The organism is Cetobacterium somerae ATCC BAA-474 (assembly GCF_000479045.1).
GTDB classification, from domain to species: domain Bacteria; phylum Fusobacteriota; class Fusobacteriia; order Fusobacteriales; family Fusobacteriaceae; genus Cetobacterium_A; species Cetobacterium_A somerae.
Window position 1 is genome coordinate 1 of the sequence record NZ_KI518203.1, and the last position, 57671, is coordinate 57671.

At 27.7% G+C, this 57671-nt stretch carries 52 protein-coding genes, 1 tRNA gene and 2 riboswitches (1 of these 55 running past the window's edge); of the genes, 20 read left to right on the forward strand and 33 right to left on the reverse strand.

What is annotated here, in order from left to right:
• The first annotated feature begins 225 nt into the window (after positions 1-225).
• Together nrdD and nrdG are read left to right on the forward strand one after the other, a co-directional pair.
• Entirely contained in the window at positions 226-2415 is a 2190-nt protein-coding gene (gene nrdD, locus HMPREF0202_RS12060; protein ID WP_040407446.1) for an anaerobic ribonucleoside-triphosphate reductase, read from the forward strand.
• 18 nt (positions 2416-2433) lie between these two features.
• A complete protein-coding gene (gene nrdG, locus HMPREF0202_RS12065; RefSeq protein WP_023049651.1) occupies positions 2434-2943 on the forward strand; it encodes an anaerobic ribonucleoside-triphosphate reductase activating protein in 510 nt (169 codons plus the stop codon).
• Between the two features lie 44 nt (positions 2944-2987).
• Here nrdG and mglC read toward each other — a convergent pair whose 3' ends face one another.
• The 3 genes from mglC to mglB all read right to left on the reverse strand — a co-directional run bounded on the left by mglC (position 2988) and on the right by mglB (position 6556).
• The gene (gene mglC / locus HMPREF0202_RS12070) at positions 2988-3998 is read right to left on the reverse strand and encodes a galactose/methyl galactoside ABC transporter permease MglC (protein WP_023049652.1); all 1011 of its coding nucleotides are present in this window, start codon (positions 3996-3998) and stop codon (positions 2988-2990) included.
• Positions 3999-4014: 16 nt separating this feature from the next.
• Complete coding sequence (gene mglA, locus HMPREF0202_RS12075) at positions 4015-5511, reverse strand: galactose/methyl galactoside ABC transporter ATP-binding protein MglA (protein ID WP_040407449.1); 1497 nt, start codon at positions 5509-5511, stop codon at positions 4015-4017.
• Between the two features lie 61 nt (positions 5512-5572).
• Entirely contained in the window at positions 5573-6556 is a 984-nt protein-coding gene (gene mglB, locus HMPREF0202_RS12080) for a galactose/glucose ABC transporter substrate-binding protein MglB (protein WP_023049654.1), read from the reverse strand.
• A gap of 185 nt (positions 6557-6741) precedes the next feature.
• Between mglB and HMPREF0202_RS12085 the strand changes: the two genes are divergently transcribed.
• Positions 6742-6818: transfer RNA gene (locus tag HMPREF0202_RS12085), tRNA-Arg, on the forward strand.
• 7 nt (positions 6819-6825) lie between these two features.
• On the opposite strand, the gene HMPREF0202_RS12090 is transcribed toward HMPREF0202_RS12085, so the two are convergent.
• Together HMPREF0202_RS12090 and HMPREF0202_RS12095 are read right to left on the reverse strand one after the other, a co-directional pair.
• Positions 6826-7596: a homocysteine S-methyltransferase family protein gene (locus HMPREF0202_RS12090; RefSeq protein ID WP_023049655.1), complete on the reverse strand. Its 771-nt coding sequence runs from the start codon at positions 7594-7596 to the stop codon at positions 6826-6828.
• A 39-nt stretch (positions 7597-7635) separates the two neighbouring features.
• Positions 7636-8619, reverse strand: coding sequence for a DNA processing protein DprA (locus HMPREF0202_RS12095; RefSeq protein WP_023049656.1), 984 nt, complete (start codon positions 8617-8619; stop codon positions 7636-7638).
• Positions 8620-8939: 320 nt separating this feature from the next.
• Here HMPREF0202_RS12095 and HMPREF0202_RS12100 point away from each other — a divergent pair, with 320 nt between their 5' ends.
• Entirely contained in the window at positions 8940-10262 is a 1323-nt protein-coding gene (locus HMPREF0202_RS12100; RefSeq protein WP_023049657.1) for a YjiH family protein, read from the forward strand.
• Positions 10263-10312: 50 nt separating this feature from the next.
• Here the strand turns inward: HMPREF0202_RS12100 and HMPREF0202_RS12105 are convergent, their stop codons facing one another.
• A complete protein-coding gene (locus tag HMPREF0202_RS12105) occupies positions 10313-11638 on the reverse strand; it encodes an MATE family efflux transporter (RefSeq protein ID WP_023049658.1) in 1326 nt (441 codons plus the stop codon).
• 149 nt (positions 11639-11787) lie between these two features.
• On the opposite strand from HMPREF0202_RS12105, the gene HMPREF0202_RS12110 reads away from it, so the two are divergent.
• Positions 11788-12537 carry a glucosaminidase domain-containing protein gene (locus HMPREF0202_RS12110; RefSeq protein WP_023049659.1) on the forward strand — a complete coding sequence of 250 codons (750 nt, stop codon included), beginning with the start codon at positions 11788-11790 and terminating at the stop codon, positions 12535-12537.
• Between the two features lie 29 nt (positions 12538-12566).
• On the opposite strand, the gene HMPREF0202_RS12115 is transcribed toward HMPREF0202_RS12110, so the two are convergent.
• Both HMPREF0202_RS12115 and HMPREF0202_RS12120 read right to left on the reverse strand, forming a co-directional pair.
• Positions 12567-13796: a GNAT family N-acetyltransferase gene (locus HMPREF0202_RS12115; RefSeq protein WP_023049660.1), complete on the reverse strand. Its 1230-nt coding sequence runs from the start codon at positions 13794-13796 to the stop codon at positions 12567-12569.
• 79 nt (positions 13797-13875) lie between these two features.
• Positions 13876-15051 (reverse strand): dicarboxylate/amino acid:cation symporter, encoded by a 1176-nt coding sequence (locus HMPREF0202_RS12120; protein WP_023049661.1) that lies wholly within the window; start codon positions 15049-15051, stop codon positions 13876-13878.
• A 466-nt stretch (positions 15052-15517) separates the two neighbouring features.
• Here HMPREF0202_RS12120 and HMPREF0202_RS12125 point away from each other — a divergent pair, with 466 nt between their 5' ends.
• A complete protein-coding gene (locus tag HMPREF0202_RS12125) occupies positions 15518-16162 on the forward strand; it encodes a potassium channel family protein (protein WP_211231179.1) in 645 nt (214 codons plus the stop codon).
• A 48-nt stretch (positions 16163-16210) separates the two neighbouring features.
• Here the strand turns inward: HMPREF0202_RS12125 and HMPREF0202_RS12130 are convergent, their stop codons facing one another.
• Positions 16211-17452 (reverse strand): coproporphyrinogen-III oxidase family protein, encoded by a 1242-nt coding sequence (locus tag HMPREF0202_RS12130; RefSeq protein WP_040407451.1) that lies wholly within the window; start codon positions 17450-17452, stop codon positions 16211-16213.
• 139 nt (positions 17453-17591) lie between these two features.
• Complete coding sequence (locus HMPREF0202_RS12135) at positions 17592-18302, reverse strand: MurR/RpiR family transcriptional regulator (protein ID WP_023049664.1); 711 nt, start codon at positions 18300-18302, stop codon at positions 17592-17594.
• A 120-nt stretch (positions 18303-18422) separates the two neighbouring features.
• Here HMPREF0202_RS12135 and HMPREF0202_RS12140 point away from each other — a divergent pair, with 120 nt between their 5' ends.
• A complete protein-coding gene (locus HMPREF0202_RS12140; RefSeq protein WP_040407453.1) occupies positions 18423-19637 on the forward strand; it encodes a molybdopterin molybdotransferase MoeA in 1215 nt (404 codons plus the stop codon).
• Positions 19630-20724, forward strand: a complete 1095-nt coding sequence (mobB, locus tag HMPREF0202_RS15005; RefSeq protein WP_023049666.1) for a molybdopterin-guanine dinucleotide biosynthesis protein B — start codon at positions 19630-19632, stop codon at positions 20722-20724. Before HMPREF0202_RS12140 ends, mobB begins: the two co-directional genes overlap by 8 nt.
• 16 nt (positions 20725-20740) lie before the next feature.
• Here mobB and HMPREF0202_RS12150 read toward each other — a convergent pair whose 3' ends face one another.
• Entirely contained in the window at positions 20741-21664 is a 924-nt protein-coding gene (locus HMPREF0202_RS12150) for an SLAC1 family transporter (protein ID WP_023049667.1), read from the reverse strand.
• Positions 21665-21677: 13 nt separating this feature from the next.
• Entirely contained in the window at positions 21678-23753 is a 2076-nt protein-coding gene (locus HMPREF0202_RS12155; protein WP_023049668.1) for a molybdopterin oxidoreductase family protein, read from the reverse strand.
• A gap of 133 nt (positions 23754-23886) precedes the next feature.
• Here HMPREF0202_RS12155 and HMPREF0202_RS12160 point away from each other — a divergent pair, with 133 nt between their 5' ends.
• Positions 23887-24819: a L,D-transpeptidase gene (locus tag HMPREF0202_RS12160; protein WP_023049669.1), complete on the forward strand. Its 933-nt coding sequence runs from the start codon at positions 23887-23889 to the stop codon at positions 24817-24819.
• A 35-nt stretch (positions 24820-24854) separates the two neighbouring features.
• On the opposite strand, the gene HMPREF0202_RS14855 is transcribed toward HMPREF0202_RS12160, so the two are convergent.
• From HMPREF0202_RS14855 to HMPREF0202_RS12200, 8 genes are all read right to left on the reverse strand, one after another.
• On the reverse strand, positions 24855-26543 hold the full coding sequence (locus tag HMPREF0202_RS14855) for a ParB N-terminal domain-containing protein (protein WP_023049670.1): 1689 nt from the start codon (positions 26541-26543) through the stop codon (positions 24855-24857).
• Positions 26544-26551: 8 nt separating this feature from the next.
• Positions 26552-27148 (reverse strand): metallophosphoesterase family protein, encoded by a 597-nt coding sequence (locus HMPREF0202_RS12170; protein WP_023049671.1) that lies wholly within the window; start codon positions 27146-27148, stop codon positions 26552-26554.
• A gap of 63 nt (positions 27149-27211) precedes the next feature.
• Positions 27212-29593, reverse strand: coding sequence for a glycogen/starch/alpha-glucan phosphorylase (locus HMPREF0202_RS12175; RefSeq protein WP_023049672.1), 2382 nt, complete (start codon positions 29591-29593; stop codon positions 27212-27214).
• A 19-nt stretch (positions 29594-29612) separates the two neighbouring features.
• Entirely contained in the window at positions 29613-30443 is an 831-nt protein-coding gene (locus HMPREF0202_RS12180) for a hypothetical protein (protein ID WP_023049673.1), read from the reverse strand.
• A gap of 17 nt (positions 30444-30460) precedes the next feature.
• Positions 30461-31234: a TrmB family transcriptional regulator gene (locus HMPREF0202_RS12185; protein WP_023049674.1), complete on the reverse strand. Its 774-nt coding sequence runs from the start codon at positions 31232-31234 to the stop codon at positions 30461-30463.
• A gap of 9 nt (positions 31235-31243) precedes the next feature.
• Positions 31244-32101, reverse strand: a complete 858-nt coding sequence (locus HMPREF0202_RS12190) for a sugar ABC transporter permease (protein WP_023049675.1) — start codon at positions 32099-32101, stop codon at positions 31244-31246.
• Positions 32098-32988: a carbohydrate ABC transporter permease gene (locus tag HMPREF0202_RS12195; protein ID WP_023049676.1), complete on the reverse strand. Its 891-nt coding sequence runs from the start codon at positions 32986-32988 to the stop codon at positions 32098-32100. Before HMPREF0202_RS12195 ends, HMPREF0202_RS12190 begins: the two co-directional genes overlap by 4 nt.
• A 53-nt stretch (positions 32989-33041) precedes the next feature.
• The gene (locus tag HMPREF0202_RS12200) at positions 33042-34280 is read right to left on the reverse strand and encodes a sugar ABC transporter substrate-binding protein (protein ID WP_023049677.1); all 1239 of its coding nucleotides are present in this window, start codon (positions 34278-34280) and stop codon (positions 33042-33044) included.
• A 238-nt stretch (positions 34281-34518) separates the two neighbouring features.
• On the opposite strand from HMPREF0202_RS12200, the gene HMPREF0202_RS12205 reads away from it, so the two are divergent.
• Both HMPREF0202_RS12205 and malQ read left to right on the forward strand, forming a co-directional pair.
• Positions 34519-35970: a carbohydrate porin gene (locus tag HMPREF0202_RS12205; RefSeq protein WP_023049678.1), complete on the forward strand. Its 1452-nt coding sequence runs from the start codon at positions 34519-34521 to the stop codon at positions 35968-35970.
• An 89-nt stretch (positions 35971-36059) separates the two neighbouring features.
• On the forward strand, positions 36060-37559 hold the full coding sequence (gene malQ / locus HMPREF0202_RS12210; RefSeq protein ID WP_023049679.1) for a 4-alpha-glucanotransferase: 1500 nt from the start codon (positions 36060-36062) through the stop codon (positions 37557-37559).
• Between the two features lie 20 nt (positions 37560-37579).
• Here malQ and HMPREF0202_RS12215 read toward each other — a convergent pair whose 3' ends face one another.
• Entirely contained in the window at positions 37580-38086 is a 507-nt protein-coding gene (locus HMPREF0202_RS12215; protein WP_023049680.1) for a hypothetical protein, read from the reverse strand.
• Between the two features lie 104 nt (positions 38087-38190).
• Here HMPREF0202_RS12215 and HMPREF0202_RS12220 point away from each other — a divergent pair, with 104 nt between their 5' ends.
• From HMPREF0202_RS12220 to HMPREF0202_RS12230, 3 genes are read left to right on the forward strand one after another with little or no spacing between them, the layout of a single operon-like run.
• Entirely contained in the window at positions 38191-38802 is a 612-nt protein-coding gene (locus tag HMPREF0202_RS12220; RefSeq protein ID WP_023049681.1) for an ABC transporter ATP-binding protein, read from the forward strand.
• Entirely contained in the window at positions 38802-39584 is a 783-nt protein-coding gene (locus HMPREF0202_RS12225; protein WP_023049682.1) for an ABC transporter permease, read from the forward strand. The genes HMPREF0202_RS12220 and HMPREF0202_RS12225 overlap by 1 nt, the downstream gene beginning before the upstream one ends.
• Before the next feature lie 9 nt (positions 39585-39593).
• On the forward strand, positions 39594-40898 hold the full coding sequence (locus HMPREF0202_RS12230; protein ID WP_051364173.1) for an amino acid permease: 1305 nt from the start codon (positions 39594-39596) through the stop codon (positions 40896-40898).
• Here HMPREF0202_RS12230 and thiM read toward each other — a convergent pair.
• From thiM to HMPREF0202_RS12250, 4 genes are all read right to left on the reverse strand, one after another.
• On the reverse strand, positions 40891-41718 hold the full coding sequence (gene thiM, locus HMPREF0202_RS12235; RefSeq protein WP_211231180.1) for a hydroxyethylthiazole kinase: 828 nt from the start codon (positions 41716-41718) through the stop codon (positions 40891-40893). The genes HMPREF0202_RS12230 and thiM overlap by 8 nt on opposite strands.
• Positions 41711-42517, reverse strand: coding sequence for a bifunctional hydroxymethylpyrimidine kinase/phosphomethylpyrimidine kinase (thiD, locus tag HMPREF0202_RS12240; protein WP_023049685.1), 807 nt, complete (start codon positions 42515-42517; stop codon positions 41711-41713). Before thiD ends, thiM begins: the two co-directional genes overlap by 8 nt.
• Positions 42518-42609: 92 nt before the next feature.
• Positions 42610-42708: riboswitch (TPP riboswitch) on the reverse strand.
• 24 nt (positions 42709-42732) lie between these two features.
• Positions 42733-43347: a lysozyme family protein gene (locus HMPREF0202_RS12245; RefSeq protein ID WP_023049686.1), complete on the reverse strand. Its 615-nt coding sequence runs from the start codon at positions 43345-43347 to the stop codon at positions 42733-42735.
• Between the two features lie 86 nt (positions 43348-43433).
• A complete protein-coding gene (locus HMPREF0202_RS12250; RefSeq protein ID WP_040407455.1) occupies positions 43434-44828 on the reverse strand; it encodes an amidohydrolase in 1395 nt (464 codons plus the stop codon).
• Positions 44829-44888: 60 nt separating this feature from the next.
• Positions 44889-44986: riboswitch (purine riboswitch) on the reverse strand.
• 124 nt (positions 44987-45110) lie between these two features.
• Here HMPREF0202_RS12250 and glyA point away from each other — a divergent pair.
• On the forward strand, positions 45111-46355 hold the full coding sequence (glyA, locus tag HMPREF0202_RS12255) for a serine hydroxymethyltransferase (protein ID WP_023049688.1): 1245 nt from the start codon (positions 45111-45113) through the stop codon (positions 46353-46355).
• A gap of 95 nt (positions 46356-46450) precedes the next feature.
• Positions 46451-46792 carry a zinc ribbon domain-containing protein YjdM gene (locus HMPREF0202_RS12260; RefSeq protein ID WP_040407458.1) on the forward strand — a complete coding sequence of 114 codons (342 nt, stop codon included), beginning with the start codon at positions 46451-46453 and terminating at the stop codon, positions 46790-46792.
• A 33-nt stretch (positions 46793-46825) separates the two neighbouring features.
• Here HMPREF0202_RS12260 and HMPREF0202_RS12265 read toward each other — a convergent pair whose 3' ends face one another.
• From HMPREF0202_RS12265 to HMPREF0202_RS12285, 5 genes are read right to left on the reverse strand one after another with little or no spacing between them, the layout of a single operon-like run.
• Positions 46826-48217, reverse strand: coding sequence for an ArnT family glycosyltransferase (locus tag HMPREF0202_RS12265; protein WP_023049690.1), 1392 nt, complete (start codon positions 48215-48217; stop codon positions 46826-46828).
• A 16-nt stretch (positions 48218-48233) separates the two neighbouring features.
• A complete protein-coding gene (locus HMPREF0202_RS12270; protein WP_023049691.1) occupies positions 48234-49556 on the reverse strand; it encodes a UDP-glucose dehydrogenase family protein in 1323 nt (440 codons plus the stop codon).
• Position 49557: 1 nt separating this feature from the next.
• Positions 49558-50595: a GDP-mannose 4,6-dehydratase gene (locus tag HMPREF0202_RS12275; RefSeq protein ID WP_023049692.1), complete on the reverse strand. Its 1038-nt coding sequence runs from the start codon at positions 50593-50595 to the stop codon at positions 49558-49560.
• Positions 50596-50877, reverse strand: coding sequence for a lipid-A-disaccharide synthase N-terminal domain-containing protein (locus tag HMPREF0202_RS12280; RefSeq protein ID WP_023049693.1), 282 nt, complete (start codon positions 50875-50877; stop codon positions 50596-50598).
• Between the two features lie 2 nt (positions 50878-50879).
• Positions 50880-51581 (reverse strand): glycosyltransferase family 2 protein, encoded by a 702-nt coding sequence (locus HMPREF0202_RS12285; RefSeq protein ID WP_023049694.1) that lies wholly within the window; start codon positions 51579-51581, stop codon positions 50880-50882.
• Positions 51582-51777: 196 nt separating this feature from the next.
• Between HMPREF0202_RS12285 and HMPREF0202_RS12290 the strand changes: the two genes are divergently transcribed.
• From HMPREF0202_RS12290 to HMPREF0202_RS12300, 3 genes are read left to right on the forward strand one after another with little or no spacing between them, the layout of a single operon-like run.
• The gene (locus HMPREF0202_RS12290) at positions 51778-52455 is read left to right on the forward strand and encodes a response regulator transcription factor (RefSeq protein WP_023049695.1); all 678 of its coding nucleotides are present in this window, start codon (positions 51778-51780) and stop codon (positions 52453-52455) included.
• A 1-nt stretch (position 52456) separates the two neighbouring features.
• Entirely contained in the window at positions 52457-53803 is a 1347-nt protein-coding gene (locus HMPREF0202_RS12295; RefSeq protein WP_023049696.1) for a sensor histidine kinase, read from the forward strand.
• A 40-nt stretch (positions 53804-53843) separates the two neighbouring features.
• Positions 53844-55412, forward strand: a complete 1569-nt coding sequence (locus HMPREF0202_RS12300) for an ArnT family glycosyltransferase (protein ID WP_023049697.1) — start codon at positions 53844-53846, stop codon at positions 55410-55412.
• A 25-nt stretch (positions 55413-55437) separates the two neighbouring features.
• Here the strand turns inward: HMPREF0202_RS12300 and HMPREF0202_RS12305 are convergent, their stop codons facing one another.
• The gene (locus HMPREF0202_RS12305; protein ID WP_040407460.1) at positions 55438-56034 is read right to left on the reverse strand and encodes a class I SAM-dependent methyltransferase; all 597 of its coding nucleotides are present in this window, start codon (positions 56032-56034) and stop codon (positions 55438-55440) included.
• 88 nt (positions 56035-56122) lie between these two features.
• Between HMPREF0202_RS12305 and HMPREF0202_RS12310 the strand changes: the two genes are divergently transcribed.
• Positions 56123-57052 carry a 2-thiouracil desulfurase family protein gene (locus HMPREF0202_RS12310; RefSeq protein WP_023049699.1) on the forward strand — a complete coding sequence of 310 codons (930 nt, stop codon included), beginning with the start codon at positions 56123-56125 and terminating at the stop codon, positions 57050-57052.
• Between the two features lie 92 nt (positions 57053-57144).
• Here the strand turns inward: HMPREF0202_RS12310 and HMPREF0202_RS12315 are convergent, their stop codons facing one another.
• Both HMPREF0202_RS12315 and HMPREF0202_RS12320 read right to left on the reverse strand, forming a co-directional pair.
• Complete coding sequence (locus HMPREF0202_RS12315) at positions 57145-57387, reverse strand: hypothetical protein (protein ID WP_023049700.1); 243 nt, start codon at positions 57385-57387, stop codon at positions 57145-57147.
• Between the two features lie 158 nt (positions 57388-57545).
• Positions 57546-57671, reverse strand: partial view of a zinc-ribbon domain-containing protein gene (locus tag HMPREF0202_RS12320; protein WP_023049701.1) — the 3' portion only. 156 nt of this gene lie beyond the right edge of the window; the window shows 126 of its 282 coding nt (coding positions 157-282); its start codon lies beyond the right edge, outside the window — the gene reads right to left on this strand; its stop codon occupies positions 57546-57548.

Here is a 57671-nt window from a genome sequence, read left to right on the forward strand (position 1 = left end):
CAATATATATTGTGTTTTTTATTTTTTTCTATGAATTTTTTTTGCTCTATTTTTTTTAATTTGATTATTTTTTTAACTTCATTTTGCTTTAGTAACTCTATATTTTTCTGTCAAATATTTTTTTTTAACCATTTTTTTAATCATTTTTACTTTTTTACACATTTGTAGAATTATATAAAAATGTGTATAATAATTGAAGAAAAAAATAAAAATGGGGTGATTTCTTTGAAAGAAGTTATTAAAAGAGATGGATCAACTGTAAACTTTGATAAAAGTAGAATTGTTAGAGCTATTACTATGGCTTTTAATCAAAAAGAAAAATTAGTTAATACCGATCTTATTGAGAAAATAGCGTCTCAAATAGAAAATCTTGATACTCCTAAGATGCATGTTGAGGAAATCCAGGATATTGTTGTAAAAAAACTTATGGGATCTTCTGAAAAAGATATTGCACTTTCTTATCAAGAATATCGTACTGTTAAAAATGAGCTAAGAAAAAAAGAACAGGTTATATATAAAAAAATTGGTGAATTAATCGACGCATCTAACGAAGATATGTTAAATGAAAATGCTAATAAAGATGGAAAAACAATCTCTGTACAAAGAGATTTATTAGCTGGTATTTCATCGAAAGATTATTATTTAAATAGAATTCTACCAAAACACTTAAAAGAAGCTCATGAAAGTGGAAGAATACACATACATGATTTAGATTACCTTCTTTTTAGAGAAACAAATTGTGAGTTAGTTAATATTGAACAAATGTTAAAAGGTGGATGCAATATCGGTAATGCTAAAATGTTAGAACCTAACTCTGTTGAAGTTGCAGTTGGACATATTGTACAAATTATCGCTTCTGTTTCTTCGAATACTTATGGTGGATGCTCTATTCCTTACCTTGACAGAGCATTAGTTCCATATATTGTTAAAACATTTAAAAAACATTTTGCAAAAGGATTAAAGTATATAGAAAGATTAACTCAAAGTGAAATCGATTCAATTCTTTCTACAACTGATATCAACTACTCTAATGAATCTTTAAAAGCAAAATATCCAAACGCTTTTGATTATACTGTAGATATGACTGAGGAGTCTGTAAAACAGTCTATGCAAGGTTTAGAATATGAAATCAATAGTTTATCTACAGTTAATGGTCAAACTCCTTTTACTACTATAGGAATAGGAACTGAAACATCTTGGGAAGGTAAATTAGTTCAAAAATTTGTGTTCAAAACTAGAATGGAAGGATTTGGAGCAAAAAAAGAGACTGCTATATTCCCTAAAATCGTTTATGCTGTTTGCGATGGATTAAACTTCAATCCTGAAGATCCAAACTGGGATATATCTCAACTTGCTTTTGAATGTATGACAAAATCTGTTTATCCTGATATCTTATTCGTTACACCAGAACAAGTTAAAAACGGTACTGTTGTTTATCCTATGGGATGTAGAGCGTTCCTATCTCCTTGGTGGGACGAAAACGGAAATGAAAAATACTCAGGTAGATTTAATATTGGAGCTACTACAATTAACTTACCTAAAATCGCTATAAAAAATAGAGGTAACGAAGCTGGATTCTATAAAGAATTAGATGAAATTTTAAACCTTTGTAAAGAAAATAGTATATTCAGAGCTAAATATTTAGAAAATACTCCTGCAGAAATTGCTCCAATTCTTTGGATGGCCGGTGCTCTTTCTGAGAAACAAGCTAAAGAAACAATCAAAGATTTAATCTGGGGCGGATATGCTACCGTATCTATTGGTTATATTGGTCTTAGCGAAGTTTCTGAGCTTATATATGGTAAAAACTTTGCCTTAGATGAAGAATCATATGATAAAACATTTAAAATTTTAGAATATATTTCTAAAAAAGTTAAAGAATTTAAAGATGAAACAAAATTAGGATTCGCTCTTTATTCTACACCTTCTGAATCTCTTTGTGATAGATTTGCCCAAATAGATTTAAAAGAGTTTGGTCCAATTGAAGGAATCACTGATAAAGAATATTACGATAACTCTTTCCACGTTTCTTCTAAAATTAAAATAAATCCTTTTGAGAAATTGAGATTAGAGGCTCCTGGACATACTTTAGCAGCTGGTGGACATATCAGTTACATTGAAACTGATTCTTTAAAGAAAAACCTTGAAGCTGTATATCAAGTTTTAAGATATGCTCAATCAATTGGGATTCACTATATGGGAATTAATCAACCAGTTGATAAATGTCACATCTGTAACTTTAATGGAGAATTTTTAGCAACAGAAAGAGGATTTGAATGCCCACAATGTGGAAATCATGATTCTACTAAAATGAATGTTATAAGAAGAGTATGTGGTTACTTAGCTCAACCTGATTCTAGACCTTTCAATAAAGGAAAACAAAAAGAGGTTATAAATAGAGTTAAACATATGTAAAATGATGGGAGATTGATTATGAATTATTCTGGTATTAAATATACAGATATGATTAACGGGGAAGGTATTAGAGTTAGTCTTTTTGTAAGTGGTTGTTCACACTATTGTAAAGATTGTTTTAATTCTGATACTTGGGATCCAAATTATGGTTCTCTATTTACTGAAGAAACTGAAAATGATATTTTAAACTATTTTAAAAAATATGATAAAAGTATAAAAGGATTATCTTTATTAGGAGGAGACCCTACTTATATCAGTAATATAGATCCTCTTGTGTCTTTTATAAAGAAATTTAAAAATCTTTTTCCTGAAAAAGATATCTGGATTTGGTCAGGTTTTACTTGGGAAGCTATTATTGAAAGCCCAAAGTTATTGTCTCTTATAGAATTATGTGATATTTTAGTCGATGGAAAGTTTCGAATAGAAGAAAAAGATTTAAATCTTAAATGGCGTGGTAGTAAAAATCAAAGAATCATTAATATAAAAAAAAGTTTAGAGTTAAAAGAAACCATCAAATATATAGATTAAAAAAGAATCTAGAGGAGTATACCTCTAGATTCTTTTTATTATTTCTATTTTTTCTTTACATATTTTAATGTATCTAATGCAACTGCCATAACTATTATTAATCCTTTTATTATATATTGCCAATATGGATTTACTCCTATAAAAGTTAATCCATAGTTTATTACAGTAAAAATTATAACCCCTATTAATACTCCTGGAACTGTTCCTACTCCTCCTGAAAACGAAACTCCCCCTACAACACAAGCTGCTATAGCATCCATCTCATACATATTTCCAAGGTTATTTGTAGCACTTCCTACTCTTCCAGCCTCTAACATTCCACCAAAAGCATAGAATATTCCAGATAATGTATAAACTAGCACTAATGTCTTTTTTACATTTACTCCTGATACCTTAGCCGCTTCAGGATTTCCTCCTACTGCAAATAAATTTTTTCCAAAAGTTGTTTTATTCCATAAAATCCATATAAACAATACTGCTAATGCTGCATAAATAATCAGATAGTTAAATCTAAATCCTGCTATTGTGAAATAGCCTTGAGCAAAATTAGTAAAACTCTTTGAGAATCCTGCTATTGGTGAAGCTCCAACATAATCATAATATAAAGAGTTTGCACCATAGATTATAATCATCGAACCTAGCGTTGCAACAAATGGAGTTACATTTAAGTATGCTACAACAAATCCATTTAAAAATCCAACAAATGCTCCAATAATTCCTATTATAACTATAACAGCTGGAATTGGTAATGTATCTAGATTAGGAAATACTTTATTTACATTAGTCATTGCCTGTAATAATGTCGCCGAAATTACTGCTGATAACCCTACTTGTCTTCCTACAGATAAATCTGTTCCCTGAGTAACTATTATTCCTGCTACCCCTAAAGCTAATATTGTTCTAACTGATGATTGAGTTAATATATTCCTCATATTTCTAAAACTTAGAAAAGATGGTTCTTTTATAATTATTCCTGCTATAAGTATCAATAATACTAAATATAATCCTCCATCCAATAGAAGTTTTTTTGTATCTTTACCTTTAAAAAATTCCATTTTGTCCTCCCATAACTTATAAATATAATGATGCTAATTTTAAAATCTCTTCTTGACTTGTTTCATGAGTATTTACAATTCCAGCTACTTTTCCATTACTCATAACTAATATTCTATCTGTAACCCCTAAAAGCTCTGGCATTTCAGAAGAAATCATAATTATTCCTTTTCCTTTATTTGCCAAGTCTAGCATTAACTGATAAATTTCATATTTAGCTCCTACATCTATCCCTCTTGTTGGTTCATCTAACATCAGTATATCCGGACTAGTTAAAAGCCATCTTCCTATTATTACTTTTTGTTGGTTTCCACCTGATAAATTTCCTATAGGAGTTTTTTGATTCGGTGTCTTTACCCTCATTGAATCAATAACCCATTTTGTATCTCCATACATTTTAGAAGAGTTCAAAATTTTATTTTTTCCTTCGTAATTAGTCATATTAGATATTAACGAATTAAATTCAATATTTAACTGAGGAAAAATACCTGTAGCTCTTCTCTCTTCTGTTACAAGTGCAAAACCATTTTTTATAGCTTCTAAACTAGTTTTATTTTCTATTTCTTTTCCATTTATTATTACTTTTCCACTTTCTCTTTCTCTAATTCCAAATATAGTTTCAACTATATCTGTTCTTTTAGATCCAACTAATCCTGCTACTCCAAGGATTTCTCCTTTTTTCAATTCAAAAGTTATATCTTTTATAGATGGTTGATTCTTAGCTGTTAAGTTTTCTACTTGAAGTACCACTTCTTGAGGAACATTTGTTTTTTCAGGAAATCTTTGAGTTAAAGATCTTCCAACCATCATACTTATTATCTCATCAGTTGATAACCCATCTAAACTAGTTGTAGTAACCCACTGTCCATCTCTTAGTATTGTTATATCATCACAAATCTCTTTTATTTCTTCCATTTTATGAGATATATATACAACACCACAACCTCTATCTGTAAGCTTTTTGATAATCTTAAAAAGATGTCCAACTTCCTTTTCTGTTAGAGAGGATGTAGGCTCATCCATTACTATTATTTTAGAATTATATGAAAAGGCCTTTGCTATCTCAACCATTTGCATCTGTGATACAGATAATGTTGAAACTTTCGCTTTTGGATCTACATCAATTTCCAACTCTTTAAATATTTTCTTTGTATCTTCATACATCTTTTTATGATCTACAAATATTCCTTTTAAAGGATACCTCCCTAACCAAACATTGTCCATTACAGTTCTTTGTAAAACTTGATTTAGTTCTTGGTGAACCATTGATACACCATTTTCTAAAGCATCTTTAGCTGAAATAAAATTAACTTCTTTTCCATCTAAGAAAACTTTCCCCTCATCTCTTGAATAAATTCCAAATAAACATTTCATTAAAGTTGACTTCCCAGCTCCATTTTCTCCCATTAAAGCATGAACTGTATGAGGTCTTATTTTTAAATTTACCTTATCTAGAGCTTTTACTCCGGGAAAAGACTTTGATACTTCTGTCATTTCTAGTAAATATTTTTCCATACCCACTCCTTAAAATCTAAATATTTTATAAAGAAAGGGAGGCTCATACCTCCCCTACACACTACTTTTTAAAATCTTTTAAATTGTCTTTATCTACTCCTACATAAGGTACTCTTAATACTTTATCTTTTAATTCCCATTTTGTTCCTTCTGTAGGTTTTTTCCCTTCAGCTAAATTTTTTGCAATTTCGTATGTTGCTTGACCTTGGTTCATTCCATCATTAAGTACTGTTCCTGCAACATCTCCGTTTTCAACCATAACTAAAACTTCAGCTAAAGCATCTACTCCAAATACAGGAGTTTTTGCTTTTCCATTAGCTTTTAATGCTTCAACAGCTCCCATTGCCATTCCATCATTATTTGCAATTACAACCTCTATTTTTTCACCATTTGGACCTGATAACCATGCTTCCATTTTATCTTTTGCCATAGCAGCATCCCACATTCCAGTATCCATATGTAATTCTTGTGTTTTTATTCCTTTTTCATTTAAAGTTTGTGTTACATATGTTGTTCTAGCTTCTGCGTCTGGATGTCCAGGCTCTCCTTTTAAAAGAACATATTGTAATACTCCATCTTTATTTAAATCCCAAGCTGGATTTGCTGCCCAATGTTTAGCTATTACTTCCCCTTGAATAACTCCCGATTCTTTTGAATCTGTTCCTACATAGTAAGCTTTATCATAACTTTCCATATCTGCTTTAGACGGTTCTTTATTATAAAATACAACTGGAATATCTTCAGCTTTAGCTTTTTGGATTATTGTTGAAGCTGCTGCTGGGTCAACTAAGTTAATTGCTAATGCATCTACCCCTTTAGCAATTAAAACGTCTACTTGGTCATTTTGCTTAGATTGGTCATTTTGTGAATCGTTCATTAAAATTTCAACATTTTTATCGTTCTTTGCTACCTCTTCAATTCTTTGTCTAACTGTTGACATAAAATTATCATCATAACGATAAACTGTCACTCCAATTTTTGTTGGTGCTGCTGATGCCATTGTCGTAAGAGCTAATGCTCCTAATAAAACCGAAACTCTTTTCATAAAACCCCTCCAAAATTGTAATTATATGAAACATATTGTTAATTATACTTTATAATTAAACCCAATGTCAAGCATATGAAAAAACTAAAAAAGAAGTTTTTTTCCTAAGTAAAAAAACTTCTTTTTTATCGCTATTTTTTATCTTGACTTTTATTTTTTTATATGTTACATTCAAAATATAAAGTGTATCTGTAGCTCAGTTGGATAGAGCAACTCCCTCCTAAGGAGTAGGTCATGAGTTCAACTCTCGTCAGGTACACCATTTTATTTTAAAACTTTTCTAAAGTTTTTTTTAGTATTTTTATATGATTAAAATCTGTTCCACAACATCCACCAACAATATCAACTACATTTACTTTTAGTAATTCATTTATATCTTTTATAAACTTTTCTATATCTCCATTAGAATTTGGATGAAATGATATCTTTAAATTTGTTTCTTTTTTAAATTTTTTTAATACTCCTATAATCTCTCTTGTTAATTCACTACAATTGATTCCTATTGATATAATATATTTATTCAAAAATTTTTCATATACATCTATAAGTTTTTCACCAGAATAAAGTTTCCCATCTTTATCAACTGCAAATGAAATCATAACAGGTTTTACTAACTTTTTGTCTTCCATTTGTTTTTTTAATAATTTTAAACTCTCTAATCCTTTATCTAAGTTATAAATCGTTTCAATCATAATAATATCTACATCACTATCCAAAATTCCATCTATTTGATCTTTATCTGGCAAACAAAAAGTTCCAATACTTTTTTTATTATACTTGTCAGCAATTTCTTTACAAATCTTTCCTCCTAATAGTGCATATTCATAAGCTTTCTCTTCGTTTTCTCCATAATTTTTCAAAGCTTCTTTAGAACAATTAAAAGTATTTGCCTTTAAACAATCCGCTCCTACCTCTACATATTTTTCATGTATTTCTTTTATTAATTCGGGTTTTGTACAATTTAATTTTTCTCTGCATTTATCCTCTATTTTATATATATTTGAAATTATTGTTCCCATAGCTCCATCTAATAAAATCATATCTAAAATACCTCCTTCTAATTTCTCCTTTATTATATCTCAAGAAAATTCAAAAGTAAAAAGAGTATTTGGTTTAGAAGTTAAAATTTTAATTAAATTTATATCAGAATAGGAACTTATAAACGTAACTTTAGATATATTTTTCATATTAAATATAGTTTGATTTATTTTTATATTTCTAATATAAACTCTCTTTTTTTCTGAAAAAGCCACTTTTAAAGTTGTTATAGTTCCACCTTTTTTTCCAGTTTCTAAAATTAATAGCTCTTCTGTTAAATAAGCTTGAATTCTATTTCTTTGAAGAAGATATATTCCTCTTACTTTTAAACTAGGAGGTATCTCAGATAAAATCGTTCCACCATTATCTAAAATTTCATTTGCTAAACTTAAATGTTCTTTTGGATAAATTTCACTTCCTAACCCTTGACCTAATATAGCTATATTTTTTATATTATATTTTAAAGTAATTTTATGTCCAATAAAGTCGCAACCAATAGCTAATCCACTTATATTGTATTTTAATTCTCTCCTCATATTTTTTATGACCTCTTCTGTAAATTCCTCTATATTTCGACCTTCAGGTTTTCTTGTGCCCACTATACAAATTGAATTATTCAAACTGCTTGCATTTATTTCTTCCCCTTTATAATACAACACAAACGGCGGTATTTTACATAATCTCAATCTTTGAGGATAATTTGAACAAAAATATGTAATAAACTTTATATTGTCTTTATCCATTATTTTTTTCTCTTCCTCTATTTGTTTTCTTAAGTTTTTCAACATCTTAAAATCACTAAAAAAGATTTTTATTTTTTCTTTTTCTGCTCCATCTTTTAATATATTTATAACCTCTAATGCTTCATTATAATTTCCATTTAATATATTTATTCCTAATTCACTAGATTTTTTAAAAATTCTAAATAGATATTCAGGTGAAAAAGCTAAAATATCTATTTTTCCAACATTTATAACCATCGAACCTATCATTGACCATAAAATCATATCATCTTTCGAATACATAACTTTCTCGCCTCCACATTTTGTATTTATAAAGATAAATACTTAAAATTATATTTTAACCTTTTTATTTATTTTATTTTTTTCTTTACAATCTCTTTTATTTAATGTATACTTAACTGACAATTTAAACAGAGGTTAGTTCACTTATATGTTTTGAGCCTAAGGCCGATGGCGATGACGACATGTTCCTGTGAATTAAGTATTACGAAGCTGCCATAGTAATACGCTTAATAATATAAGTTCTCAATTCAGGCATACTTTTATTTAAAGTATGTTTTTTTATTTGGCAGAAATTTTATAATTTCTGGAGGTTTTTTATAATGGCAATACTAAAATTTGGTATTTATTCTTTCATAGGGCTTTTAGCATTCTTAGCTCCTATTACAATTGGTGGTGAATCATCTATTATTATGGGTCACCTTAAAAACTTTGTTCTAAATAATTTTTCAAGTTGGGTTAATTTCTTAATAATGTTTTGTTCTGTTATTACTATTACTGGAACAACTCTTGGATTTATCAAAAAGAATTTTAAAGAACAATACTTAAATGATTTATTCGTTACAGATAAATTAAGTGGAATTTTAAGAATTGGTGGTTCTTTTATGTTCATTTTAATCTCACTTGGACTTGCACCTGAATTTTTAAGTAATGAGAACACTGGTGGATTAATGGCTGGAGATATGATTCCACCTCTTATGGTTACTTTTTTTATAGGAGTTATGCTTATGCCACTTCTTACATCTTTTGGATTAGTTGAATTTATTGGAACTTTAATTGCTCCAATTATGAGAAAAATATTTAAAGTTCCTGGATATGCAGCTATCGATGCCCTTGCGTCATTTCTTGGAGATGGAACTATTGGAATTGTAGTTACAGACCAACAATACCAAAAAGGATATTACACTCAAAGAGAAGCTGCAATTATTGCAACATCATTCTCAATAGTAGGAATATCTTTTGCTGCTGTTGTTGCTGATTTATTAAAATTCTCTAAAATATTTTGGATATTTTATGGAACTATTGCTTTTTCAACTATAATTGCTGGATTTATAATCGCTAGATTACCTTTAAAAAAATTCAAAAATGAATACTACGAAGGTAATAAAGTTGATGATAGTGGAGCTAGAAGTTTTGCTGAAGCTCTTCATTTAGCAACTACTACAGCTGGAAAAGCATCTGAAAAAGAGATTGTTGTGGATTCTCTTTTTAAAGTATTAGTTATCTATGTAACTTTTATTCCTGTTATTATGTGTGTTGGATCTATTGGTTTAGTTATTGCAGAAAATACTAATTTCTTCAATATTTTATCTATGCCTTTAATGCCTATTTTAAGAGGATTAGGATTTACTCATGAAGTAGCATCACAAATGGCTCCTGCTATGATTGTTGGTTTCTCTGATATGTATTTACCTGCTTTATTTATTGAAAATACAACAAGTGAAGTAGCTAGATTTATAGTTGGAACTCTTTCTTTTGCACAATTGATATTCCTAAGTGAAACTGGTATGATTCTTGTTAATTCGAAAATGGGATTCTCTATATTAGATGTCGCTAAATTCTTTATTTTAAGAACTGCTATTACATTCCCTGTTATCTATTCAATAGCTATGATACTTGTTAAATTTGGAATTTTAAGCTATTAATTTAAATAAAAAAAGCAGCTCACATTATTTTGTAAGCTGCTTTTTTATTTCTAAACAAATCCTTTAGCCATCCATTTTTTAGTTTTCCAACGCCATAACATTGCAAAACCTCTTATCCATTCATCTGTTCCATTAGCTATCCATACTCCAACCAAAGCCCATTCCATTCTTATTCCTAATAACCACGATAATGGTGCAGCTACTCCAAGCATAACTATACACCCCATTATCATTGGGAACTTTATATCTCCTGCTGCATGAAGTGCATTTATAACTACAATATTAAACGTTCTTCCAGTTTCTATAAAAATTAACCACGGAAATACTTTCGCTGTTGCTTTCACAACTTCCATATCTTTAGTAAATAATTCCATTATTTGAAATCTTAAAAAATAAACTATAACTGAAACTAATGCCGCGGCTATAAAAGATAGTGTTAAGCTTTTCATGCATTGATTATACGCTCTATCTTTATCTCCTGCTCCCACAAGTTGCCCTACTTGTATTGCTGTTCCATGTCCTAAAGCAATGGAAAAAATCATAATAAAGGAAGAGATTAATGCTAAATATGTTCTTGCTGTAATCTCAATTGTTCCCATTGTATTTACCATAGCTAAAATTATAACTTGTGTTAAACTCCACGTTAAATGTTCTCCTGCTGTAGGAATTCCAATAGATAAAATTTGCTTAACTTTTTCATGAGTAAATTTCTTCAAATCTTCTACAATTTTAAATTTACAATAATTTGTCATTACAAGTAATGAAATTATCGCACCTATAAATCTTGAAAAAACTGTGGATAATCCAACGCCAGTTACACCTAGAATTGGTGCTCCTAGCCACCCAAAAATAAACATTCCATTTCCTAAAATATTTAATAAATTAACTCCAACATTTACAAATAGCATAGGCTTTGTATTTCCATAGCTTTTTAATATAGCTCCATTTGTAAGAGAGATTGCTTGAAATATACATAGTCCACCTACTAATTTAAAATAATTCATACCAATCTCTCTAAGACTCAATGGTAATTTTATCTTTACTAAAATCCATTCCCATGCAACTAAATATATTAATCCTAAAACTGCACCAATAACCACATTCATTACTAAAGAAGCTGCTATTACCTCCTTTGTAGATTTATGATTTTTTGCACCTACATATTGAGACATAAGAATTGTTGTTCCTAAACAAATAAAACTAAGAATTGTATTTTGAATAAGCAAAACTTGACTCATTCCCCCAACTGCTCCAACAGCTTTATCACTAAATCTTCCTAACATTATGGTATCAATATTTCCTACTACAGTAACTAATAACAGTTCTAAAAATATTGGAATTGTTATTGAAAATAATGATTTTTTTTGCTCTAACATCTATTGCCCTCTCCTACCATGATTTAATATTTTATATCGTTTTATTATACTATACCTTTAGCTCCGTGTAAATTTTTTATTGATTTTTAATGTATCATCATGTATAATCTAACGTATATTAAAATTATTATATTGATAAAGGAGAAGCTATGTTAAAAAAATTAGTTATTAGTATGCTCATTTTTTTCCTTTATTCATCTTTTTCATTCTCTATTGATAGGGATTTTCATATCCCACACGAAATTAAATATAAAACTATCGAAGTAAAAACATTAAAAGATTTAGAGAATAAACCTACTGGAAATCATGTTTACTCTTTAGATGGATTAGATTTAAAAAAATTAAGCGTACGTAGTAGAAAAGAAGTTTTTATTTCAATGCTCCTGCCTAGTATTGAAATTGTAAACAAAGAAATTGATAGAGATATTTCTATCATAGAAACATTATCTAAAAAAAATTCTCATACTTCTGAGGAAAAAAAAGAATTAGATAGAATTTTTAATTCTTATAAAGTTTCAGCTTATAATTGGTCTGAGCTTAAAAAAAGAATGATTAAATACCCTACATCACTTATTCTTTCGCAAGCAGCTATTGAAAGTGGTTGGGGAACATCAAAGGTTTTTAAAGAGAAAAATAATCTTTTTGGTATGAATGCTTATAAACATACAAATCGTACTTACAAAGAGTATGACTCTATTAAAGACTCTGTTAAAGATTTTGTTCTAACTCTTTCTAGAGTTAACGCTTACAAATCACTTAGAACTAAAGTTCACGCAGGTGAGCCCCCAGAAAAGATTGCACATGGCTTAACTAGTTACTCTGAATTAAAGGGTGCATATATAAAAAAGGTGCAAACAATGTTAAAACATAATGATTTTGAAAAATATGATGATGCATAAAAAAAAGTCTGCAATTAAGCAGACTTTTTTTAATTCAATAAACAATCTAAATGAATAATAACATTTTTTACTAACGGAAAATCCTCTTTTATAGAATTTTCTAAGTCATCTGATATTTTATGTGCATTATAAACACTCATATTTTTGGGAACTCTTATATGTAGCTCTAAAAATATTTTATCACCAGATTTCCTCATCATAATATCATGAACATTTTTTATATCTGTATTTTCATATATATATTTTTTTATCTCTTCAATAAATTCCATATCTTGTTTATCTAAAATAGTATCTGTCGTTTCTAGTATTACACTAACTCCTTCTTTAAATATCAATACAGCAACCAATATACTTATTATTAAATCGAATATTGGATTTACATAAATAGATAATAAAATTCCTAACACTACACCAAGAGATGCAAATATATCATTTCTACTATCTTTGGCATCTGCTATCAAAGCACTGTTTTCAGTTTCTAACCCTACCCTTATTTTCTGTTTATACATAAAATATTTTACAACTGATGAAAATAAAGCAAAATAAACTGTTAACATTTCAGGAACTTCTCTTTTTTCGCCTGAAAAAAGAATTTCTACTCCTCCCTTTCCTAACTCAAAAGCTGTAAGTATCATAAAAATTCCCATTATTACTCCAATTACACTTTCTATCTTTTCGTGTCCAAAAGGATGTGATTCATCCTCCGGTATATTACTAAAATGAATTCCTAATAAAATACCACTAGACGTTACAACATCTGAAAGCGAATTAAATCCATCTGCTAATAATGCTCTTGATTTTCCTATATATCCAAAGCCTATTTTTGTAGTAGCTAAAATTATATTCCAAAATATGGATGCTATTACTGTTTTTTGTCCTTCCTTTTTTCTAAAATCTTTATTTTCTACATCCTCTATTACAAACTCTCCATCCTCTTTCTTTTTAAACCCAATCTTTATTAAAAAATCTGAAATTGAATTATCTTTACCTACAATTAAATTTCCTTTTTTTATTTTTTTATTAATAATAAAAAGTAAAAGTTTTGTTCCATAAGATTTAAACCTTTCATCTTTTTTTACAAAAATTCTTTTCAACTTATAATTATTCTCGTTTTTTTCTAATAAAATATATGCTATAATTTCATTTTTATTTTCTATAGTATAATACAACCCATCTTTATCTAAAGAAAAATTCTTATCTAACTCTTTAAATTCTTCAAGTTTATTTTCTATATCCTCATATATATAACTCTTATACATCTCTCCTCCGCAAAACAATGATTAGAATATTATATAAAAAAAACTCTCCTTTTACAAGTCTGGAGAGTTTTTTATTTTTTTAATTTTGTAGACTTTTATCTTTTTTAAAAATCCCATTTAATATCAGTGCTAAAGCTCCATCTCCTACAACATTACAAGCCGTTCCAAAGCTATCTTGTAAAGCAAATATTGTTAGCATAAGAGCTATTCCAGTATCATCAAATCCTAATACTGATGATATTATTCCAAGTGATGCCATAACTGTTCCTCCAGGAACTCCAGGAGCACCTATTGCAAATATACCTAATAAAACTACAAATAATACCATTGTTCCTACTGAAGGAAGTGTTCCATATAGTACTTGAGAAACTGTCATTACAAAGAAAACCTCTGTTAAAACTGATCCACATAGATGAACCGTAGCTCCTAATGGAATTGCAAAGTTAGCTATATCGTCATCTAAACTTTTTGATTTTTTAGCACATGATAATGCTACTGGTAAAGTTGCTGCTGAAGACATCGTTCCTACAGCTGTTAAATATGCCGGTCCATAAAACTTCAATAAATTTAATGGATTTTGCTTTGATACAGCTCCACCTATTGTATATAAAATAGATAACCATATAAAGTGCCCTACTAAAACAATTACAACGACTTTTAGGAATATTGGTAGTTGTTTTGTTATACTACCTTCATATGCAAGTGTTGCAAAAGTTGTTGTTATAAAAAATGGTAGTATTGGAATTATAATCTTGTAAACTATTGACAAAATAACATTATTAAACTCATCTAAAGCAGCTTCTAATTTTTTAGAATCTGTCCATACTATTGCTAATCCTAAAAATAAAGCTAAAACTAAAGCTGACATAACAGAAAGTACTGGTGGTATATTTAACTTAAATATCATTGGTGGTAGTGTTTTCAAACCATCTACTACTGTTAATATATTTAACATTGGGATAATCATATACCCTGAAAGCATTGAAAATATAGCTGCTCCTAGTGATGATAGATATGCTAATATTAACATAGCTACTAACATTTTACTCGCATTAGCTTTCATTTTCGTTATAGCAGGTGCTATAAACCCTAAAATAATCAATGGAACTGTAAACGAAATAATTTGACCTAAGATAAATTTAATAGTTTGAATTACTCCAATTACCGGTTCATTAGAAAACAATCCAATAATTAATCCTATGATAACTCCAACAATTAATTTTAATATTAAGTTATCTTTTTTTTCTTTTGACATTTGTTCTCCCCCTTTAAATTAATTTATTAATCTCTTTCTACTTTTCAAGTTTATTACTCTTTGTTCTAATTGTCAAATATTTCTTCTATAATTTTTAAAGGAAATTAAAAATCTTTCGGTAAGTGTTGAATAGAAAATATTTTTTTGGAGGATACTTAAAATTATGATAAATTATAAAAATTTTTTCTCAAAACTAATAGAGAATATCAAGAACATAAAGAATATCAAAAATATTAACGATTTAAAAAAAGAACAAATACGTACTTTTTCTTTAATTCTTTCAATTTTATTTACAGCTTGGGAACTTTATACTTCGAACACAATAAACTCATCTAGAGAATTTATTGTTAGCAGTTTTATAATGATAATATCTATGTTTTTTATTATATATCCCTTTATATACTTTTTTAGACCTAAATTAAAAATTTTTTTGAGCAACCACACTATTTTTTCTATTTTTTTAATTTTGTATTTTATTTTATTAATTCCAATTTTAGGTGGAATTGATTATATATTTTTAAATATATTTTTAGGTAGTTTTATTATTAAGTTTTTACATATTATTTCTATTTTGGTATCAATGTCTTTAATAATTATTATAGTATCCAAACAATTTATTATGCTTATAAATAAAAAAAGGCAAATTAAAGGATTAGATATTCTTACAACATTTTTAACATACATAACCTTAGGATTAGCTTTTGGTTCTTTCTATTATATTTTAAATCTAATGGCACAAAACAATCTTTTTATAGGTGTTGATAAACCCTCTACATTTAATTTAGAAAATTTCCTTAATCATCTTTATATTAGTTTAGGAAGTCTTACAACTGTTGGTTCTGGAAGTATCTCTCCTTTAAATGCATATATACGATTGCTTTGTGTTTTAGAAACCATCTTAGGAATCTTTTTAACAAGTTTTTCTCTTGGATTTATTTTTTCAGCTCTTGGCGCTACATTACCACCTACTTCCCAAGAAGAGAATACTACCGATATCCAGATAACTACTAATATTCCTACAAAAAAATTCCCTTTATTTTGGGGAACAATCGATTTTCTTAAAAAAATAAAATCAGATTTAGATGATATTGAAAACACTTCAACAAATTAAATAAAATAATATAGGCATAAGAATTTTTTGAATTCTTATGCCTATTTTTTATAATCTATTTTCAAGGTATTTTTCAACTAAGAGTGCGGATATATTATTCCCCCAAAATATTCCTTTCTTTGTATATCTATAAAGATTTTTTTCTCTATCTATAGATATATATCCAGTTTTTTCTAACTCTTTTAGAACCTCATATATTTCATTATATTTTTCCTTCACTATATTACTTAACTTTTCTAGTTGAACATCTTCATATTGGGTGATACCTGATATTTTCTTTAATTTCATCACATCTTCTGTATCTAAGGAATAAAACGAAACTAATCTATTTAAATGGTACAACTCTATATTTTGAACTCTTCCCCCTGCTCCTATTCCAATTGGAATTAAATCTTTTAATTTGTGGACATTTCTGATGTACTTATATGAATCTGTTCCTTTTGTTAATTTAGTATGCTCTAAAACTTTATAACCACTCTCTAGTAAAAAATCTAAAAATGCATCATGCAATTCTTTATCTCGTTCAGTTTTATAATCAAAGTTTTTCTCTCCAGAATTTAAATCTTTTGATATTTCAGATCCATCATGAATCATTAAAGAATAATAACTTACACTATCAGGAGATATTTCTGATACAATTCTAGCATCCTCTTTAACTTCTTCAATACTTTGATCTAAATAATTGTATATAATATCTAAACAAACTAATCCTTGAAACTTTGCTTTAATTTCTTTTAGTCTTTTCTTTACAAAGTCTTGATCATAGGTTCTATTCAGCAATTTTCTACCTCTATTTGAAAAAGTCTGTATACCTATACTCAATCTATTAACTCCATACTTTTTCATAACTTCTAACTTTTCCCAAGTTAAATTATGAAGTGTCGTTTCAAATGTAAATTCATAATCTTCTCTCAAAGGAAATACCTCTCTTAAAGTTGATAAAACTACTTCAAGCTGATGAGGCTTCAATATTGTAGGTGTTCCTCCTCCAAAAAATATTACTGAAAATTTCTTTTTCTGTATATAAATTTTGTTTCTATACTTATTTATTTCTTTCACTAAAAATTTTGTATAATCCTCTAAATCATTATCTAACTGTTTCCTATTCATATTACAAAATGAACAAATTTTATCACAAAAGGGTACATGTACATATATTCCACCATCTAAATCTTCTGGTTCCTTTTCCATCAATCCCCAATATGACTGTGGTAATCTTAATTTTCTTTTACTTTTAGACAAAATTATATCCTTAACATCGTGATGTGATTTATATCTTATTTTAAACACTCTCATCCCCCTCTATTTTTTATATAAAATTAAAAATATTTGATTTTCAAATTAAAAGTTGATTTAATTATAATGATTTATTCTAATTTTGTCAATTTAATTAATCTAAATAAAAAATGGAAGAATAAATCCTCCATTATTATTTTAAGTATTCTTCTACTAATTCTTCAAAAAATAATATAGTATTTCCAAAGAAATCATTCTTTTCTAAATTTCTATCATCTAATAAATTACTATTTTTTATTACAAAACTTAATTCAGCTAACTCTTCCATACTACTATTCTTAACTCCCGTTAAAACTATTACAGGAACTTCCTTTAATTTAGCCTTTTGGCACAAATTTAAAATTGCTGCTGTCTCTCCCGATTTTGAAACTACTATTAATACAGGTTTTTCTTCATAATCTCTTTCTACATTCTCCATATATTCTGACATCATAGAAAAATAGCCAATTACCATTAATTTATCCGATATATATTTTGCAATAGGATTTGAAAAACCCACTCCATGAACAAAAATTGGTTTATTTTTTTTTCTTTTCAAAATGTTTTTAAACTTCATTCCTTTTTGTAAAGAAAAATCCAAACAATAATTTTCTGTAACACTCTTTTTTTCTAAACTTGATTTTAAAGTTAATTCTAATCTGTAAACCATGTCTATAAATCCCTTATACCCTAATTTTTTGGATAGATTCATAACTACTGAAGTTGATGCAAAACACTCTTTTGCCACTCCTCTAACACCAATCTCCAAAGCTTTATCTATATTATTTACTATATAACTTAATGCTAACTCTTCTGATTCTGTTAAATTATATCTTTCACCTAACTTATATATATCTATCTCCATATTTTATTCCCCCAGTTTTTATTCTATTATATCATAATTTTTAAATACTTTTTTTCCATATTTTATGCTATATTATTAAAAAGAAATTATTTAATTAAATTTATGCGAGGTGTTATTAATATGGAGCAAATTAGCTTAGAGTACGCCCTTGAAACTCTATTAAAACAAATACAACCCTTAAACACTGTTGAAGAAAAATATATTTTAGATAGTTTAGGTTTTGTCTTAGCCGAAGATATCTTCTCCCCTTTGAACAATCCTCCATTTAATCGTTCTCCTCTAGATGGTTTTACTTTAAATAGTAATGATAGTATAGGAGCTACTAAAGAGAATCCTGTAACTTTTAATGTTATATCTGAAGTTTTTGCAGGAGATTTCTGTAATAAAAAACTTTCTTCGAAAGAAGCTTTTAGAATAATGACTGGAGCACCTATCCCTGATGGATGTAATTGTGTTATTAAGCAAGAAGATGTAGTTTTTAATGAAGAAACTAAAGCTTTATATATTACTAAAGAACTTAAACCATTTGAAAACTTTTGCTTCTTAGGTGAAGATTTAAAGGTTAATGATCTTGTGGTAAAAAAAGGCGAAATAATTACATATAATCATATTGGAGTATTTGCCTCTTTAGGGATTAATACTATTAAAGTTTTAAAAAAACCTAAAGTTGGAGTTTTAAGTTTAGGAAGCGAACTAACTATGCCTGGAAAAACTCTAGAAAAAGGTAAGATTTATAATAGTAATCTTTTCACTCTTATTAGTAAATTAAAATATTTAGGAGTTGAGGGAGTCATGTATCCTCCAATGAGTGATGACTCAACATTAGTTTCAAACTTTATATCCAAAGAACTTAAAAATATAGATCTATTGATAACTACAGGGGGTGTATCTGTTGGAAAAAAAGATATTATGCATGATGTAATAAAAGAACTTAACGCTAATAGACTTTTTTGGAAAATTAATATCCAACCTGGAACTCCTGTTTTAGCATCTGAAAAAGATGGAAAATTAATACTTTCTCTTTCTGGAAATCCTTTTGCATCTTTGGTTAATTTTGAACTTTTAGGAAGACCAATTTTATCTAAACTTAGCTCTAATAGTATAAAAAATACATCTATTGTAGAAGCGGAAGTTAAAGGTGGATTTAATAAAAAATCTTCTAAAAGACGTTTTATTAGAGGATACTTCAAAGAGGGGTATATATATTTAAATGATCAAAAACATTCTTCAGGAACTATATCATCTCTTATTGGAAAAAATGCTATTGTTGAAATTTTACCAGGAACACCATGTTTAAACGAAGGAGATAAGGTTACGGTGATTTTAATTGATTAAAATTAAAGATATTAATGTTTTAATTTTAGCAGGTGGAAAAGGTAGTCGAATGAACTATTGCAATAAGGCTTTATTGGAATATAACAACGAAACTTTTTTAAATCGACTAAACCATCTTTTTTGCGATTTTAGTAAAATTTATCTATCCTTAAATAGTGAACAGGATATTTCTACAGATAATTTTATTAGAATTGATGATGATTATAAAGAGATTGGTCCTATATCTGGTTTGTATAAGGGTATTTTAGAAAGTGACTTAGATTATATTTTTACTGTTCCATGTGATGTTCCGAACCTAACTAAAGATTTTATCGAATATATAACTAGTTTCGTTTCACCTTATCATGACGCTTTTATAGTTAGAGATAAAGATGGATTTATTCATCCTTTACTTGGAATTTACACTAAAAAATCTCTTCCTATAATTAAAGATGCCATTGATAATGACGATTTTAAAGTTTTAAATCTAATGAATAAACTTAATATTAAATTTATTGATTTAAAATATACTATTTTTGATGATAAAAACATCTTAAAAAACATTAATACTCCAGATGATTACAACTCCTTAATTAAAAATAAAAAAACTAATTTTTTTGCAATTTCTGGGGTTAAAAATTCTGGAAAAACAACTTTGATTACAAAACTTTTAAAAAAATTTCTAGAAAATGGTTTTAAAGTTGGAACTATAAAACATGATGGTCATGATTTTCAAATGGATAATCTTGATTCAGATACTGATAAACATATAAAATCAGGTGCATTAGGAACACTTATTTTTTCAAAAAGTAAATATATGTTTTTAGAAAATTCTATTGAAAAAGATTTGAATTTCTACTTAGACTTCTTCAAAAATTATGATTTCATAATTCTAGAAGGCTTTAAAAATAGTTCTTATCCTAAAATAGAAGTTATTCGAAAAGAAGTGTCTAATATTAGTCAATCTAATAAAAATAATTTAAAATTTTTAGTAAGTGATTTAGATTTTATTGAGAATGGAGAAAATTTAGATATTATAGATATTAATGACATCGATAATATTTTTGAAAAATTAATCGATATAATAAGAAAGGATGACCTAATATAATTTAGGTCATCCTCTTTTAATCTTTCTTAAAAAAATAAAATTCTGAAAATCTATAAATTGTATATAAAACAGAGATTGTTGTTATAATAATTTCAATCCAAGCTATAAAAGAAAAACTGGGGTATAACTTACCAAATCTAGTTGCTGCAGTGACACTTATCGTTAGAGGGAATGTAAAAGCTGCAAATGTTGGTGCAAAAGGTAGTGTTTTAGCTCGAAGAACTCCTATCCATGCTGTAAACGTTCCTGTGAAAGCTGCTATTGCTAATAAACAGGCAACCGTTTGATTAACTTCAAATATTCCACTTAAATATCCAGCTAATAAAAGATTTACCGGAGCAGCCACAACAGGAATAGTAATTTTATATTTATTTTCAAATCCTAATCTTATTCCACGTATGATTATAATTGGTAACAATGCTATCACTGAAATAAGTCCTATCCACCAAAATGATTTAGCCCAAGGATCAAACCCCATATTTTTAGCAGTTACAGCTACTGTTATTATTCCTCCGTAAGTTACAAACCATCCAAAATGAAACTCTAAAAGTTTTCCTAACTTAATTCTATAATATGTAAATGTAAACCAAATAATAAGATGAACTAAAGAAGCTATGAACCAAATTAATCTTCCTATTTCTGGATTATATCTATATACATATGTTGAAATTATCAAAATTGCCATATCTAACGAAGTGACAACAGCTCCTCTCATAGTATCTTGTATATCATCTAAAAATGAACTATAACAAAATATAATTTTTGAAATATAAGTAATAACTAAAACTAAAGAGATTAAAATTGTACCTAAAAATATAGATTCTCCATACTTATAACCTAACCCCTCCCATGCTGAACCTAAACCAACTATACCTAGTCCTAAAGCTGAGGCTCCTGAAGGATACTTTTTTAATTTTTCTATTAAACTATTTTCTGCCATAAAGCCTCCTAATTTAAATTTTCTTTATAGATACTGTTGCATATTTATAAGATGGCTCTTTTGAATACGGATCATACAGAGAATCTGTTAGTCTATTTGCCACATTATAGTGCATAGATATAAAAACTTGTCCTGCTACTACTTCATCACTTACTTTAACTTTTATATTGCAATTTCCATTTTTAGATGATACTAAAACTAAATCTTCATCCTTTACTTTCAAATTATCTGCATCTTGCTGACTTATTAGTAAATAGTCCTCCTTTGGGTATGTATGTTGTACTATTGGCATATTCCTTGTTCTTGTTAATGTATGCCAAAGACCTACTCCTCCTCTTCCTGTAATTAAATAAAACGGATACTGCTCATTTGGAAGCTCTGGATATTCTTGTGGGGTTTCAAATATAAATTTTCCTTTTTTATTTTCTGTATAAAAATTATAATCTTCAAATAATATTCTATAATCATTTTCTAAATTTTCTTTATATCTTAAAGGCCATTGAACTCCATTACTATTTTTTAAATTGTCATATTCAACTCCTGTTATATCACAAGGCATCCCTTCAGATATAGCCTTCATCAAATTAAAAGCATCTTTAGGAGTCTTCCATTTATCTAATTTTAATTTGTCATTTAACCCTAAAGCTTTTCCAATTTCTAGTATTATTTCGTAATCGCTTTTTATTCCTTCAGGAGGTTCAACCACTTTTTGAACTGCCCCAAGTCTTCTCTCAGTATTTATAAAAGTTCCTTCTTTTTCTAGAGATGTCGCTGTCGGTAAAAATAAATCTGCCTCTTTTGCTGTTTCTGTATCATAATATATGTCTTGTACTACTAGGAAATCAATTTTTGAATTAAAATTTTCCATAAGTGTATTGTGTGGATAAGATACCATTGGATTAGTTGCTATTATCCAAAGTCCCTTAATATCTTTTGTTTCTACCTTTTCAATAATTTCATTAAATGCTAATGTTGCTCTTGTTGGAATTATCTCATCTTGTATTTCTAAAATATCTCTTATTATTTTTCTATCATTTTCTGAATTAAATTTCCTTCCAGCAAAAAGACAAGTTTCTGCACTATAAAGTCTAGAACCCATAGCATTACATTGCCCAGTTAAGGAGTTGGGCCCACACCCTTCTTTTCCAATAGCTTTTATTAAAAAACAAATATTTATTATTGCTTCTGCTGTTCTTGTAGCCTCATAACTTTGATTTACACCCATCGTCCACCAAAACGACACCTTTTTTTTATTATGTATTTTTTCTGCTAATTCTATTAATACATTATCTTTTATTCCACAACTATCTTCTAATTTATCTAAAGTATATTCTGATACAAATTTTTTAAACTCATCAAAATTCTCTATTTTATTTCTCACAAATTCTATATCTATGTAGTTTTTTTCAATTAAATAGTTAGCTAAAGTATAAAGTAAACATAAATCTCCTTTTAATTTTACAGGTATCCACATGTTAGCCATTTTTGCTGTTTCTGTTTTTCTAGGATCAATCACTATTATTTCTGCATCTTTATTCTCTTTTCTTAATCTCCACCATGGAACTGGATGACTAATAGCTGGATTTGCTCCTATAAAAATAGCTAACTCTGTTGTCATTAAATCATTCCAAGAATATGAAGGAGCATCAAATCCAAAAGATTGATTATAAGAAACTGCTGCTGTTGCCATACATAGTCTTGTGTTTCCATCTCCTTCCATTCCTAATCCAAATCTTCCTATATAACCTAAAATTGCCATCTCTTCTAAAGGTATCTGACCTGTACTTAAAAAAGCTAAAGATCCTCTTCCATATTTATTATTTATATCAATAAATTTTTCTGCAATAATTTCATATGCTTTTTCCCAAGAAATCGGATTCATTTTTCCTTCTTCATCCCTCAATAATGGCGAATTGATTCTATGTTCCATTGAATTTTGATAAGCTATGTTTCTTCCTTTTATACAAGCTAAACCTTTATTAACTGGATGTATTATTACCGGTTTGCAAGACAATATATTATTATTTTCCACTTCAAACTCTAAATTACATCCAGTAGCACAAAAACTACATGTTGTTTGTATACTCATTCCTTTACCTCCACTTTTATTTATATTTTTTTATTCTTTTTTTTATTTTTTTTCCTTTAATTTAAATTTATAGAAGGAGAGTAGAAGATTATTTTGTAAAATAGTTTTAAATATATAAGGAGAGTGAGGTATTATGATAAAAATTTTCAATTTTAAAATATTCACAGTTTTTTTTCTACTCACATTATTTTCATTTTCTAAATCAGCAATTATTGAAAAAGAACTTTTATATGATAAGTATACTTTACCTGATACCTATATAATAAAAATAGGTGATAATTATACTCAACATAGAAGTTACGATTGGACAAAAATATCTAATATATTGGATAATATAGATAATTTTACTCATGATCAATATAATTTAGGATCTTTAAAAAATTATAAAAATGCAAATGGAAAACCTGGAGCAGCTATAAAAATGAAATCTCCTCCAGAATCTGATATATACGGTGTCCGAAGAAATCAAGGAATTCCCCTATATTCTGAAAGTAATTTAAATCAACCTGAAAGATATGCTTGGGATGGTAGTTTAGTAAAAATTTTATCACGAAATGGAAATTTTTCTAAAGTTCAAGTGAAAGATATTGACGGTACCTGGTATATTCCAAATAGATATATCGAGACCCTTTCAACTAAAAGATTTGATAAAATAATTATCATAAACCGAAGTTTCCAGAATGTTGTTACTCTTGAAAGAGTGGGTGGCATTTGGAAAATAAGAAGTAAAAATCCTATCACTACTGGCAAAGATAAGCTACCCTATAGTTATGCTACTCCATTAGGAGTTTTTGTAACTCAAAACAAATTAAAAAGAATGGATTATATGAAATTTGGAAATGAATCTGAACCTGGTGGTTATTCCCCTTATGCTACACGATTCTCTGGTGGTGGCTATTTTCATGGATTTCCTGTAGACCTTCCAAGAACGAGTATTATTGAATACAGCAATTCTTTGGGGTCTCTTCCTATTTCACACATGTGTGTTAGGTCTTCCGCTTCTCATGCTCAATTTGTATATAATTGGGCTGAAGTTGATAAGTCTTTATTCATAGTTATTGATTAAACCATATAAAAAGGGAACTTTTTTAAGTTCCCTTTTTATACTAATGTTCCATAATAATCTATAAATGTATACTGTTCCCATTTTCCTTTTACAACGTTTAAGACTCTACTATTGTTGTACTGAATTAAAATCTCTCTATTTTTTATTAATTTCTCTATATCCTCTTTAAATTTTTTATTTATTTCTTCTAGAGTTTTTATATTTAAAAACTTTATATACTCTTTAAGTCGATAGATAGTTTCATAATTTTGTGTTCCTCCATAATCTTTTAAGGACCAATAGCTTTCTAACTCCTTATCTAAATTATAATCTAGCTTTATATTTTTACTTAGAGTAAAATCTCCTATTTTATATTCCTCTTTATTCACTATATTTTTTTCTATAAACTCTCTTAAGTTATCTAATCCTCCATACCTTGTATAATAAAGATAACTCTGACTTATTTTTAAATATTGCTTATTTCTATTTTTTTCAAGTTCATTCTCTTGAAACATAATAAAAATAGGCAGATATATATCCAAAATATAGCTATAAATAAGTTCTTTTTTCGTTAATAATTTATCCTCTTTTTTTCTATAATATCTAGAATATCTTATGCAATCTTCAACTATCTCTTCTAAATTTAATCCATCTAAAGTTAAACTTAATTGTTTTGATTTTAATATAATCTCTTCCTTGTAGAAATTATATACTTGCTCAAACCATCTTTGCATCCCTATAATAAACCCTGGGATATCATTCACTAGATTAAATAGAGCAATTTCTCCTATTATTAATGTTTCTCTTCTAAACTGCTTTTTAGAATATTCTCTAATAGCTTTTATTTTTCCCTTTGTATCATCTGTATAAAATATAATTTTATCAATATAATAAAGCTTTCTAAAGTCATCTATTAAAAAACTATCTAAACTAATATCTGTTTTTAAATCTTTTAATAATAAAATTTTATTTCTATTTAAATAATCAATTAATGTATTTGTATAACCTCTTTGATATTTATTTCCTAATCTATAAGTATTTTTATATTTTAAATATTCTACAAAAATATCTCCATTATTTTCATTTTCTAAATTTTTAAAATTAGAAATTAATATACTTACAATTGGAGTAAAAACTCTTTGATACCATACAATTGCTTTCTCAAAATTTTCCTCTCCCAAAAAGTAAAGATTTAAAAATTTCCTAACTTCCTCTCTTAGCTCTTTATAATTCTCCACTTTTGAACATTCTATATTACTTAAACCACTTTCTTTTTCAAAACTAAATCTTTCTCTTGAGAGTTTATCAATTTCTTCATTATTTTGAGAGAAAAACTCATAGACTTCTGCTTCTATTGAATGAAAATTTAAATTTTTAGCTACAGAAATTCTATGATTTCCATCATATACATAATATTCCTCTCTAACTTTATATAAAATAACTGGTGGTAAACTTCCACTTTCTAAATATTTTATATAAACTGAACTCCACCTACCTTTAGACTCTTCTCTTAATGGATTAAAATCTTTATCAAAATCCTGTGCTTTTTCAACAGTTCCAACAATTTTTACAACGGGAACTTCTTTTACACCTAAATAAATTTTATTAGAAAGTTGATTCTCTTTTTCTACTACACTAAATTCCTTTATTTTTCTATTTTCTCTATCAAAAAAATTAAATCTAGTTTTTCTCAAAGCCTTTTTAAAGGCTATTTCAGCTTCTTCTTTATCTATATCAAATTTCATTTTTCCTCCTAGGAGAAATCCAAATCTAAGACCTTATATCCAAATACATTTATTATTCTTGTATTTTCAAATTGGCCCTCTTGAATCTCATGGTGACTTTTTAAATGGATATGTCCATGTAACCAATATTTTGGCTTTAAAAGATCAATTGCTTTTCTATAACTATTAAAACCTTTATGTATTGGATCATCACCTTCGTTTATCCCCCCAATAGGTGAATGACTAATAACTAAATCAACTGTTTTAAACATTGTTTTAACATAACTTTTCATAACCATAAAAAAAACATCTTTTTCGCTATATTGATGTGCTCCCATTGAATATCTTTGACTTCCATCAAATCCAACAATTTTTATTCCTTTTACCGTACAATTTTCTCCTCCATCTATATTTTTACAAAAACTTATATCGTGATCCCCTGCGTATATATGGTTTCCATTAACATAAACTAGCTCTTTGTTTAAAACAGTAAAAAGGTAATCTAAATATTTGTTACTAACATCTCCACAAGATATTATTAATTCTATATCTTTAAACATCTCTTTTAAAATTTCAGGAGAATATCTCTCCAACGTTGCTTCATCACTAACTGCAAGTATCTTCATTTTTCAACTCCTAATTTTTAATAGACAAAAACTACCATAAATATATGGTAGTTTTTATTTATATTAAATTCTTTGAGGGGCGATTTTCCAAATTTCTTTTGCATATTCATCTATTGTTCTATCTGATGAAAACTTACCACCATTTGAAATATTTATCCAAGCTTTCTTTCCCCAATTTTCTCTATTAGAAAACTCTTTATTTATTCTCTCTTGTGTTTCTCTAAATGCTTCAAAATCTTGTAGCACAAAATATTGATCTGGTTTGTGCCAAGAAGCTCCTTTTAATAATGAATCGTATAATTCTTTATAAAGTCCTGTTCCTTCATCATTTAGTGTCCCGTCTATTAGAGCATCTACAACTCTTTTTAATCCAACTGTATTTCTATAAGGAATATTTGGATTATATCCCTCTTTTTTAAACTTTTCTATATCTTCAACTTTCAATCCAAAAATATAGTTGTTCTCTATTCCAGCCTCTTCAACAATTTCAACGTTAGCTCCATCTAAAGTTCCAAAAGTTAAAGCTCCATTTATCATAAATTTCATATTTCCAGTTCCAGAAGCCTCTTTTCCAGCTGTTGATATTTGTTCTGATATATCCGCTGCTGGGAATAAAAGTTGAGCAGCTGAAACATTGTAATTTTCTATAAATACAACTTTTATCATATCTTTAATATCTTTATCATTATTTATAAGATTTGCTACCTCATTGATTAATCTAATTGTCCCTTTAGCTCTCATATATCCTGGAGCAGATTTTGCTCCAAATATATATGTTACAGGATGAATTTCTAAATTTGGATTCTCTTTTAATCTATAATATAAATCTAAAATATGAAATATATTTAGAAGTTGTCTCTTATATTCATGTAATCTTTTTATCTGAATATCAAAAATTGAATCTGGATTAATTTTTATTCCTTGAGTTTCTTCAATATATTTTGCTAATTGTTTTTTCTTTTCTAATTTTATATTTAAGAAGTTTTCAATAATCGATTTATCTGCTGAATATTTTTCTAAATTTTTCATTTGAGAAAAATCTGTAACCCATCTATCTCCAATTAATTCAGTTATTAAATTAGATAATTCTGGATTACATTGAAGTAGCCATCTTCTTTGAGTTATTCCATTTGTTTTATTTAAAAATCTTTCTGGAAACAGCTCATACCACTCTTTTAACTCTATATGCTTTAAAATATCTGTATGCAGTGCTGCAACTCCATTAGTCGCAAAAGATCCATATATAGCAAGCCATGCCATGTGTATTAAATCACCTTGGATTATTGACATTCTTTCTCTCTTAGCTCTATCATTTGGATATTTTTCTTCTAAAAGATCTAAAAATTGAAAGTGAATTCTTTCTGTTATTTGAAATATTCTAGGAACTACCTCTTCATAAAGTCCAATCCACCATTTTTCCAATGCTTCTGATAATATCGTATGGTTTGTATATGCAAATGTTTTCTCTACAATTTTCCATGCATCTTTCCATAATAGACCCTCTACATCACATAAAATTCTCATAAGTTCTGGTATTGCAATTACTGGATGAGTATCATTTAGTTGAATTGATACAAATTCTGGTAATTTTCCAAAATCAGTTCCATGTAATCTCTTAAATTTTCTTACTATATCTTGTAATGATGCAGATGTAAAGAAATACTGCTGTTTTAATCTAAGTTTTTTCCCCTCGTTTGTTGAATCATTAGGGTATAAAATTCTAGATATATCCTCTGCTTCATTAACTTCCTTTAAAGCTTTATCATAATTTTGATCATTAAAAGCCTTTAAATCTAACTCATTTATAGATTTAGCTTCCCATAATCTAAGAGTGTTCACATTCTCAGTTCCATACCCTATTATTGGCATATCATAAGGAACTGCTCTAACTTTACTATCACCAAATTCAACTATAACTTCATCAAATGGTCTACATATTGTCCAAACATCACCATATTTTAACCAAGTTTCTGGAGTTTCAATTTGGAATCCATTAACTATTTTTTGCTTAAAAATTCCATTTTTATATTTAATTCCATATCCCTGTCCTGGTAAATCTAAAGTTACTAAAGAGTCCATAAAACATGCAGCTAGTCTTCCAAGTCCACCATTTCCTAAACCTGCGTCCTCTTCGGCGTCTTCAACTATATTTATATCTAATCCAAGTTCTTTTAATATCTCTTTTACTTCTTTTTCAACTCCTAAATTTATCAAATTATTTCCTAGAGCTCTTCCCATCAAAAATTCTGCTGAGAAATAAAATGCTTGTTTACCACTTTCATATTTTTTTCTAGTTTCTAACCAATTTTTAGAAATTGTTTCAATTAAAGCCTTACTCAGTCCTTGGTAAATTTCAAAAGAGTTTGCCTCATCTATACTTTTATTAAATAAAATTTCTACCTGTTTTTCTATTCTACCTTTTAAAAGATTTTTCTCAATTAGCATATTCTATTCTCCTCACTTATTATTTTTCATTTAATTTTTTCATAAGTTCTTGAATCTCTAACTCTTTTTTCTCTAATTCAGCCTTTAATCTAGCTTTCTCTTTTAATTGCTTAATTATCTCATCTTTATTGTTTATCTCATTGCTTAGTTTATTATTTTCAGCCTTTATATTTTTTAATTCTGATGCTTCTTGCGTATTAGATTTAACTATTTTTTTATTCACTTTAGTTTGTAATAATTGATGTACTTCTTTAGAATTAACACCATTTCCAAAATATATATTTGGTGTTATTATTGGACCTTTTTTAGAATCAAGATTTATAGGAATAATCATTTGTGCATAATCTCTTGTTAATTTTTCTCCTTCAAATAAAGATTTATCAATAAAGATATCTTGAGAACTTGTTGAACTTCCAAATAAAACTTTTAAATTGTCAACAGGAACTAATTTTGCTGATGTAGATTCTCCTGGTCTTAAACCAAAGTCTAAAGCTTTTGTATAGAATCCTTTAGATTTTTCGTTTACATCAAAAAGTCTTTGCTCTTTTCCGTTAAATCCTATATATTTTGTATCTGACCAATTTATAAAAATAACGTCTTTAGATATATTTTTTATTGAAACATCAATACTATCTTTATTAAATGAAATATTCATAAAAAATTTGTCTGTTGATATCTCATTATTTTTTAATATTAATGGATAATCCCTTGAAGTAGTATCCTTCACACCATATATTTTAACTCCTTGTTCTTTTACTATAGAAGTATTTTCTTTTATTGGTGTTGTTGGTGTACAACCTGTTATTACAACTGTCGATAATAAAGCTCCTAAAAAAAATAGATTTTTCATCTAACTCCCCTCTCTTTTTAAAAATCTAATGTTATTATTTTATTGATATCCTTCCCAAATCTATTTTCTAATTTCATTAAGTGAATATCATTTTTTATATGTTCAGTAACTATATTAATTAAAAGTTTATTTTCAGAATATGTTCCACAAAATTCACCTTCATAGTTACTAGCAATTATTGCTGCAAATAAATCAACAGCTACCATAATTCTTTTTTCTGAATTAGTTATATTAAAATTAAAACTATCTCTTATATATGTTTCAACTCCAAGACTATCGTAATCTATTTTATTAAAACTAAATAGTATAACTCTAACACCCTTTTCTTTTAATCTTTTGAAGTCTTTTTCAAATTCAAATAGATCTAAATTAGTATTTATATACACAATTTTTTCAGCTCTTTTTAAGATATTTCTAAATCTATCTTTAACATCTTCAAATGAGTTTAAATTATAAAATTGTTTTTGTTTGCCACTAACTTCAACTTTATTAAGTTCATCTTTTAAAAATTTTGTGGCTGTGCTTACCTCTTTTTTATAATTTTCAAAAAGCTCATTTAAATCAATTGCTTCATATAAAGTTATCTCTTTATCTAAATATGAGTTTATATACCCTTTTTTTTGTAAAATATCTAAGTTTTGATAAACTGTTGTTCTAGGGTAACCCAAAGCTTTTGCGATTTGAGATCCATTAGATCCTGGGTTTTTTATAAGTTCTAAAAATACCTCAGCCTCTTTTCTTCCAAATCCAATTTTTTCTAAATTTTCTAAAATTTTTTCATTTTCTATCAAAATATCCTCCTACTCTTTAACTCCTCCAACAGTTAATCCACCTACAAGATATCTTGATAGACTAATAAACAGTATTACAACTGGTACACTTGTTATTAGTGCAGCTGCTGAATATGTTCCCCACTCTGCACTAAAAGAACCTTGAAGATTAACTAGTCCAACTGGTAGAGTTAACTTTTCTGCTGATGTTAAAATTATTCTTGCTATTACAAACTCAGACCATGCTGTCATAAAAGAAAATAAAGCAGTTATTGCAAGGGCTGGAGTTGAAACTGGCAACACTATTTTATACATAACTTGCCAAACTTTGCAACCATCAATATATGCACTTTCTTCTAATGATTTAGGTATTGTATCAAAATATCCCTTTAACATCCAAACTGAAAAAGGTACAGACACTGCTACATAAGGAATTAGTAATCCTAAAAAGCTATTCATTAATTTCAATCTTACTAATATTATGAACATTGGTAACAATAACATTGGTGCTGGAAACATCTGTGTTACTAAAAATGTCATCATACCAACTTTTCTTCCCCAAAATGAAAATCTAGAAAATGCATATCCTGCAGTTATTGATATAAATACTCCTATTATAGCTGTTAATGTTGAAATAATAAGAGAGTTTTTTAACCAAATTAAAAGATCCGTTTCAAATATGGCTTTTCTGAAGTTATCTAAAGTAGCATCCTCAGGTATTATTCTTAAACTTGTTGAAAACAATTGGTCTCCCGGTCTTAAAGCTACAGATAAAACATTTAATAGGGGATATAAAGTTATCAAACAAAAGATTATTAATATTGTGTAAATTCCAATTATTTTCTTCCAACTGTCATTTTTCTCAAAATGAATGTTCTTTTCAATCATCTTGACTCCTCCTTAAAAATATTGCTCTTTCTTACATATATTACAGAGAATACAAGTAAAAATAGGAATATTAATACTGAATACGCTGCTGCAAATCCATATCTATAGAAATTAAATGCCAATCTATAAACATCTGTTACTAATATCTGTGTTTCTTTGTTTCCATATCCACCAGCTAAAATGATTATGATATTTAACATATTAAACGTCCAAATTGTTCCTAATATAATTGCAGGTGTTAGAGTTGGCTTTAATAGAGGTAGTGTTATATCTTTAAATTTACTCCAAGGACTAGCACCATCTATGTCAGCTGCTTCATATAATTCCGCTGGAATTGATTGTAATCCTCCTAATGTTATCATCATCATAAATGGAAATCCCAACCAAATATTTGTTATTATTGCTGCATAAAAAGTTAGCTTTGGATCACTTAACCAAGGTAGATTTTGTATTCCAAACCAACCTAGCATTAAATTTATAGCTCCAAAATTTTGATTAAACATACCTTTCCAAGTAAGAGCTGCTATATATTGAGGCATTGCCCAAGGAATTATAAGAAAAACTCTCAAAATAGATTTTCCTGGTAGTTTTCTATTCAGTAATATTGCTAAAAATAATCCAATAGTTACATGAAAAAATACGTTTACAAAAGTCCAAATTATAGTTCTAATAAAAGTTGCTAATACTTCTGGATCTTGAAATACTCTAATATAATTTTGTAATCCTACAAAACCAGGATTTTTAAATGTTCTTAAACTCATATTTGTTAAAGATAACCAAAATCCATAGCCTAAAGGATAAAATACCATTATTGCCATCACTATAAAAGCTGGTGCTATAAATAAATATGGTGTATTTTTACCTACTAGTCTTCCTTTTCCACTCATAATCGTCTCCTTTTAATTTTAGAGGTTGGATAAAATCCAACCTCTCAATTTAATTACTCACCTTTAATAATTTTAATTCCGTCTACTGCATCTTTTTGCATCTTTTTAGCTGCATCTTCTGGAGTCATTTTTCCATTTAAAACAGCTTCTAAGTTCGGTCTCATAGCATCCCAGATAGCTCTCATTTCTGGCACAACTGGCATAGGAACAGTATATTTAATTGTTTCAATTGAATCTTGCATTAATTTATCGTTTTTAACTTGTGGCAATTCTCTAGCTGCCTCTATTCCTGGAGCTTGTGATTGATTTAAAGAAATTTCTGCATTTATCTCTGGAGAGAAAATATAATCAAAGAACTTATTTAAAGCCTCTGTTTTCTTATCTGATGTATTTTCTGATAATGAATATCCTTTAGATGCATTTGTAAATAATGCATAACCATTTTTTGAAGGAATTGGCATAGGAGCTACTCCCAAGTTTATTCCAGCATCCTCGTATTCTTTCCAAGACCATGCTCCATTTAATATCATAGCAGCTTTCTTTTGTTTAAACAGTTGAGAAGCAATATCGTAATCCATTCCTGCTTCTCCTAAGTCATACTTTGCTCTAATATCTCTTACAAAAGTTAAAGCATCTACCATAGCTTGGTTATCTAGATTAGGATTATTTTTGCTATCAAAAATTTCTCCTCCAAATCCATTATAGAATCCTACAAACCAAAATGGTTCTTTTTCATTATATAGGAATCCATATTTAGAATTAGCTTTGTCCTTTGCGTCTACAGCTCTATTTGCCTGTGCTATTTTTAAAAACTCTTCCCAATTTTTTGGTGCATTAGCTACCATATCTTTATTGTATAAAAGAGCTATTTGATTTCCTAAGAATTCTGGTAGTAGATATAATTGATTATCATACATACCACTTTTTAAAGCTCCTTCATTAAATTTTTGAATTAAATCCTTAGATACAACTTTATCAATTGGCTTGATTAAATCTGAAACCATAAAAATTCCTATATTATCATTTGGACCATAAACTATATCTGGACCCTGACCTGCTAAAGATGCATTTTGAAACTGAGTTCTTAAATCTTCATTGGAATAATGAACTACATTTACCTTAACATCTGGATTCTTTTTCATAAATTCATCAACTATTTTTATGTAAGTAGGTCTTACTGCTGGTTCCATCTGTTCCCATAAAGTTATTTCAGTGGCTTTACCTAAAGCTATTGTTGAAAATAATGTTCCTGCTGCTAAAACTAATAGCGGTTTTTTTAAAATGTTTCTCATTTTACCCCTCCTTGATTTTTGTTGTACTTTAAATACAACAATATTATTACCTCATTTTTTAACAATAGTCAATAGTTTTTTTAAAAAAATATGTACTTTTTTTTATTTTTATGTTTTTTTTAAGAAATTTTAGTTTTATTATTGACAAATTAAAAAAAATGTTATAAATATATTGGTATGAAATGTTGTATCAGTTTTACAACAAACAAAAAAATAAAATACAGGGGGAGTCAAATTTATGAAAATTAACAAAATTCTTACACTTTTATCTTGTATCATCCTTGCTGGAACAGTTGGAGAAAAAACTTTTGCCAAAGAGGTAGTTCAAACTCCTGAAGTTGTTACAGCTTCTTATGATGTATCTGCTTTAGAGGATAGAATTGCTAAATTAGAGTATAATCAAGAGCATCCAAGTTTTGAATTTCATGGATATGGTAGATCTGGACTTCTTTTAAATGCAAATAATGATTTAAAAAAAGGAAAAGTATTTAATAAAAATGGAGTTGGAAGACTTGGTAATGAAAGCGATACTTATATTGAAGCTGAATTAGTTAAAAATTTCTACCTAGACAATGGTTCTTGGTCTAAATGGCATATCATGTTTGCTAAAGGAACTGATGATTATAACGATTGGAATGAAAATGTAGCTCTTAGACAAGCTTATGCTGAAATGGGAAATCTTCCAGTATTTTCAGGAGCTTTCAAGGAATCTGTAATCTGGGCTGGTAAAAGATTCTATAATAGAAGAGATATTCATATAACAGATTTCTATTTTACTGATTATTCAGGAACTGGAGCTGGAATAGATAATATAAAAATTGGAGATGGAATGTTAGATTTAGGAGTTATAGCTAGAGATTACGATAGTTATGATTCTGTTGGTCCTGTTACTAATTCTTCAAAAGAGGATGGTTTAAATGTTGTAAATTTACTTGCTAGATATGATATTGGATCTTGGGAGTTCGACTTAGGAGCTGCTTTTTCTAAAGATAATGAAAATAGAACTATAAATAACCAAAATGGAGATTATAATACATATAGTGCCGCTGATTACGGATTACAACTGGGAATATTCTATAATACACCTGGATATTACTGGAGTGGTAAAGGTTTCTCGAAAATTTTTGCACAAGTTGGTTATGGACTTAATGCAGGAGATGGTTTAGGAACCGCTGGTAGAGGAGCAGAGAAAAATTTAGATGATGCACTATCTGCTAGACTTGGTACTTTTGGAGTTTTACCTATTAATGAAAAGTGGGATTTATTTACAACAGTTGTTGCTCAACATAATAAAAATAGTAAATTTAATTACAATGCAACTCTTTTAGATCCTCAAGGAGACTCTTATTCGGTTGATGTTGATGGTCTTAAATCAACTTGGGTTAGCGTTGTTGCTAGACCAGTTTATAAAATCAATGAAAACTTTGAACTTCAATTTGAAGCTGGTTACTACTATGTGACAGAAGAAAAAGATAACGGTAATGATGTAGATGGAAACCTTTATAAGCTTACATTTGCACCAACATTTAAGTTAAATTCAAATGACTTCTGGGCTAGACCTGAAATTAGAACATTTGTTACTTGGGCTGGATGGGATAATGACTATCAAAAAGCTTTCCAATCTGATTTAAACTCTTACAGTGGAAAAAATGGAGTAAATGTTGGAGTTCAAGCAGAAGTTTGGTTCTAATATAATATATTTTATATAATAATTCCCTTTTGAGGCACCTTCCTCCCGTTGGTGCCTCATTTACAATAAATTAAAAGTGAGGTATTTTCATGAAAGATAGATCAAGCGGTATTCTTTTACATATAACATCACTACCTGGCGACTATGGAATTGGTGATTTTGGAAAATGTGCCTATGAGTTTGTTGATTTTTTAGAAAAAAGTCATCAAAAATATTGGCAAATTCTTCCAATGGGAATAACTGGCTACGGTGATTCTCCTTATCAATCTTTCTCTGCTTTTGCAGGTAATCCATATTTTATAGACTTAAATTCTTTAATAGAATTAGATATCTTAACTAAAGAGGATCTTAAATCCTTATCTGAATTAAATACTATATCAAATATACAATATGATAAATTATATATAGATCGATATAAAGTTTTAAAAAAAGCCTTCTTAAACTTTAAAAATAAAAATTTATTATACACTTTAAATAATTTTAAAAATAAAAATATTTGGTGGCTTGAGAACTATGCCCTTTACATGGCTATTAAAGATAAATTCAACGATAAATCCTGGTTAGAATGGCCTAGAGATTATAAATTTAGAGATAAGAAAACTTTAAAAAAAGCTAAACTTGAGCTTCAAGATGAAATTAACTTCCATATTTTTTTACAATATCTATTTGACAAGCAATGGAATGAATTAAAATCATATGCTAATAATAAAGGAATAAAAATTATTGGAGATATTCCTATTTTTATAGCTACTGATAGTGCTGACACTTGGGAAAATCCTAATATGTTTTGCTTTGATAAAAAGTTACAACCTACAAAAGTTGCTGGATGCCCTCCAGATGCTTTTAGTGCTGATGGGCAATTTTGGGGAAATGTATTATATAATTGGAAATATATTGAAAAAAATAATTTTAAATGGTGGATTAAAAGAATCAAAAGTTGTTTTAAACTCTACGATACAGTTAGAATAGATCACTTCAGAGGTTTTGAATCTTTTTGGTCAATTCCTGCTAAAGCAAAAACTGCTAGATTTGGAAAGTGGGAAAAAGGGCCTGGAATGAAATTATTTAATGCTATTAAAAATTCTTTAGGTAATTTAGATATTATAGCGGAAGATTTAGGATTTTTAACTCCTAAAGTTTATAAACTTTTAAAAGATTCAGGTTTTCCCGGAATGAAGATATTAGAATTTGCTTTTGACTCAAGGGAAGAAAGTGATTATCTACCACATAAATATCCTAAAAAAAGTATTGCTTATACTGGTACTCATGACAACCAAACTGTCGTTGGATGGTATGAAACTATAAACAAAAAAGATAAAATATTTTGTGATGATTATCTTGATAATTTTTTAAAAGATAAAAATATTCAAGATAATTCCATTAATTGGAAGTTTATTGAGGCTCTTTGGAGCTCTAATTCACAACTTGTTGTAGCTCCTATGCAAGATTTTTTAGGTTTAGATGATTCTAGTAGAATGAATACACCGTCTACCCTAGGAAACAACTGGATTTGGAGAGTTGATAAATCTTTTTTAGATAGCAATCTTTCTCAAAAAATATCTATTTTAACGAAAAAGTATAATCGATAAAAAAAGTGAGATTAAAAATCTCACTTTTTTAATATTACATTAATATAATCATCTTGATTACTCATTTCTAAAATATCAAAATCAGTAAATCCAACTAAATCCATTAACTCTTTTTCCGTGAAACAAGTATTCCATCTTCCCTCTTTAAAATAATCTTTTTCCCCAAATCTAAAAGAAAGATAAAGCAATCCTTTTTCAACTAAAACCTGATAAAATTTATTTAAAACATAATATAAATCCAATCGATCCAAATGTAAAAGAGTATCTAAAGCCCAAATACCTATAAATCGTTCTCGATCTTTTAAACCGCTCATAGTTTTAACAATACTTTCTTTTGCTATAACCTCATAAATTTCATCATTACTCTTAGAATCTACTTTTAAATGTTCAACATTGTGACCTTTTTCTAGAAAAAAGCTATTTATAATATCCTCTTTAGGTTTTAATGTTAAAATTTTTCCATGTTTTAGTAATTTTTTTTCAAAGTTATTAACCTCTTCTAATTTGATACTCGTCCCGTCATACAAACAACCTCCTTATTTTTAAACTCTCCCTAGTTTTATATACAAATTTCTTATGGTTTTTCCTTGCTTTATATGTTAAAATCCCTATAAAGTTTTATGGAGGGAATATGATTAACTTTAAAAATATAAGTCTAAAATTTAATGATAAAATTATTTTAAATAACTTTAATTTAATTGTAAATGCTGGAGAAAAAATACTAATCTCTGGAGTTTCTGGAAAAGGAAAAACTACATTACTTAAACTTTTACTTGGTTTTAGTACTCCTAATTCTGGAAGTATCTTAGTAGATAATTTAGAATTAAATGAACAAACTATTAATATTATTCGAAATAAAATTGGATATATGCCTCAATCCACACCTTTTTTAAATGTAAAAGTTGAAAAATTAATACATACTATTTTTAATTATAAAGAAAACTTAAAAACTAAACTAGACATGAGTATTCTTATACAAACTTTAAAAGAATTTAATTTAGATTCTAATATTTTATCTAAAAATATAAATCAACTTTCAGGTGGTGAAAAACAAAGGTTAGCTTTTGTTATAATAATTTTATTAGATCGAAAAATTTGGATTTTGGATGAAATAACCTCTTCTTTAGATCAAGATATGAAAGAAAAAGTTATAAATTATATTTTAAATACAAATAAAACGGTTATTTTAGTTTCTCATGATAAAACAGAATCTTTAAATAATTTTAGGACGGTGATTCTTTAATGGCACAAGATATATTTTTACCTAATCTACTTTATTTTGCTATTTTTTTAATTCCTATCTTTTATATTATGAATTATCTTGAAATAAATATGATTTCTAATGTTATAAAATCTATTCTTAGAATGTTTATCCAACTTATGTTAGTCGGTGTTTATCTACATTATATTTTAACACTCAATAATTCATGGATTAATTTAGCATATTTAACTCTTATGACCTTTGCATGCACTTTTACAATTGTAAGAGACGTTAAAATAAGAGATAGTAAATTTTATATAATCGTTGCTGTATCTACTATTATTCCTTTAATTCTTAATATGTTTATATTTTCAGAACTTTTATTACATTTAAAAGATCCTCTTGATGCTCTATATTTAATACCAATCTCTGGTATGATTTTAGGAAATACTCTAAACGGAATGATTGTAACTATAAATGACTTTTTAAATAATTTAAAACTTAACGAAGAAAGTTACCTTCTCTCTTTATCATTTGGAGCCACTAAATTTGAAGCATTAAAACCATTTATAGCAAATGCCATAACTTTAGCTTTTAAACCTTCTGTTGCTACTATGGCAAATGTTGGATTAGTTTCTCTTCCTGGTATGATGACCGGTCAAATTTTAGGCGGATCTCTACCTATTGTTGCTATAAAATATCAAATTGCTATAATGATTGCTCTTTTTGTCTGTAGATTTTTATCTTCTTTTATTTTACTTTATTTTTGCTCTCTATATTTTTTTAATAAATACTCAATATTTACATTAAAGATTAAAGAATAGGTGATATTTATGGCTGAGAAAAAAGAGTTTGGTTTATTTGGACTTATCGGTGTTGTAATTGGCTCTGTTATTGGTGGTGGAATTTTTAATATCTCAAAAGAGATTGCAAAAACCTCTTCTATTGGAGCCGCTTTAATTGGTTGGACAATATCTGCTTTAGGCGTATTTTTTATAATAAAAATCTACCAAAGACTTCTTTTAAAAAAACCGGATTTAAACAATGGAATATATGAATATGCTCGTATTGGCTTTGGACCTTTGGCTGGATTTTTTTCCGCTTGGGGATATTGGTTGGCTTGCGTTGTTAGTAATGCTAGTTATCCTGTTCTTATAGTACAAACATTAAGTTATTTTTTTCCATCTATTGTAGGGGTAAAAACACCACAAGGATTTATTTTAGGCACATCTCTTCTTTGGCTAATTTCATATATTATTATGAAAGGAATTAAAACTTATAATTTTTTCAATTTTTTAGCTACTTTTGGTAAAGTTTCAGCAATTATTATGTCTATTTGCTTTATGTTTATTTTTTTTAAATATAAGATATTTTCTTTTGATTTTTGGGGAACTTTAAACTATAAGGGTGATATTTTTGTACAGATTAAAGGGTGTATGCTTCAAACCTTATGGGCTTTAATTGGCGTTGAAGGAGCAGTTGTCATCTCGGGAAGAGCAAAAAATAAAAACGATGTTAGTCAAGCTACTTTTATTGGTTACTTTATAGCACTTTTTTTATATATTTTTATAGTTGTGCTTAGCTATGGAATACTTCCTGCAGAGAAGCTCCAAAATTTAAAAGATCCTGCTTTAGCCTATATTTTAGAGGCTATTATTGGTAAATGGGGTGCAATTTTTATTAATATTTCTGTTTTAATTTCTATATTTGGAGCTTGGATTACATGGACTATTATAGCTGCCGAAATTCCATATAATATATCTATGGATAACCTATTTCCAAGTTTTTTAAAAAATTTAAATGTTAATGGTGCTGCTAGTAATGCTATAATTTTCAATGCTTTCATTAAGCAGCTTGCTTTTATGGTGTCTCTTTTTTCAAGTAATGTATATCTTATAATTACAAATTCTGCTGCTGCACTAATGCTTTTACCTTATATTTTTTCTATCTTGTTTTTATTAAAAATTTCATCATTTAAAAATGAAAAAATCTATATTTTATATGGAATTTTAGCTATATTTTATTGTTTTTGGATGGTGTATGCTGCTGGAGAAAAATATATTATTCAAACACTTCTTATATACTTAACAGGTTTACCACTTTATTTATATAAAAAGTATGAATCCTCTACTAACTAGTAGAGGATATTTTTTCATTTTTTCTTATTATCTCCTCAGTTAGATTAGATATATTATCCATTATGTTAACTTTTAAACTTCCTGTCCCTATAAAGTTTTTTTCTGCTAATTCTCCAGCTATTCCCATTGATAATACTCCACCTACTGCACTAACTAATGAGTTATTTTTTCCACCTAAAAATGCTCCTATTAAAGATGAAATCATACATCCTGTTCCTGTAACCAGCTCCATTTTTTTATGACCATTCATTACTTTAAAAACTATTTCTTGATTTCCAATATAATCAATTTCTCCAGTTATAGCTATAACTGAATTAAATTTTTTAGCTGCAAGCTTTACTAACTTTTCTCCACTGTCATCCTTTTCTAAAGAATCTACTCCCCTACTCAAAGAGTCTATATTTAAAATTGACTTTATTTCAGCCATATTCCCTTTTATTACTGTAAATTTTATCTCTTTTAATAATGCATTTACAAGATTTTTTCTGGCCTTTGTGGCTCCTACTCCCACCGGGTCTAAAATAATTGGTTTTTTTAACTTATTAGCAATTTTTCCAACTTCCACTGCCATTGTCTCCATACTTTTATCCATAGTTCCTATATTTAAAACTACACTTGATGAAAATTCAATTATTTCTTCAATCTCTTCTATGCAAAACGACATTAATGGTGAACCTCCAATAGCTAAGGTTATATTAGCACAATCATTTATAGTTACTGTATTAGTTAAATGATAAACCAATGGTGTTTTCTCCTTAATATTTTTTAAAGCTAATACAACCTCATCAACTAACTCCTCTTTCATGATATTCTTATTCAAAATCAACACCAGCCTTTTTATAAATATCTACAAAATGTCCTACTGGTCCTACTCCCTCTCCTATAGAAAAAGAGTTTTTTATTGCATCTGTTATGTATCTTTTTCCTATTTTTACTGATTCCTCGATAGAATAACCTTTTCCTATATAAGAAGCTATCGTTGAAGATAATGTACACCCTGTACCATGGGTATTTTTTGTTTCAAACCTCTCACCCAAAAGTTTAACAATCTCATTCTCTTCTGTTAAAAGTATATCTGTACAATTATCCTCTCTATGTCCACCTTTTATCAAAACATTTTTAGCACCTAATTTTTTTATTTTTTTAGCCGCTAAAATCATCTCTTCTTCAGACTCTATTTTCATATTTGCTAAAATTTCTGCTTCTGGAATATTTGGTGTTACTAGAGTTCCAATTTTTAAAAATTCTTTTAATGCTTCTATTGCTTCCTCTTTTAAAAGATAGTAACCACTTTTAGAAACCATAACTGGATCTATAACTATATTTTTTCCATTGACATTTTTTAAAGTTTCATAAACAACTTTTATAATTTCACTACTAGATAACATTCCTATTTTAACTGAACTTATCTCTATATCTTCATATAAAACTTCTATCTGTTTTTTTATAATATTCAAGTCCACCTCTTGAACTGCAAAAACTCCCATACTATTTTGTGCTGTAATTGCAGTTATGACACTCATTCCATATACACCTTGAGCACTCATAGCTTTTAAATCTGCCTGAATTCCTGCACCACCACACGAATCAGATCCTGCTATAGTTAAAACTTTTTTCATTTTTTACCTCCTAGAATTTTTGCATAAAAAAAGCTATCCCTAAAATAGGGATAGCCAAATTATAAATTATAGTTGTATTCTTAACTAAAAAATATTGTATTTTGCTACTTCCCTACGCTAGAATTAACTAGATCAGGTTCGAAGGGTCAGTTTTTTAACTTCTCAGCCTTTTGGCTCCCCTAGTAAACTTTTTTTATTCTTTTAAACACAATATACTATATTCTATTATTAATGTCAACCATAGCCATCTCTTTTAACTTAGTTCTATAAGACAGAATTCTTTTCTCCCAACCCTTTCCATATAGCTCCCAACTAGTTAAACTTTTATAATAATTTATTCTTTCTTCTGTTATAAGATCTATAAACTTTTCATGATCTTGAACTGAATTTATAACAGCTATTGTTTTACTTCCTAAAACTCCATCTACAACTATGTTTTCTGAAGGTTTATATCTTTTTAAAGCTCTTTGAGTTATAACAGCTCCTGCATTATATCCACCATTAAAAAATATATCAAATATCATCATTTGTGAATACGAGTGCTTAACCTCATTCAATCGATACTCTGTTAAAAGATGCTCGGCTATTTCTCTAGCTTGCTCCTCTGTAAGAGATTTTATTTCATAATCTTTATTAAATTTTTTATTGTACTCAATTAATAAAAAATTTCTTATTCCATATTTAGAAAGTTCCTTTTGTGTTTTTACAAGTTTATCCCCCTCGTGAGACAACACTTCACTTATTATAATCTCTCTAATTTTTGTATCCTCATATCCAAAAGTGACTGTAGAATACAATAACGTAATTATAATTACAAATTTTTCTAGCATACTCTGATTAGTTTCCTCCCTGTATATTTAAATAGTTTAATAACTTTTTAAAAACAGGGTATATTATATCATAATTTTGACTAATTTTATAGAGTTTCTGCAACTTTTTGAACTTTTTCCTTAAAATCAGTTATATCTTTTATTACTTTTTTAGAGTCTACAGTTTTAATTTGCTTATCTTCTACTATTAGCTTTCCATTTACTATAACAGTATCTACATTGCTAGCATTAGCTGAATAAACTAAAGCTGAATATGGATCATATATTGGATTCATGTTTACTGACTTTGTTTCCACTATTACTATATCAGCTAATTTACCAACTTCTAAACTTCCCAATTCATTTTCTCTATGTATAGCTCTTGCTCCACCTATCGTTGCCATTTCAACAGCCTTTTTTGGCGGTAATGCTGATCTATCTTTTGTATCTAGTTTGTGTAACTTAGCAACATACCCCATTTGACCAATTATATCTAAAGTGTTTCCACTCATAGGACCATCTGTTCCTAGACCTACTCTCATCCCTTTATCATGCATTTTTAAAGCTGGTGAAATTCCTTTTGCTGATTTAATATTAGCAACCATATTATGAGCTATCCCAACATCTCTTTTTTTCATTAGTTCTATATCACTATCTGTTATAAAGATATTATGAGCTGCAATAAATCTTTCGTTTAATAAACCAACTGAATCTAAGTACTCAACAGGTGTCATTTTATATTCTTTTTTGATTCTATCAAACTCTCCATCAGTTTCTGCTACGTGCATTGAAACAGGCACGTTATATTTTTTTGAAAGTTCTTTGATTTTTAATAACTCCTCTTTTGTTACTGTATGAGGTCCATGAGGTCCGAACCCTGGAGTTATTAATTCATCATTTTTATATTTTTCTACAAAAGCAACAGCTCTATTTAATGTTTCTCCTTTTTCTTTTCCATCTGCTGTTGGATATTTAATTATATTTTGTGTCATAATTCCTCTTAATCCAACCTCTTTAACAGCTTGAGCAGCACTCTCTTCAAATAAATACATATCTACCATCGTAGTTACTCCACCTAAAGCCATCTCCATAGCCCCATGCTTTGCTCCTATATATGACATCTCTGGGCTTACCATTTGATTTTCTAAAGGAAAAATATATCTATTTAGTCTATCAGGAACATCGTCTGCTAAAGATCTAAATACTGTCATTGATACATGAGTATGAGTATTTATCATTCCAGGCATTATAATTCCATCTTCTGCATCTATAATCTTAGTAGCACTATATTTTTTTAATAAATCTTCATTTCCTACAGAAATTATTTTATTATTTTTTATAACTATAACTCCATTTTCTATAATCTCTCTTTTTTCATTCATTGTTAAAAGAGTTCCATTTTTTATTATTATATTAGCTTGTTCTTTTTTCTCAACTAAAGAACTACACCCAACTATAAATAAACTTCCTAATAATAATGCACCTTTTAAATAATTTTTCATTAAATAATCCTCCCAAATAAAAAAAATCCCAGCAAGCAAAAGCTTCCTGGGTTAACTGACTCCCAATTTACTTTTACTTATAGTACCAAATTTAAGGTTTGGTGTAGAAACTTTTGGCCATATTCCAAATATATATAAGCTTTAAATAAATATTTCACGAAATAATTTTAGCATATTTGAATCTAAAATCAAAGTTTTTTTATTTTATTGATTTTATATATGGAATTCTACACATTAATAGTATATAATTAAAACATCACATAATTTGCAGGAGGTAGTTTAATGTTAAAATTTTTAAAAGATACAGATATTGATGTTTACAATGCTATTGAAAAAGAGTTAGATAGACAAGAAAATGGTTTAGAACTTATTGCCTCGGAAAATTTTGTTTCAAAAAGTGTAATGGAAGCTGTTGGTTCAGCTATGACAAATAAATATGCCGAAGGGTATCCCAATAAACGTTATTATGGAGGGTGTGAGTTTGTAGATATAGTTGAAACTTTAGCTATTGAAAGAGCAAAAGAACTTTTTGGCGCAAAATTTGCTAATGTTCAAGCACACTCTGGTTCTCAAGCTAATATGGCAGCTTATAGAAGTTTGATAGATTTAGGTGACTGTATTTTAGGAATGAGACTAGATCACGGTGGACATTTAACTCATGGTAAAAATGTTAATTTTTCTGGAAATGATTATAAAGTTATATCATACAGTGTAAAAAAAGATGATGAAAGAATTGACTATGATGAAATTAGAAAATTAGCTTTAGAAAATCAACCTAAACTTATTATCGCTGGAGCAAGCGCTTATCCTAGAACTATTGACTTTAAAAAATTTAGAGAAATAGCTGATGAAGTTGGTGCTTACTTAGTTGTCGATATGGCTCATATTGCTGGACTTGTTGCAACTGGATTACATCCATCTCCGATTCCATATGCTCATATTACTACTAGCACAACACATAAGACTCTTAGAGGACCAAGAGGCGGGCTTATTTTAACAAATGATGAAGAGATTGCTAAAAAAATCGATAAGATTATATTTCCTGGTATTCAAGGTGGACCTTTAATGCATATTATAGCAGGTAAAGCTGTAGCCTTTAAAGAAGCTCTTTCACCAGAATTTAAAAAATATCAAGAACAAGTTATAAAAAATGCTAAAGTTTTAGCAGACACATTAACTCAAAACGGAGTTAGAGTTGTCAGTGGAGGTACTGATAACCATCTTATTCTTGTTGATCTTACAAATTTAGATATAACTGGAAAAGATGCTGAAAAAATATTAGAAAAAGTAAATATAACGGTTAATAAAAATGGAATTCCTTATGATACTAAAAGTCCTTTTGTTACAAGTGGAATCAGACTTGGTACTCCTGCTTTAACAACAAGAGGTATGAAAGAGAATGAGATGATTTTAATTGGAAATTTAATTGTTACAGCTTTACAAAATAGTGATAATGATGAAATTCTTAAAAATATTATTGAAGATATTAAAATTCTTTGTAAAAAATTCCCTTTATATAAGGATTAAAAGTTAAATAGTATCAATAAAATTTTGTTTTCTTGAATTTTTTTCAAATTTGTTTTATAATATAAGTAATTATTTATAGAATGGAGAAAAATATTATGACAAAATTACCAAATTGTCCTAAGTGTAATTCAGAGTACACTTACGAGGATGGAAATCTATTTGTTTGCCCAGAGTGTGCTTATGAATGGTCAATGGAAGCTACTGAGGATGACTCAGACGACTCTCTTATTGTAAAGGATGCTAATGGAACTCTTTTAGCTGACGGTGATACAATCACTGTTATTAAAGATTTAAAAATCAAAGGAAGTTCTTCTGTTGTTAAAATTGGAACAAAAGTAAAAAACATAAGATTAGTTGAAGGAGATCATAACATCGATTGTAGAATTGATGGTATTGGAGCTATGAAACTTAAATCTGAATTTGTAAAAAAAATCTAAGGTCGTATTTCTACGACCTTATTTTTATTCCTATTACTTTTTAATTAAAATAGTATACTCTTTATTTGAATAAAGTTCCTCTAAACTTCTATCTGAAATATCTTTTTTATATTTCTTTTTAACTAAAAGTAATTCACCTTCGTTCATTTTACTTAAATCCTCTAAAGGTATATTTTCTATTGAATTTTTATTTATTTCATTGGAAATATTTTTAGCATCTTCAAATCTATAACTATAAACCTTTTCACTGTTTTCTTTTAAAATCTCTATACTTTCTTTTATTGTAAAATTTTTATTATAGTATGGCAATAGTCCAGCACAAATAATTAATATCGTACAATTAATATATAATAAAATTCTATAAACTTTTTCTTTTGATCCACTCCAAATTCTTTCAATAACTCTCAATGAAACTATAACTATACCATAGTAAAGAGGTAGTAAATAAATATCTAATTTACCACTTATCAAACTAAAAAATACTAAATTTGGAACAAATAAACTAAATGCAATTTTATCAATCTTTTTCCATTTTTTTCTATTTTTTAAATTTCTTAAGCTTTTATAAAGTCCTACTATAAAAAATGGAGCTAGTGGTAAAGTTGTTAATGGTAGAAGTTTTAAATAGTAGTATATAGGTCTAGTATGTGTTTTTGCTTTAACAACTCTTCCTAAAGTTTCTTGCCCTAATATTAATCCTATATAACTTTTGCCCTCTGGAAAACTTAACATCATTAGAAACCAAATTCCTAAAATAGTTACTATTATTCCTAATCCTAATAATAATCTCATTTTTTTTAGATAACTTAAATTATTATCTAAATATAAATAGAATAATATAGTTAACACAGGAATAATAAAAGCAGCTCCTCCTTTTACTAAAACGCCCAAAGCTATGCAGCTATAAAAATAAATACTCTTATTTAATGATATCTCTTTTTTATCTGAATAAGATGAGAAAAAAAGATAAATACTTCCCATTATAAATGTTGTCATTAAAGTATCCATTCTCAATACTAGTGATACTCCAAATATATATGGCAATGTTATAAAAATAGCAGTTGATATATATGCCATTTTTTCATTCCAGTATAATTTAGACAATTTAAAACCTAAAAAAGCAGTTATTCCTGCAGGAATAATATTTGCTATAATTAGAGAAATTGGATAAAAATTCTCTCTGGTTACATATCTAACTAAACCTAATATCCAAAAATAAATTGGAGGTTTATCTGGGTAAAGCTCTGTAAAATACTTAAGAATTATAAAATTTTTAGTTTCTACCATTTGTTCTGTTATTACAAAGTATTTTAATTCATTTCTAAGATCTGGAAATCTTAAAAAAGTTATCCCTATAATTAAAGCAAAATAACCTATGAAAAATAGTTTGTATCTCTCTTTATATGTATCATCTTTAAATCTCATACCCTCTCCTTAATTTTTATCTTTGCCCTACTGGATAGTATTTAAATAAAGATCTTACCTTACAGTTTTTAATATGAACATTTCTAAGATCAAAATAAAACTCACCTTTCATTCTCTCTTTTAATTCTTCTAAATTAATTCCTCTAAATTGATTCCATTCAGTTACTAAAACTACAGCATCTGATTTTTCACTAGCTTCATCTTCATCTTTGCAATACTGTATCTTATCTTTATATTTTTCTAATCTCCATTTTGTTTCCTCTATACCTTTAGGACAATACGCTTTTATTTTTGCACCATTTTCTATTAAACCCTTTATTATATCTAAACTTGGAGCATCTCTAACATCATCTGTATCTGGCTTGAAAGATAATCCTAATATACAAATAATCTTATTCTCTACACCATTCATCTCTTTAATTATCTTATCTATTATTTTTTTCTTTTGTTTCTCATTTGCAGATATTGCTGCTGAAACAACACTCATATCTTCATCATATTCTTTTCCTATTTCAACAATTGCTCTTGTATCTTTTGGAAAACATGATCCACCATATCCAGGTCCACAATGTAAAAACTTTGGAGATATTCTACCATCCATTCCCATAGCTTGAGCTATTTCTTGAGTATTTGCTCCAACTTTCTCAGCCAATAATGCCATCTCATTTATAAAAGATATTTTCACAGCTAAAAATGCATTTGATGCATACTTTATCATTTCTGATGTTCTCCTATTTGTAAAAACAAAAGGAGTTTTATTAATATATAAAACATCATATATTTTTTTCATTATTCCCAAAGCCTTTTTACTTTCAGTTCCTATAACAACTCTATCAGGTCTTAAGCAATCATTTACCGCTTTTCCTTCTCTTAAAAACTCAGGGTTTGAAACTACATCAAACTCTACATTTATTTTTCTTCCCATTAATTCATTTTCAATAGTTTCCTCTACAAGATCTCCTGTTCCAACTGGTACAGTTGATTTATTAACAACTATTGCATACTTACTAATATTTTGACCAATATCCTTTGCGCACTGTAAAACATAAGTTAAATCCGCTGATCCATCATCTCCAGGAGGCGTTCCAACAGCTATAAAGATTACCTCTGCATCTCCTAGTGCATATTCTTTATTCGTTGTAAATTTTAATCTTCCTTCTAAAACATTTCTATCTAAAATCTCTTTTAATCCTGGTTCATATATTGGAAGTATCCCATTTTTTAGATTTTCAATTTTTTTCTCATCTATATCTAAACATATAACTTTATGACCAAATTCACTTAAAATTACACCTTGTACAAGTCCAACATATCCTGTTCCTATTACAGTTATTTTCATTCTACTTTCCTCCTAAATACCACTTTACAAATTTGTCAATTCCATCATCAAATTTTGTAGTTGGCTTATATCCTAAAAGTTCTTTAGCTTTATCTATACTTGCATAGGTTCTTTTTACATCTCCAGGTTGCATTGGTAGTCTCTCTATTACTGCCTCTTTACCCAAATATTTTTCAATTGTTTGTACCATTTTATTTAAAGAAATTGCATCTGATTCTCCTAAATTAATAACTTCATAAACATTTTCATGCTTCTCTAAATACTTTATCCCTTTTATAACACCATCGATTATATCATCAATATAAGTATAATCTCTATATGTTTCTCCATCTCCAAAGAATGGAATACCCTCATTTTTTAAAATTTTATCAACAAACTTATGAATAGCTAAGTCAGGTCTCTGTCTTGGCCCATAAACTGTGAAAAATCTAAATTGTAATGTATCTATATTGTATAGGTTAAAATAAACATGTCCAAATACTTCACAAGATTTTTTTGTTGCAGCATATGGAGATATTGCAAAATCAACTACATCTGTTTCTTTAAAAGGAACTACTTTATTATTACCATAAACTGAACTAGAAGAAGCTTGTATAAATTTTTTAACCCCATATTTTTTACAACACTCCAATAGATTTAAATACCCACCTACATTTACCTTTTCATATTCTAAAGGATTTTCTAAAGATGGTCTAACTCCAGCTAATCCTGCTAAATTTACAACCATATCTATTTTATTTTCATTAAATATCTTGTCTAAACTTTCAATATTTTTTAAATCACAGTACTCTAAAGAATAGTTGTTTGTATCTACTTTTTTTACTAGCATCTCTATTTTTTCTTCTTTTGTGTCTCTTGATAAAATCTCTACAAGATATTCAATTTTATTTAAACTTTCTAAAACATTCTTTATTTTTATATCTTCTGAGTAAAAATTATGAAAATTATCTATTCCAATTACGCTATGTCCTAAACTTAACAATTTCTCTACTAAATGTGATCCTATAAATCCAGCTGCTCCTGTTACAATAATTTTCATTTATCTTTCAACTCCTCTATTTTTTTTTATTAAATATATATTTCTTGAATAAATAAGTACATTTGGTGCCTGCCCTAATATAAATACAGGGTCTTTTTTATATATTGCATAAATTAATAAAAAAATACTACCTGATAAACTAAATATCCAAAATGAAAAAGGGATAACGCTCTTTTTAGCTTTCTCACTAGCCAACCACTGAATAATAAATCTCATTGAAAAAAGTCCTTGTCCAATAAAACCTATAATTAAAAAAATATTCCAATTTTCTACACTCATCATAACTATTCCTCTATTTTCCAGTTTAGCATTCTATTTTTCATCCATCTTACTGCAAAAACATCTTTAAAAGCTTTAAAGCCTCTTCCAAAAACTTTATATTTTGACTCTCCATGCAATCTATCATAATGCCTTACTGGTACCTCTATAACTTTATAACCCATATACTTTGCCAAAGTTGGTAAAAATCTATGCATTCCATTAAATAATTTATATGATTTAACAACTTCTTTTTTAAATAGTTTTAATGGACACCCTGTATCTTGAATATTATCACCTGTTACAAAATTTCTAAATCCATTTCCAATTTTTGATGCTAACTTTCTTTTAAAACCATCCTCTCTAGTCGCCCTTCTTCCATTAACTACATCATACTCTGGAATATGCTCTAAAAGTTTATAAACATCCTCAGGATCAGTCTGTAAATCTCCATCCATCATTAAAACTAAACTTCCTTGAGATTTTTGAAATCCAGTATCTATTGCCGCACTTTGACCATTATTTTTTGTAAAATGATAAACTTTTACATTTTTATTTTCTTCTCTTAATTTATTTAAGAGCTCATAACTTCCATCAGTACTTCCATCATTTATAAAAATAATTTCATACTCTTTAAATCCTTTTTTAAAAGCTGCCTCAATTCTTTCTGCCATAGGAATAATGTTATCTTTTTCATTGTAAACTGGTATTACTGCTGATATCTCCATTGCTGCCTCCTTTTGTTTTTTTTAATTATAAAGTTTAAAAGTAAATTTTTAGTAAATTTTTTAAAATAAAACAAATACTGCTATAATATATACCTCACAATTATTCAATATACAAGTTTTTCAAATAAATTTTTACCATTTTTTTACTTTTTTGTTTTATAATACATATAACAATTAATTTAAATGGAGGGAAGCTATGTTAAAAAAGAATATACTTATTATTGAAGATGACCCTAAAATTAGAAGATATTTAGAATTAGAATTAGTTCATGAAGGATATAACATTGATTTAGCCGTGGATGGAAGTGATGGTTTAAAACTATTTAGAGAAAATAACTACGCTCTTATTCTTCTTGATTTAATGCTTCCTCATATGAGTGGTGAAGATGTTTGTAAAACTATTAGAAATGAATCTAATATACCAATTATAGTATTAACTGCTAAAGATGAAATTTTTAGCAAAATAACTCTTTTAGATTTAGGGGCAGATGATTATATTACTAAACCATTTGTCATTGGAGAGCTTCTAGCTAGAATGAGAGTTATCTTTAGAAATAAACAATCTTTTACAGATAAAAAAATTTTAAAATTCGAAAATATATCTCTTAACTTAAATACAAAAGAGGTTCTTTTAGATGAAACTTTAATAACTTTAACTAAAACAGAATACAATTTACTTCACTACTTAATGATTAATAAAAATTTAGTTTTAAGCAGAGAAAATATCTTAGAAAATGTTTGGGGATATGATTATTTTGGAGATGGAAAAATTATTGATATGTATATTAAAGCTCTTAGAAAAAAACTTGATCCTGATAGTAAATACATTAAAACTATTCGTGGATTTGGTTATTCATTAAAAAAGGAGGATTAATTTGAGAACCCTTTCAGGTACTTTAAAGAAAAGTTATTTTCAATTGATTTGTCTATTTACTATTGTTCTACTTTTATCACTATCTATTACTGGAAAATATTTAATTAATTCATCTAAACAATACTTAAGAAATGCTATGGGATTTTTAAAATATGAAATCTTAGAAGAAGTTAATTCAAAATCTATGGAAATTTTTACAGGTGATTTAGTCAACCAACTTTTTAGAGTAGAAAATCCTGCTCTTGATGATTTAGAAATAACAATAAAATATAAGGATTTAACTTATACAGAAAATAAAAAGCAATTTCTTTTAGATTCTGCTGTTGAAGATAAGGTAAAAAATGTTCATTGGTATGATTATATGGTTTTAAAAAATGAACTGATTAATAAAGATGGAGAAGTCTATACTGTTATTCTTGTAAAAAATTTAAGCGAAGAAAAAAATTTCTTCTTTGACATGATTTATATCTTTTTATCTGGATTATCCATTTGTATAATTATATCTATCTTTGCTTTTACAAAATTATTAAAAAAAATAAAAAAACAACTTTCTTTATTAGAAAATATTAATTCGAATATTACTTTAGAAAACTTAAAAGTTATAAAACCTACAAATTATTTTAAAGAATTTGATAACATATTAGATTCATACGAAGATATGTTATTAAGACTTGATACACAAAATAAAAAACAAATTGAATTTGTTCATAATTCATCACATGAGCTAAAAACTCCTCTTTTTATAATTGGGGGATATATTGATATGATTAAGCGTTGGGGAAAAAAAGACCCTGAAATATTTAATGAAGCTTTAATATCTATTGAAGATGAAACTAAAAGTATGAATCTACTTATTGAAAAACTTTTATTTATTGCGAAAGAATCTGAAATCAAAAGTGAAAAAAATGAAGTTGAACTATCTGAAATTATTTTAGGATGTATCTCTAGCTTAAAACATCAATACCCTAAATCTAATATTAATTTTACTCCTGAGTATACAATTATTAAATCTGATGAGGGGTTAATTAAGTTATTAATAAAAAACATCTTGGAAAATTCTATTAAATATGGTAAAAATAACCCAGTTGATATAAGTATTACAAATAACGATGAACAAAAACAAGCTATTTTAACTATTAAAGATTATGGTATTGGAATGACTTCTGAAGAACTTCACCATATTTACGATCGATTCTTTAGAGCAAATAAATCTCGTAGCAAAGAGATTCAAGGTCATGGTCTTGGTATGTCTATTGTTAAAAGAATTATAAATCTTTTAAATTTAGATATAAAAATTTCGAGTACCCCTAATATGGGAACAACTGTTCAAATATTTTTTAATCTATAAAATTTCTACTATATTTTTAAAACTTAAGGAGGATTTTCTCATGTTTAAAGATAAAAAACTTTTATCTATTTTAGGATTAAGTTTTATCTCATTTTTTAGTACTATTTGGATTCGAAAAGCAGATTTAATGGAATCTAGAAATTTTATTACCGCTAGAGAGATTGTATTTAATAATGAATGGCTCGTTACTACTTTAAATGGACAATATCGTTTTGAAAAACCTCCATTACCAACTTGGTTTACAGCTGCTGTTATGAAAATTTCTAATAATTTTTCTGATGAGTGGATACTTCGATTACCTGTGGCTTTAGTTTCTGTCTTACTGATCTTTTTTATATACCGATTTGTTCAAGAGTTATCTGATAATAAAAATCTCCCATTTTTAGTATCGTTTGTTGCTGCAACTACCTTTATGATAACAAAAGTTGGTAGTGAAAATGCTTGGGATGCATATCCATATATTTTTATGTTTGGATCTATCACTTATCTTTTAAAAAGTATAAACTCTAAAAGAACTTTTAGTCTTTTATTTGCTTCTATACTTTTAGCAGCCTCTTTACTAAGTAAAGGTCCTGTAGCGATTTATGGTATGTTTCTACCTTTTGTTATCTCATATATTTGGGTTTATAAATTAAAAAAAATACTTGAAAATCGTAGACGAATTATTTTATATGTTTTAATTGGTTTAATTCTAGCTTCTATTTGGCCTATTGCTATGATTCTAGAGAATAAAGAACTATTTTTCTCTGTTATGAATAAAGAAAAAAACACTTGGACAAGTAAACATGTTAAAAGCTTTTTCTTTTACTTTAACTATTTTTATTTCATGGGAATTTGGATATTCTTTTCTATTATTACTTTTTTTAAAAAATGGAATTTAAAAAATAGTGAGGAAAATAGGCTTTTTAAATTTGGAACTCTTTGGTCTATTTTAACCTTTTTACTTTTATCATTTATAAAAATGAAAAAAGAGAGATATGGATTTCCTATATATGTAGTTTCATCTATTCCAATCGGAATTATATTAAACTACTATATTAATAGCGACTGGAATCTTTTGAAGAAATCAGATAAAATTCTATTTTATATACAAGCCACTCTTATAACAATTTTATCTATTGGAAGTGTTGGTCTTATATTTTGGAAAAAACCAAATTTTTATTATTTAACTATTCCATTTTTTATTTTATTAGTCTATCTTTTTAAAGACAGATTAATTGATAAAAAAAATTTCAAAAAAAAAGTTATTTATTTAAGTGGATTTTTACTACTAATAGTTAATTGTAATTTAACTTGGATTATTGAAAATGAAATTCGTAATAAGAATAGTTCTAATTTAATCCCATTAGAAACTTTACAAAAAAATAATAAGCTATTTCATATATATTCAAAGGATTTCACAATTGAAGATGTTTGGAGTGTAGGACAAGATATTCATTTCTTAGATGATAATACTATTCTTCCTGAGAAATTTTATATTTTGTCTAAAAATTCAAAATTTGATTTAGAAAATAACTATAAAATAGAATACAAAGAGACTTATAGTCGATTTAAAGATGATGATGATTTAATATATATTTATAAAGTTATTAACAATTCAAAGAGATAATATCAATATATTATCTCTTTGAATTTTATTTTTCAGCTATAATTAATCTAACTACATCTCCTAACATAATATTTTTACTCATAACTTTTGAAAATCCAGCTTCTCTAATAGTCTTTTCTGTTTCTCTTAAAAGTGATGTTCCTAAAATTAATCTTGTAAAAATATTCAAAACTCTTAATCCTATATTAATTATAAAGTTCTCGCTTTTCATATGTTCTATAAATACTGCTTTGCCACCATTTTTCAAAACTCGATATACTTCATTTATTCCTTTTTTAGGATTAGGAATAGTGCAAAAAACACAAGAGGAAAATACTGAATCAAATGTTTCATCTGAAAAGCTCATATTTTCAATATCCATTTCTAATAATTTTACATTCTCTAATCCCAATAACTTAGCTTTTTTCTTTGCTATATTCAACATTCCAATAGAAAAATCTATACCTGTTACATCTGATTTTTTCTCATAATATTTTAAACATGCTCCACTTCCTATTCCAATTTCAAGAATTTTACCTTTTAACATTTGAACAGCTTCTTTTTTTATTTCATTCATAGGCATTCTTTCTTCTAATTTATCAAAAATATTTGCAATTCTACTATATTTATCTTTAGTTTCCATTTTAATTCTCCTATTTTTCATTTTTTATTAAAGGAACTATATTTCTTAATAGTATATATTATCTAAACCGTATATACAAGGAGGCAACATGGAAAATCTTTTAAATAGAAAATTAAGATTGGGAATCGCAGCGTGTCAATTTGGTTCTAAAGTTAGATATAACGGAAAAGGAATAGATTTGACTCAATCTTTAGGAAGAGACCGTGGACAATTCATTTGGACTCCTGTTTGTCCTGAAATTATGAGTGGAATGGGAGTTCCTAGACCAAGTATTAAACTTTCAGGAGGAAATGGATTTGATTTTTGGAATGGAAAAGCAAATATAAAAAATAAAGAGGGAGAAAACCGAAATGAGATGGTTCGAAAAGGTGCTATCGCTTGTCTTGAAACTTTAGAAAGAGCAAATATTGATGCCTATATATTTATGGAGGGAAGTCCTTCTTGCGGAGTTTATAGAACAAGTTTAAAAAATCAGCGTCTTGGAAATCCACCAGGAGTCTTTGGTGCATTACTTTTAGAAAGAAATATTTTTTTAATTAGTTCAATTGACCTACAAAGTCCTATCAGATGGTGGGATTGGAAAAGACGATTGGTTGCTTTTGTTTGGATTAAAGAGCAAAATATCAACTCAATTGACATTTTAAAAGAAATTTGGGACAAAGTTAAATATGTTTTATATGAATTACACGAAGAAGAAGCAACTAAAATAAGAGATCAAATAAGATTAATTACAAATGAAAAGAAGGATGTATCTGATGAAACCTTTACTTTTCTTAAAAACTCTATTCTAGATCTTTTAAGAAAACCAGCTGAATTAGAAAATATAAAAAAATGCTTATGGACTAACTATATTAACTTAAAAGAAAAAGAAAATATTGAGGTAGAAGAGATTTTTGAACCTCACATTTTAAGAAATATGACACATATAGCCCAAGAACTTCTTGGAGTTGAGATTGAAGCTAGAAAAAGAAATATTTTATTCAGAAGCTCCCCAATTAATTATAAACCTGATAGATAATTTATTTCTATCAATACAAAAAAGAAAAAAGACTGCGTCTACTCAGTCTTTTCTCTTTTTCACTTTATTATCCACACTTTATCTAAAATAGTTTATCTCATTTTATTTATAACAAAATTAACATTTTTTCCACTTACCTCTGCAAGTTCTTCTTCATCAATAGGCATAACTTTTGATACATTATTTTCATAATTAAATATCTCTTGTGTCTTAGTGATTACAGAATTTTTTAAAGAAGATTGGTTATTCTCAGTTTCCTTACTTTTTAAACCTCTTGCATATATATTCATTGCTAATAACAATCCCACTATAATATATACAATTTTCTTACTCATTTTAATCTGCCTCCATATATTTCATATAATGTAAATATACAGCTTTTCATATAAAATGTCAATGTCATTATATAAATAATGAATGATACAACTATTCATAAAATCAATAGTTTATATATTTTTTATTTATGTTTTGTTAAATCACATTTGATTTATTTTTAGGACTGTTTAAGTATTTTTTCTACATCTTCATAGCGAACTTTCCCCTTCAATAAAACCTCTTCCATTTTCTCATCTTTTAGCTTATATACACTATTACAAGAGTTACAAGCTATTATATATTT

Excerpts from the sequence above, each read along its gene's own strand:
- nrdG (WP_023049651.1), top strand. The coding sequence starts at position 2,434 with ATGAATTATTCTGGTATTAAATATACAGATATGATTAACGGGGAAGGT.
- mglC (WP_023049652.1), bottom strand. The coding sequence starts at position 3,998 with ATGGAATTTTTTAAAGGTAAAGATACAAAAAAACTTCTATTGGATGGA.
- mglA (WP_040407449.1), bottom strand. The coding sequence starts at position 5,511 with ATGGAAAAATATTTACTAGAAATGACAGAAGTATCAAAGTCTTTTCCC.
- mglB (WP_023049654.1), bottom strand. The coding sequence starts at position 6,556 with ATGAAAAGAGTTTCGGTTTTATTAGGAGCATTAGCTCTTACGACAATG.
- HMPREF0202_RS12090 (WP_023049655.1), bottom strand. The coding sequence starts at position 7,596 with ATGATTTTATTAGATGGAGCTATGGGAACAATAATTTCAAATATATAT.
- HMPREF0202_RS12095 (WP_023049656.1), bottom strand. The coding sequence starts at position 8,619 with ATGTATTCGAAAGATGATATGATTTTATGGTCAATGATAGGTTCGATG.
- HMPREF0202_RS12100 (WP_023049657.1), top strand. The coding sequence starts at position 8,940 with ATGGCAATACTAAAATTTGGTATTTATTCTTTCATAGGGCTTTTAGCA.
- HMPREF0202_RS12105 (WP_023049658.1), bottom strand. The coding sequence starts at position 11,638 with ATGTTAGAGCAAAAAAAATCATTATTTTCAATAACAATTCCAATATTT.
- HMPREF0202_RS12110 (WP_023049659.1), top strand. The coding sequence starts at position 11,788 with ATGTTAAAAAAATTAGTTATTAGTATGCTCATTTTTTTCCTTTATTCA.
- HMPREF0202_RS12115 (WP_023049660.1), bottom strand. The coding sequence starts at position 13,796 with ATGTATAAGAGTTATATATATGAGGATATAGAAAATAAACTTGAAGAA.
- HMPREF0202_RS12120 (WP_023049661.1), bottom strand. The coding sequence starts at position 15,051 with ATGTCAAAAGAAAAAAAAGATAACTTAATATTAAAATTAATTGTTGGA.
- HMPREF0202_RS12135 (WP_023049664.1), bottom strand. The coding sequence starts at position 18,302 with ATGGAGATAGATATATATAAGTTAGGTGAAAGATATAATTTAACAGAA.
- HMPREF0202_RS12140 (WP_040407453.1), top strand. The coding sequence starts at position 18,423 with ATGGAGCAAATTAGCTTAGAGTACGCCCTTGAAACTCTATTAAAACAA.
- HMPREF0202_RS12150 (WP_023049667.1), bottom strand. The coding sequence starts at position 21,664 with ATGGCAGAAAATAGTTTAATAGAAAAATTAAAAAAGTATCCTTCAGGA.
- HMPREF0202_RS12155 (WP_023049668.1), bottom strand. The coding sequence starts at position 23,753 with ATGAGTATACAAACAACATGTAGTTTTTGTGCTACTGGATGTAATTTA.
- HMPREF0202_RS12160 (WP_023049669.1), top strand. The coding sequence starts at position 23,887 with ATGATAAAAATTTTCAATTTTAAAATATTCACAGTTTTTTTTCTACTC.
- HMPREF0202_RS14855 (WP_023049670.1), bottom strand. The coding sequence starts at position 26,543 with ATGAAATTTGATATAGATAAAGAAGAAGCTGAAATAGCCTTTAAAAAG.
- HMPREF0202_RS12170 (WP_023049671.1), bottom strand. The coding sequence starts at position 27,148 with ATGAAGATACTTGCAGTTAGTGATGAAGCAACGTTGGAGAGATATTCT.
- HMPREF0202_RS12175 (WP_023049672.1), bottom strand. The coding sequence starts at position 29,593 with ATGCTAATTGAGAAAAATCTTTTAAAAGGTAGAATAGAAAAACAGGTA.
- HMPREF0202_RS12180 (WP_023049673.1), bottom strand. The coding sequence starts at position 30,443 with ATGAAAAATCTATTTTTTTTAGGAGCTTTATTATCGACAGTTGTAATA.
- HMPREF0202_RS12190 (WP_023049675.1), bottom strand. The coding sequence starts at position 32,101 with ATGATTGAAAAGAACATTCATTTTGAGAAAAATGACAGTTGGAAGAAA.
- HMPREF0202_RS12195 (WP_023049676.1), bottom strand. The coding sequence starts at position 32,988 with ATGAGTGGAAAAGGAAGACTAGTAGGTAAAAATACACCATATTTATTT.
- HMPREF0202_RS12200 (WP_023049677.1), bottom strand. The coding sequence starts at position 34,280 with ATGAGAAACATTTTAAAAAAACCGCTATTAGTTTTAGCAGCAGGAACA.
- HMPREF0202_RS12205 (WP_023049678.1), top strand. The coding sequence starts at position 34,519 with ATGAAAATTAACAAAATTCTTACACTTTTATCTTGTATCATCCTTGCT.
- malQ (WP_023049679.1), top strand. The coding sequence starts at position 36,060 with ATGAAAGATAGATCAAGCGGTATTCTTTTACATATAACATCACTACCT.
- HMPREF0202_RS12220 (WP_023049681.1), top strand. The coding sequence starts at position 38,191 with ATGATTAACTTTAAAAATATAAGTCTAAAATTTAATGATAAAATTATT.
- HMPREF0202_RS12225 (WP_023049682.1), top strand. The coding sequence starts at position 38,802 with ATGGCACAAGATATATTTTTACCTAATCTACTTTATTTTGCTATTTTT.
- HMPREF0202_RS12230 (WP_051364173.1), top strand. The coding sequence starts at position 39,594 with ATGGCTGAGAAAAAAGAGTTTGGTTTATTTGGACTTATCGGTGTTGTA.
- thiD (WP_023049685.1), bottom strand. The coding sequence starts at position 42,517 with ATGAAAAAAGTTTTAACTATAGCAGGATCTGATTCGTGTGGTGGTGCA.
- HMPREF0202_RS12245 (WP_023049686.1), bottom strand. The coding sequence starts at position 43,347 with ATGCTAGAAAAATTTGTAATTATAATTACGTTATTGTATTCTACAGTC.
- HMPREF0202_RS12250 (WP_040407455.1), bottom strand. The coding sequence starts at position 44,828 with ATGAAAAATTATTTAAAAGGTGCATTATTATTAGGAAGTTTATTTATA.
- glyA (WP_023049688.1), top strand. The coding sequence starts at position 45,111 with ATGTTAAAATTTTTAAAAGATACAGATATTGATGTTTACAATGCTATT.
- HMPREF0202_RS12260 (WP_040407458.1), top strand. The coding sequence starts at position 46,451 with ATGACAAAATTACCAAATTGTCCTAAGTGTAATTCAGAGTACACTTAC.
- HMPREF0202_RS12265 (WP_023049690.1), bottom strand. The coding sequence starts at position 48,217 with ATGAGATTTAAAGATGATACATATAAAGAGAGATACAAACTATTTTTC.
- HMPREF0202_RS12270 (WP_023049691.1), bottom strand. The coding sequence starts at position 49,556 with ATGAAAATAACTGTAATAGGAACAGGATATGTTGGACTTGTACAAGGT.
- HMPREF0202_RS12275 (WP_023049692.1), bottom strand. The coding sequence starts at position 50,595 with ATGAAAATTATTGTAACAGGAGCAGCTGGATTTATAGGATCACATTTA.
- HMPREF0202_RS12280 (WP_023049693.1), bottom strand. The coding sequence starts at position 50,877 with ATGATGAGTGTAGAAAATTGGAATATTTTTTTAATTATAGGTTTTATT.
- HMPREF0202_RS12285 (WP_023049694.1), bottom strand. The coding sequence starts at position 51,581 with ATGGAGATATCAGCAGTAATACCAGTTTACAATGAAAAAGATAACATT.
- HMPREF0202_RS12290 (WP_023049695.1), top strand. The coding sequence starts at position 51,778 with ATGTTAAAAAAGAATATACTTATTATTGAAGATGACCCTAAAATTAGA.
- HMPREF0202_RS12300 (WP_023049697.1), top strand. The coding sequence starts at position 53,844 with ATGTTTAAAGATAAAAAACTTTTATCTATTTTAGGATTAAGTTTTATC.
- HMPREF0202_RS12305 (WP_040407460.1), bottom strand. The coding sequence starts at position 56,034 with ATGGAAACTAAAGATAAATATAGTAGAATTGCAAATATTTTTGATAAA.
- HMPREF0202_RS12310 (WP_023049699.1), top strand. The coding sequence starts at position 56,123 with ATGGAAAATCTTTTAAATAGAAAATTAAGATTGGGAATCGCAGCGTGT.
- HMPREF0202_RS12315 (WP_023049700.1), bottom strand. The coding sequence starts at position 57,387 with ATGAGTAAGAAAATTGTATATATTATAGTGGGATTGTTATTAGCAATG.